General features: G+C 70.6%; 51 protein-coding genes and 2 tRNA genes (1 of these 53 cut by a window edge). 28 read left to right on the top strand and 25 right to left on the bottom strand.

The features are described 5' to 3' along the window. Window positions 1-81 carry the 5' portion of a hypothetical protein gene (locus tag QF037_RS26970; protein WP_307029455.1) on the bottom strand. It extends 72 nt beyond the left edge of the window, so 81 of the gene's 153 nt are visible here — the first part of the coding sequence; it begins with the start codon at window positions 79-81; its stop codon lies off the left edge, out of view. A 72-nt stretch (window positions 82-153) separates the two neighbouring features. Continuing rightward, a complete protein-coding gene (locus QF037_RS26975) occupies window positions 154-375 on the bottom strand; it encodes a hypothetical protein (RefSeq protein ID WP_266891077.1) in 222 nt (73 codons plus the stop codon). A gap of 305 nt (window positions 376-680) precedes the next feature. Here QF037_RS26975 and chvE point away from each other — a divergent pair, with 305 nt between their 5' ends. The 3 genes from chvE (at window position 681) to QF037_RS26990 (ending at window position 4078) form a co-directional block, all read left to right on the top strand. Further along, window positions 681-1778, top strand: a complete 1098-nt coding sequence (gene chvE, locus QF037_RS26980; protein ID WP_307029456.1) for a multiple monosaccharide ABC transporter substrate-binding protein — start codon at window positions 681-683, stop codon at window positions 1776-1778. A gap of 215 nt (window positions 1779-1993) precedes the next feature. Beyond that, complete coding sequence (locus tag QF037_RS26985) at window positions 1994-2755, top strand: IclR family transcriptional regulator (RefSeq protein WP_307029458.1); 762 nt, start codon at window positions 1994-1996, stop codon at window positions 2753-2755. A gap of 99 nt (window positions 2756-2854) precedes the next feature. Further along, a complete protein-coding gene (locus QF037_RS26990; RefSeq protein ID WP_307029460.1) occupies window positions 2855-4078 on the top strand; it encodes a PP2C family protein-serine/threonine phosphatase in 1224 nt (407 codons plus the stop codon). A 12-nt stretch (window positions 4079-4090) separates the two neighbouring features. Here the strand turns inward: QF037_RS26990 and QF037_RS26995 are convergent, their stop codons facing one another. From QF037_RS26995 to QF037_RS27010, 4 genes are all read right to left on the bottom strand, one after another. Beyond that, the gene (locus tag QF037_RS26995) at window positions 4091-4657 is read right to left on the bottom strand and encodes a Uma2 family endonuclease (RefSeq protein ID WP_307029462.1); all 567 of its coding nucleotides are present in this window, start codon (window positions 4655-4657) and stop codon (window positions 4091-4093) included. Window positions 4658-5185: 528 nt separating this feature from the next. Then, window positions 5186-5258, bottom strand: a tRNA-Arg gene (locus QF037_RS27000). A gap of 112 nt (window positions 5259-5370) precedes the next feature. After that, the gene (locus QF037_RS27005) at window positions 5371-7116 is read right to left on the bottom strand and encodes an IclR family transcriptional regulator domain-containing protein (protein WP_307029464.1); all 1746 of its coding nucleotides are present in this window, start codon (window positions 7114-7116) and stop codon (window positions 5371-5373) included. Window positions 7117-7171: 55 nt separating this feature from the next. After that, window positions 7172-8452 (bottom strand): M6 family metalloprotease domain-containing protein, encoded by a 1281-nt coding sequence (locus QF037_RS27010; protein ID WP_307029467.1) that lies wholly within the window; start codon window positions 8450-8452, stop codon window positions 7172-7174. Window positions 8453-8709: 257 nt separating this feature from the next. On the opposite strand from QF037_RS27010, the gene QF037_RS27015 reads away from it, so the two are divergent. Next, window positions 8710-9351: a TetR/AcrR family transcriptional regulator gene (locus QF037_RS27015; RefSeq protein WP_307029469.1), complete on the top strand. Its 642-nt coding sequence runs from the start codon at window positions 8710-8712 to the stop codon at window positions 9349-9351. Between the two features lie 119 nt (window positions 9352-9470). Continuing rightward, the gene (locus tag QF037_RS27020) at window positions 9471-11012 is read left to right on the top strand and encodes an MFS transporter (RefSeq protein WP_307029471.1); all 1542 of its coding nucleotides are present in this window, start codon (window positions 9471-9473) and stop codon (window positions 11010-11012) included. Window positions 11013-11127: 115 nt separating this feature from the next. Here the strand turns inward: QF037_RS27020 and QF037_RS27025 are convergent, their stop codons facing one another. Beyond that, on the bottom strand, window positions 11128-11643 hold the full coding sequence (locus tag QF037_RS27025; RefSeq protein WP_307029473.1) for a MarR family winged helix-turn-helix transcriptional regulator: 516 nt from the start codon (window positions 11641-11643) through the stop codon (window positions 11128-11130). A gap of 107 nt (window positions 11644-11750) precedes the next feature. Here QF037_RS27025 and QF037_RS27030 point away from each other — a divergent pair, with 107 nt between their 5' ends. Then, complete coding sequence (locus QF037_RS27030; protein ID WP_307029475.1) at window positions 11751-12536, top strand: dioxygenase family protein; 786 nt, start codon at window positions 11751-11753, stop codon at window positions 12534-12536. 7 nt (window positions 12537-12543) lie between these two features. Here the strand turns inward: QF037_RS27030 and QF037_RS27035 are convergent, their stop codons facing one another. Then, window positions 12544-13059 carry a GNAT family N-acetyltransferase gene (locus tag QF037_RS27035; RefSeq protein WP_373463820.1) on the bottom strand — a complete coding sequence of 172 codons (516 nt, stop codon included), beginning with the start codon at window positions 13057-13059 and terminating at the stop codon, window positions 12544-12546. Window positions 13060-13244: 185 nt separating this feature from the next. Here QF037_RS27035 and QF037_RS27040 point away from each other — a divergent pair, with 185 nt between their 5' ends. Continuing rightward, window positions 13245-14240, top strand: a complete 996-nt coding sequence (locus QF037_RS27040; RefSeq protein ID WP_307029480.1) for a sigma-70 family RNA polymerase sigma factor — start codon at window positions 13245-13247, stop codon at window positions 14238-14240. A gap of 439 nt (window positions 14241-14679) precedes the next feature. Here the strand turns inward: QF037_RS27040 and QF037_RS27045 are convergent, their stop codons facing one another. After that, window positions 14680-15645 carry a helix-turn-helix transcriptional regulator gene (locus QF037_RS27045; protein ID WP_307029482.1) on the bottom strand — a complete coding sequence of 322 codons (966 nt, stop codon included), beginning with the start codon at window positions 15643-15645 and terminating at the stop codon, window positions 14680-14682. Between the two features lie 62 nt (window positions 15646-15707). Here QF037_RS27045 and QF037_RS27050 point away from each other — a divergent pair, with 62 nt between their 5' ends. The 5 genes from QF037_RS27050 to QF037_RS27070 all read left to right on the top strand — a co-directional run bounded on the left by QF037_RS27050 (window position 15708) and on the right by QF037_RS27070 (window position 22050). Continuing rightward, window positions 15708-17249: an MFS transporter gene (locus QF037_RS27050; protein ID WP_307029484.1), complete on the top strand. Its 1542-nt coding sequence runs from the start codon at window positions 15708-15710 to the stop codon at window positions 17247-17249. Between the two features lie 250 nt (window positions 17250-17499). Then, the gene (locus QF037_RS27055) at window positions 17500-18261 is read left to right on the top strand and encodes a DeoR/GlpR family DNA-binding transcription regulator (protein ID WP_046262157.1); all 762 of its coding nucleotides are present in this window, start codon (window positions 17500-17502) and stop codon (window positions 18259-18261) included. Continuing rightward, a complete protein-coding gene (gene pfkB, locus QF037_RS27060; RefSeq protein WP_307029487.1) occupies window positions 18258-19205 on the top strand; it encodes a 1-phosphofructokinase in 948 nt (315 codons plus the stop codon). The genes QF037_RS27055 and pfkB overlap by 4 nt, the downstream gene beginning before the upstream one ends. 265 nt (window positions 19206-19470) lie before the next feature. Further along, entirely contained in the window at window positions 19471-21588 is a 2118-nt protein-coding gene (locus tag QF037_RS27065; RefSeq protein ID WP_307029488.1) for a PTS fructose transporter subunit IIABC, read from the top strand. Between the two features lie 210 nt (window positions 21589-21798). Then, a complete protein-coding gene (locus tag QF037_RS27070; protein WP_307029490.1) occupies window positions 21799-22050 on the top strand; it encodes a hypothetical protein in 252 nt (83 codons plus the stop codon). 43 nt (window positions 22051-22093) lie between these two features. Here the strand turns inward: QF037_RS27070 and QF037_RS27075 are convergent, their stop codons facing one another. The 4 genes from QF037_RS27075 to QF037_RS27090 form a co-directional block, all read right to left on the bottom strand. Then, window positions 22094-22843 carry a DUF6227 family protein gene (locus tag QF037_RS27075; protein ID WP_307029492.1) on the bottom strand — a complete coding sequence of 250 codons (750 nt, stop codon included), beginning with the start codon at window positions 22841-22843 and terminating at the stop codon, window positions 22094-22096. 204 nt (window positions 22844-23047) lie between these two features. After that, window positions 23048-24268 (bottom strand): L,D-transpeptidase, encoded by a 1221-nt coding sequence (locus QF037_RS27080; protein ID WP_307029494.1) that lies wholly within the window; start codon window positions 24266-24268, stop codon window positions 23048-23050. 214 nt (window positions 24269-24482) lie between these two features. Then, on the bottom strand, window positions 24483-25511 hold the full coding sequence (locus tag QF037_RS27085; RefSeq protein ID WP_307029496.1) for a P1 family peptidase: 1029 nt from the start codon (window positions 25509-25511) through the stop codon (window positions 24483-24485). A gap of 40 nt (window positions 25512-25551) precedes the next feature. Next, window positions 25552-26757 carry a low temperature requirement protein A gene (locus QF037_RS27090; protein ID WP_307029498.1) on the bottom strand — a complete coding sequence of 402 codons (1206 nt, stop codon included), beginning with the start codon at window positions 26755-26757 and terminating at the stop codon, window positions 25552-25554. A gap of 95 nt (window positions 26758-26852) precedes the next feature. Between QF037_RS27090 and QF037_RS27095 the strand changes: the two genes are divergently transcribed. Further along, a complete protein-coding gene (locus QF037_RS27095; protein WP_307029500.1) occupies window positions 26853-27035 on the top strand; it encodes a hypothetical protein in 183 nt (60 codons plus the stop codon). A 43-nt stretch (window positions 27036-27078) separates the two neighbouring features. Here QF037_RS27095 and mscL read toward each other — a convergent pair whose 3' ends face one another. The 6 genes from mscL to QF037_RS27125 all read right to left on the bottom strand — a co-directional run bounded on the left by mscL (window position 27079) and on the right by QF037_RS27125 (window position 32836). Further along, window positions 27079-27552: a large conductance mechanosensitive channel protein MscL gene (gene mscL, locus QF037_RS27100; RefSeq protein ID WP_307029502.1), complete on the bottom strand. Its 474-nt coding sequence runs from the start codon at window positions 27550-27552 to the stop codon at window positions 27079-27081. Window positions 27553-27690: 138 nt separating this feature from the next. After that, window positions 27691-28236, bottom strand: a complete 546-nt coding sequence (locus tag QF037_RS27105) for a hypothetical protein (RefSeq protein ID WP_307029504.1) — start codon at window positions 28234-28236, stop codon at window positions 27691-27693. Window positions 28237-28392: 156 nt separating this feature from the next. Then, complete coding sequence (locus QF037_RS27110; protein WP_307029505.1) at window positions 28393-29226, bottom strand: S-methyl-5'-thioadenosine phosphorylase; 834 nt, start codon at window positions 29224-29226, stop codon at window positions 28393-28395. Window positions 29227-29326: 100 nt separating this feature from the next. Further along, window positions 29327-29635 (bottom strand): FmdB family zinc ribbon protein, encoded by a 309-nt coding sequence (locus QF037_RS27115; protein ID WP_307029506.1) that lies wholly within the window; start codon window positions 29633-29635, stop codon window positions 29327-29329. 67 nt (window positions 29636-29702) lie between these two features. Then, window positions 29703-30965, bottom strand: coding sequence for an MFS transporter (locus QF037_RS27120; RefSeq protein WP_307029508.1), 1263 nt, complete (start codon window positions 30963-30965; stop codon window positions 29703-29705). A gap of 335 nt (window positions 30966-31300) precedes the next feature. Continuing rightward, window positions 31301-32836, bottom strand: coding sequence for a potassium/proton antiporter (locus QF037_RS27125; protein WP_307029510.1), 1536 nt, complete (start codon window positions 32834-32836; stop codon window positions 31301-31303). A 242-nt stretch (window positions 32837-33078) separates the two neighbouring features. Between QF037_RS27125 and QF037_RS27130 the strand changes: the two genes are divergently transcribed. Then, complete coding sequence (locus QF037_RS27130) at window positions 33079-35868, top strand: penicillin acylase family protein (protein WP_307029512.1); 2790 nt, start codon at window positions 33079-33081, stop codon at window positions 35866-35868. 78 nt (window positions 35869-35946) lie between these two features. Here the strand turns inward: QF037_RS27130 and QF037_RS27135 are convergent, their stop codons facing one another. Beyond that, complete coding sequence (locus QF037_RS27135) at window positions 35947-36531, bottom strand: 5-formyltetrahydrofolate cyclo-ligase (protein ID WP_307029514.1); 585 nt, start codon at window positions 36529-36531, stop codon at window positions 35947-35949. Window positions 36532-36663: 132 nt separating this feature from the next. On the opposite strand from QF037_RS27135, the gene galU reads away from it, so the two are divergent. The 7 genes from galU (at window position 36664) to QF037_RS27170 (ending at window position 42272) form a co-directional block, all read left to right on the top strand. Beyond that, the gene (galU, locus tag QF037_RS27140) at window positions 36664-37566 is read left to right on the top strand and encodes a UTP--glucose-1-phosphate uridylyltransferase GalU (RefSeq protein ID WP_307029516.1); all 903 of its coding nucleotides are present in this window, start codon (window positions 36664-36666) and stop codon (window positions 37564-37566) included. 5 nt (window positions 37567-37571) lie between these two features. Further along, complete coding sequence (gene glp, locus QF037_RS27145) at window positions 37572-38894, top strand: molybdotransferase-like divisome protein Glp (protein ID WP_307029518.1); 1323 nt, start codon at window positions 37572-37574, stop codon at window positions 38892-38894. 85 nt (window positions 38895-38979) lie between these two features. Further along, window positions 38980-39459: a cyclic pyranopterin monophosphate synthase MoaC gene (gene moaC / locus QF037_RS27150; protein WP_046261452.1), complete on the top strand. Its 480-nt coding sequence runs from the start codon at window positions 38980-38982 to the stop codon at window positions 39457-39459. Next, window positions 39456-39962 carry a MogA/MoaB family molybdenum cofactor biosynthesis protein gene (locus QF037_RS27155; protein ID WP_307029520.1) on the top strand — a complete coding sequence of 169 codons (507 nt, stop codon included), beginning with the start codon at window positions 39456-39458 and terminating at the stop codon, window positions 39960-39962. Before moaC ends, QF037_RS27155 begins: the two co-directional genes overlap by 4 nt. A 20-nt stretch (window positions 39963-39982) precedes the next feature. Beyond that, window positions 39983-40627, top strand: a complete 645-nt coding sequence (locus tag QF037_RS27160; RefSeq protein WP_307029522.1) for a GNAT family N-acetyltransferase — start codon at window positions 39983-39985, stop codon at window positions 40625-40627. Window positions 40628-40836: 209 nt separating this feature from the next. After that, complete coding sequence (gene sepX / locus QF037_RS27165; RefSeq protein WP_307029524.1) at window positions 40837-42084, top strand: divisome protein SepX/GlpR; 1248 nt, start codon at window positions 40837-40839, stop codon at window positions 42082-42084. 114 nt (window positions 42085-42198) lie between these two features. Continuing rightward, window positions 42199-42272 (top strand) — tRNA-Ala (locus QF037_RS27170). A 107-nt stretch (window positions 42273-42379) separates the two neighbouring features. On the opposite strand, the gene QF037_RS27175 is transcribed toward QF037_RS27170, so the two are convergent. Both QF037_RS27175 and QF037_RS27180 read right to left on the bottom strand, forming a co-directional pair. Then, entirely contained in the window at window positions 42380-44767 is a 2388-nt protein-coding gene (locus QF037_RS27175; RefSeq protein WP_307029526.1) for an FtsX-like permease family protein, read from the bottom strand. Continuing rightward, on the bottom strand, window positions 44761-45540 hold the full coding sequence (locus QF037_RS27180; RefSeq protein WP_307029528.1) for an ABC transporter ATP-binding protein: 780 nt from the start codon (window positions 45538-45540) through the stop codon (window positions 44761-44763). The genes QF037_RS27175 and QF037_RS27180 overlap by 7 nt, the downstream gene beginning before the upstream one ends. A gap of 185 nt (window positions 45541-45725) precedes the next feature. Between QF037_RS27180 and QF037_RS27185 the strand changes: the two genes are divergently transcribed. Then, a complete protein-coding gene (locus QF037_RS27185; protein WP_307029529.1) occupies window positions 45726-46994 on the top strand; it encodes a sensor histidine kinase in 1269 nt (422 codons plus the stop codon). Continuing rightward, the gene (locus tag QF037_RS27190; RefSeq protein WP_307029531.1) at window positions 46967-47626 is read left to right on the top strand and encodes a response regulator transcription factor; all 660 of its coding nucleotides are present in this window, start codon (window positions 46967-46969) and stop codon (window positions 47624-47626) included. Before QF037_RS27185 ends, QF037_RS27190 begins: the two co-directional genes overlap by 28 nt. 14 nt (window positions 47627-47640) lie before the next feature. Here the strand turns inward: QF037_RS27190 and QF037_RS27195 are convergent, their stop codons facing one another. Beyond that, window positions 47641-48117 (bottom strand): GNAT family N-acetyltransferase, encoded by a 477-nt coding sequence (locus tag QF037_RS27195; protein WP_307029532.1) that lies wholly within the window; start codon window positions 48115-48117, stop codon window positions 47641-47643. A 66-nt stretch (window positions 48118-48183) separates the two neighbouring features. On the opposite strand from QF037_RS27195, the gene QF037_RS27200 reads away from it, so the two are divergent. Further along, window positions 48184-48987, top strand: a complete 804-nt coding sequence (locus tag QF037_RS27200) for an exodeoxyribonuclease III (protein ID WP_307029534.1) — start codon at window positions 48184-48186, stop codon at window positions 48985-48987. Window positions 48988-49206: 219 nt separating this feature from the next. Here QF037_RS27200 and QF037_RS27205 read toward each other — a convergent pair whose 3' ends face one another. Further along, window positions 49207-49851 (bottom strand): MerR family transcriptional regulator, encoded by a 645-nt coding sequence (locus tag QF037_RS27205; protein WP_307029536.1) that lies wholly within the window; start codon window positions 49849-49851, stop codon window positions 49207-49209. A gap of 134 nt (window positions 49852-49985) precedes the next feature. Between QF037_RS27205 and QF037_RS27210 the strand changes: the two genes are divergently transcribed. The 4 genes from QF037_RS27210 to QF037_RS27225 all read left to right on the top strand — a co-directional run bounded on the left by QF037_RS27210 (window position 49986) and on the right by QF037_RS27225 (window position 53645). Beyond that, window positions 49986-51545, top strand: coding sequence for a flavin-containing monooxygenase (locus QF037_RS27210; protein WP_307029538.1), 1560 nt, complete (start codon window positions 49986-49988; stop codon window positions 51543-51545). Beyond that, window positions 51542-52459 (top strand): alpha/beta fold hydrolase, encoded by a 918-nt coding sequence (locus QF037_RS27215; protein WP_307029540.1) that lies wholly within the window; start codon window positions 51542-51544, stop codon window positions 52457-52459. Before QF037_RS27210 ends, QF037_RS27215 begins: the two co-directional genes overlap by 4 nt. Then, entirely contained in the window at window positions 52456-53340 is an 885-nt protein-coding gene (locus QF037_RS27220; protein ID WP_307029542.1) for an SDR family oxidoreductase, read from the top strand. The genes QF037_RS27215 and QF037_RS27220 overlap by 4 nt, the downstream gene beginning before the upstream one ends. Before the next feature lie 89 nt (window positions 53341-53429). Then, a complete protein-coding gene (locus tag QF037_RS27225) occupies window positions 53430-53645 on the top strand; it encodes a hypothetical protein (RefSeq protein WP_307029544.1) in 216 nt (71 codons plus the stop codon). Between the two features lie 159 nt (window positions 53646-53804). Here the strand turns inward: QF037_RS27225 and QF037_RS27230 are convergent, their stop codons facing one another. Next, entirely contained in the window at window positions 53805-57080 is a 3276-nt protein-coding gene (locus tag QF037_RS27230; protein ID WP_307029545.1) for a S41 family peptidase, read from the bottom strand. Between the last annotated feature and the right edge of the window lie 84 nt (window positions 57081-57164).

Genomic DNA, 57164 nt, shown 5'->3' on the forward strand with positions numbered 1-57164 from the left:
GAAGGGGTTGTTCGCCGGGGGCGGCGAGGCCGCGGCGGCGGAGCTGGGCGCCCCTTCCGGGGCGGAGAACAGCGAATTCACGTCGATGAGAGATGTTCCGTTCCGTGTGGAGCCATGAAGAGAGCCACGGTGCCCTGACCGGGCACCGCGGTCCTACAGCTTGCTCATCTTGGTGTACGGGCTCAGGATCCGCTGTCGGACGGAGCCGAAATCGACGAACGCCGCGATTCCGTCCTCGATGCCGATCACGCGGCCGAGGCCGTACATGTCGTGGGTGACCTGGTCGCCCACCGCGAACTCCTTGGGCGGTGGTGCCACCGGGGCCTTGAAGGGGCTGGTGGGCAAATGACGCTTCGGTGCAGATGGCTTTGTCATTGTGCCTAGTATGCGCCCGCGCGACCCCGCGCGGGGCAGTCGTCCATATCGGAGTGACGACGCTTTGATGACTCCTGTGCATGGCCGGGTCGCCACCAGGGCCCCTGATCCCCTCACAATCCCCTCTGATCGCACCTTTCTGTAACCGTTCCTGTTCACACCGTTGACACCACGTGCACCTCCCCTTACTGTCCTCGCCAATATTCCGATCATGCGACGACATTTCGAACGGCTTGAGTGAGGTCCGCCGGCTGATCACTCGCCCTTGACTGTCTCAACGACGAGAAGAACAAGGAACGATCACGATGCTCAATCGAAGAGCCGTCCTCGCCGGAGCCGCCTTACTCGCCCTCCCCTTGTCCGCCTGCGGCAAGGAGAGCGAGGGCAGCTCCGCGGGCACCTCCGGGGCCGGCTCCGTGGGCGGCACCGTCGGCATCGCCATGCCGACCCGCGCCTCCGAGCGCTGGCTGACCGACGGCAAGACCCTCGTCCAGGGCCTGAAGGCCATGGAGTACAAGACCAAGCTGGTCTACGGTGACGACGACCCGAAGGCCCAGGTCTCCCAGATCGAGAAACTGATCCAGCAGGGCGTCGACGCACTGGTCATCGCGGCCATCGACAACACGTCGCTGAACGGAGTGCTGAAGAAGGCGGCCGCCGCGGAGATTCCGGTGATCGCCTACGACCGGCTCATCCTCGGCACCAAGGACGTCGACTACTACGTCTCCTTCGACAACGAGATGGTCGGCCGGATGCAGGCCCACTTCATCATCGAGAAGCTCGGCCTGGAGGACGGCGAGGGCCCGTTCAACATCGAGCTGTTCGCCGGTTCCCCCGACGACAACAACACCAAGTACTTCTTCGACGGTTCGATGGCGCTCCTCCAGCCGTTCCTGGACAGCAAGCAGCTGATCGTCCCGTCCGGCCAGACCGAGCTCGAGAAGATCACCACGCTGCGCTGGGACGGGCCCACCGCGCAGAAGCGCATGACCGACATCCTCAACGGGTCCTACGGCGCCAAGAAGGTCGACGCGATCCTGTCGCCCTACGACGGCATCTCCAGGGGCGTCCTGGCCGCGCTGACCCTGGACGGCTACGGCACCGGCGCCAAGCCCCTCCCCATCGTCACCGGCCAGGACGCCGAACTGGCCTCGGTGAAGTCGATCATCGCGGGCGGGCAGTCGCAGACCGTCTACAAGGACGTCCGCCGACTCGCCGACGCCGCCGCGAACATGGTCGACGAGATACTCAACGACCGCGTGGTCTCGATCGACAACTCCGTGAGCTACAAGAACGGCGTCAAGCCCGTACCCGCCGTCCTCCTGCAGCCCACGAGCGTCGACAAGTCGAACTACGACGTGCTGATCACGGACGAGTACTTCACCGCCGACGAGCTGAAGTAGCGGTGCGAGCCCGATGCGAAAGGCCCCGGACCATGATCGGTCCGGGGTCTTTCGGTTGGTGCGCTCGGCAGTGGTGTTCGTTCATGCCGACTGCTGTCCGTGCAGGTCAGAAGCGCCCGGCATGATTCTTGATGCGGTTCATGGCTGCGGACATCCCCGAGTCGCGAAGGGGCGCGCGCCTTGCCTGCGTCGTGTGCTCGGCGCACGCTGGTCGTATGGGTGCTCACGACGGTGGCCCTACGCTCATCACTTCCGTGCGGCGGGCCCTCCGACTGCTGGAGTCCGTGAGCGCGCACGACAACGGCGCGCCGGCGAAGCAACTGGCACGTGAGACGGGACTGCCTCTGGCCACTGCCTATCACCTGCTGCGGACGCTGGTCCACGACGGATACGTACGGAAGCTGGACGACGGCGGGTTCGTCCTGGGAGACAAGCTGCAGACGCTGCACACCACGGGCCGCGGGCAGGCGCTGCTCAGCCGTGTCCGTCCCACGCTCGCCGCTCTGCGGGACGAGCTCGCGACCGCCGCCTACCTCACCTTCTACGAGGAGGGCGAGATCCGGGTCGCCGAGATCGTCGACGGCCCGCAGGCGCCCCGTGTCGACCTCTGGGTGGGATTCGAGGACGCGGGGCACGCCACCGCGCTGGGCAAGTCCGTCCTGCGAGAACTGGACGACGAGGCCCGCAAGGACTACCTCTCCCGGCACCACCTCGCCGACCTCACACCACGGACCATCACCAGCCCTCCGGAGCTGCTCCGGCGACTCGACGCCTCACCCGTGGCCCCGGCCGTCACGGACCTGGAGGAGTATGCCCTCGGTACGGTCTGTGTCGCCGTGCCCGTCTACAGCGGGGACACACTCGGCTCGCTCGGCGTCTCACTGCGGGCGGACCGGCTCTCCCGACTCGAGGAGATTCTGGAGCGGCTGATCCCGACCGCGAGTCGCGTGACCAGGGGCCTCTCGCTCACTATCTGAAAATCCTCTCCTTGTGGCGCCCGGACCGAACCTCTTTCCTGGATGAAAGAGACATTTCGTGAGTGCGCCCCGCGCGCAGGTGAGGACTACGGACGAAGCATGAGTCACGCCCGAGACCGTAGTGGCGACCACTGGCCGATACGGCCGTTCAGGAACCGAGCGGCCGGTGCCGGGTCGGCGGCCCGGAAGCGTGCCGCCGTGCAGTTGGCCGCCGGTACCCCCGTACTGCCCGTGCTGATCGTCTCCGTCGTCGTGCTCATCGATGCCGCGTGCGGAGCAGGGACGATCTGGCTGCCCCTGCTCGCGGCCGGGCCCACGCTGGCCGCCACCACCAGCGGGCCGCGCGGAGTCCTCTGTGTCGGCCTTCTCGCCGCGGTGCTGGGCGCGACGCTCGGCACCCGGGACGGTGTTCCGGGACAAGAGCTGACGGCTGTACTGGCCGCCCTGGCCGCCGTCACGCTGGCAAGTGGCCTCGCCAGCGCGCTGCGGGGGCGTCGTGAACGGGTGCTCGCGGCCGTCCGCTCCGTCGCGGAGGCCGCTCAGCATGCGCTCCTCAAGCCCGTACCGGCGACTGTCGGCCCGTTCCAGGTGGCCGTCCGCTACAGCGCCGCGGCGGCGGAGGCCCGTATCGGCGGGGATCTCTACGCGCTGGTGCCCACCCCGTACGGGGTCAGGCTGATCGTCGGCGATGTGCGCGGCAAGGGGCTGCCGGCCGTGGGGACCGCCGCACTCGTACTCGGTGTCTTCCGTGAGGCCGCCTATGACGAGCCCGATCTCCTCGCCGTCGTCGACAGGATCGAGCGGAGCCTGGCGCGCAACCTCGGTTGCGACGACTTCGTCACCGCCGTGGTCGCCGGGTACCCGCAGGCAGGCCACTTGGAGATGGTCAACTGCGGACACGCGCCTCCGCTGATGGTGGGTCGATCCGGCGCCGTCGTGGCGGTGGAGCCCGCCCATCCGGCCCCGCCCCTCGGGCTGCGCGCCCTCACGGACGAGACCCCCAGCCTCCAGGTGCTGCCCTTCGCCGACGGGGATCAACTGTTGCTGTACACCGACGGGGTCACCGAGGCCCGCAACCACGGCCGTGAGTTCTACCCGCTCGCCGAAGGGCTGGCCCGCCACTTGTCCGCCGACCCGGCCGGCACCCTCACCGCGCTCCATGACGAACTGCTGGCGCATGTGGGCGGCCGACTGCACGACGACGCGGCGCTGCTCCTGCTCCGCAAACCTGCCGCATCCCCGAACGAAACCACCGTCCCCGAACCGGCGCCCCCTTGGGAGACGAACCTCAGCTCGGGTTCGGTCATGCGCGGTGCCCGCTGAGCAGCGGGTGGATCAGATCTGGCCGAGATCGATCTCCACTGGGAAGGGGGCCGCTGCCTTGAGGACGCCGGTGAACACGTCTCCGTCCCGGTAGGTCTTCGTCGCGGGGTCGAGAACGTAGGTGTACACGAGAGGAACCCCGGTCGCGGCCTGCTCGATCCTCCAGTAGAAGCCGATGCCCACCTTGGCGTACTGGTCGACCTTCACGATCCGGTCGGTTGTTTCCGAGCCTGGCAACACCACTTCCGCGACCAGCAGCACATGCTCGGGGCGGGTGGGGCTGATGTCGATCGTGTCTGCGCGGTACACGACGACGTCCGGGCGGCGATTGGTGAGCGGGACGTCCTGAAGCCGGACGTCGAAGTCCGTGTCGGCGTTCCACTCCGGGCCCGCGGCAGCATCCAGGGCGTTCGCCACAATCCGGGCCAGCCGGTTGTGCCGCTTGGAGGCACTGGGACTCACGACGACCATCCCGTCCACGATCTCGATGCCGGCGCACTGTTCCTCGGACCAGGATTCGTACTCCTCCGCCGTGATCTGCTCATGCATCCACGCCGGGGCCACCATCTCGGCCGTCATGAAGCACCTCCCGGACACTGTGCTGCGGGCCCGATCCCGCTGGATTCAGCGTACTGTCCGCCGTCCTTCCAGCACGCTGATCTCGCTCATGCTCCCTCCCGTCGGCCGACGTCCGACCAGCAAGCCCACGACAAGTGGGAAGCCGGCGCTGTGGACTCGTCGCCAGAGGATCGGAACACGGCCGACGGCACCACTGGCCTGACGGCCACACCGGTGAGCGCTGAACCACCCGGCGACGTGACCGTCGCGAAACCCTCGACCGCAGAGCAGCATGGTTTTGGCGGTGCTGCTTCTGGAGGAAGCGGGTCAGGAAGTCGAACCGTCGAGGTCGAGGCGGATCACGGCGAGCGCCTCGGCGATCTCGACGGTCATCTCGTCCTCCGGGCCGAACACCATGCACATGTCTGGAGAGATTTCGGGGATCAACTCTCCGTCCGCTCACGCAAACGGCCCCGGACGAGGAGTCCGAGGCCGAGCAGAAGCCGTCCCTGGGGGAGAGAAACCCCAGTTCAGCGGCTTAACGCATCGTGCCCTCGGCAGGATTCGAACCTGCGACACCGGCTTTAGGAGAGCCGTGCTCTATCCCCTGAGCTACGAAGGCATGGTGCGGGCCGGTAGGCCGGTGGCACCGCGGCCAGTGTAGCGGGTGACGGGTCGGCGATCAGCGGGTTGGGGGCGGGCCGGAGAGCTCGACGGATCGGCCGTCCAGGACCTCACGCCGTCGGCACCCGCGTGAACCTGCCGGCCGTGTGGAAGTCCCGCTCGATGGCCGTCGCCGTCGCCCGCAGTTCGGGCAGCAGGTCCGTCACGCACTCCGCGGGCGTACGCCGGGTCGTGTGCATCGCCGTGTTCAGGGCCGCCACCACCCGGCCCGTACGGTCCCGCACGGGAACCGCGATCGAGCGCAGGCCCTCCTCCAGTTCCTCGTCGACGAGGGCGTGGCCCTGGGTCCGTACGTCGGTGAGGACACGCGCGAGCGCCCTGGGGTCGGTCAGGGTGCGGGACGTCAGGGGGCGCAGCTCGCCGAGTGTGCGCTGCGCCGCGGGGAGGTCGGCGAGGAGCACGCGGCCCATGGAGGTCGCGTAGGCCGGAAGCCGGGTGCCGACCGTGAGGTTCACGCTCATCACGCGGTTCGTCGCCACCCTCGCCGTGTACTGGATCTCCTCGCCGGAAGGTGTCAGCACCGCCAGCGACGCCGACTCGTGGATCCGGGACGTCAGCGCCACCAGATGCGGTGTCGCGATCTCCGGCAAGGACGTGCGGGACAGGGGCGGGAAGCCGAGCGACAGCACCCGGGGCGTCAGCGTGAACGTGCGGTGCGGGGTCGCCGTCACCAGGCCCAGGTGCTCGTAGGTGATCAGGGCCCTGCGTGCCGTCGCCCGCGCCAGGCCCGTCGCCTTCGCCACCTCCGTCAGGGTCAGGGAGGCCCGGCCCTCGCCGAAGGCGGTCAGGACCGTCAGACCCCGGGCCAGGGACTCGATGAACTCCCTGCCGAGTTCCTGCTTGGACGCGCCGGTCCAGATCGCCAGCCCCGACGGGGTCCCGGTCACGGCGGGCTCCGTCTCCCGCAACTCCCGCTCCATGTCCGCCACCGCCGCCCGCAGCCGCGGCAGCAGGGTGTCGCGCAGGCCCGCCGCGGTGTGCCGGCTGGTGTGGCTCACCACGCTCGCCGCGCACGCGATCCGTCCGGTACGGGGATCCCGTACGGGGACCGCGACCGCCACCAGACCCGGTTCGATCAACTGGTCGTCCAGGGCCCAGCCCACCGAGGCCGCGTCCCGGACCCGCTGATCGAACTCCTCGTCCGGAGTGGCGTGTTCACCAAGGTCTGCGCTGAGCAGCCCGTGCCGCTCATCCCCGGGTCCGGGGGTCGCCCCCCGGAAGGATGCAGCACGCGGGGGTACGGCGGGGAAGCCCTGGTCCCGCGGGTCCGCCGCCCGGCGGGCGCGCCAGGCCCGCCACTCCGGCTCGTCCCACTCCGCCGCGAACAGGGCGCCGGGTGCTGTGCGTTCGGCCGGGAGCAGGTCGCCGATGCGGAAGCTCAGGGACATCGCGCGGCGGCGGGTGGCCTGGTGGATGAAGCGGATGCCGTCGCGGTCGGCGACCGCCAGCGACACGGACTCGTCCAGCTCGTCGGCCAGCGCGTCCGCCCGCCCGGACAGCAGCGCCGGCAGGCGCAGGGCGGCCAGATAGGCGTTGCCGAGTTCCATCAGGCGGGGGGCAAGCAGCACGTCACGGCCGTCCAGGCGGACGTATCCCATGCGGGCCAGCGTCGAGGTGATGCGGTCGACCGTGGAGCGGGCGAGGCCCGTGGCGCGTTCCAGCGCGCTCGGGCTCAGGGTGCCGCCCGCCTCGGTGAGCTCCCGCAGCACGGCGACACCGCGGATCAGCGGCGTGACCGCCTCCGCGGGTACGGCGGCGGAGCCGGTCAGGGCGTCCATGGTCGTCTTCGCGGGCATCGGCTCTCCGTACGGCGGTCGCAGGAGGCCTACCGTAATCCCGACCTGCCCGTCCTCACCGCCGCGTCACCCGCACCCGGTAGCCCCCGGCCAGATCCGCTCCCGCCACCGTGATCCGGATGCCCTTGCGGCGGTCCTCGAAGTCCTCGCCGGGCGCGAAGGGGGCGTCGGAGAGCTCCGCGTGGACGTTCGGGCTGCGCGTGCAGCCGCCGGAGTCGCGCTCGGAGTCGTGGACCGTCACCGGTCCCATGCCGGTGTCCACGTCCGCGTCGACCTTGTAGATCAGCAGGCCGGGCCGGCACACGGCCTCGTCGTTGCCCTCGCGGGTGCGCAGCTCGACGGCGTATCCGGTGCGCCCGCTGACCGGGACGAAGAGCAGCTTGGCGCCGCCCTCGCGGGCCAGCGGGGTCAGCGTGTACTCGGTCGTGCCCGGCGTCGTCACACAGCTGACCTGGGAGGCGTCCAGCCAGCCCAGCTTCCACTTGTGCCAGCCGAGGAGGTCGTTGTTGGCGCCCCAGTCCTCGCTCATGATGTCCCAGTGGCCGACCGCGCCCCCGCCGTTCGCCGTGTAGAGGTCGGGCAGGCCGAAGACATGACCGTTCTCGTGGGGCAGGACGCGGTAGCCGGTCTGCGCGTAGGAGCCGGAGCCGTCGTCCTGGCGGGAGTAGACGAAGGACGCGTTGGCGACCGGGACGCCGTCGGCGACCGGGGCGTCCGGGTTGCCGGCGAAGGTCACCGACAGGACCGTGTCCAGCGCGGAGGGGCCGGCGTTCGGGGTGACGAGCACGTTCAGGAAGTCGTACGACCGGAAGTCCACCTTCGGGTCGGCGGCGGCCACGATGTCCTGGACCAGGTCCCGGTAGCCGGGGTCGAAGGGGGCGCCACGCTCTATGCCGTACGACGCGAAGGGCTTCGGCATGCGCAGCCACCCGGGGACGGGTGTCTCGGCGCGGTAGTCGAGGCGGCCGTAGGAGCTGGTGCGGAACCAGTCCTGGGTCTGCGGGAAGAACTCGTCGAAGCGGTCCAGCGCCCTGCCGCGGCCGGGCGCGTCCGAGAAGTCGATCATCAGGGTGAGGGCGCGGACGGTGCCGGTGGAGCGGGAGTAGCCGCGGGGGGTGGGGACGCCCTCCGACATCTGGACCGCGGTGCCGCCGCGGATCATGCAGGGGCCGTGGGCGGAGCTGCGGGCCAGCGCGATCGGTCCGGCTCCGGCCGGCGTGGGCAGCGCTCTGAGGTGTCCGGTGCCGGCCGAGGTGCACACCCCGAGCGTCAGCGCGGTCACGGACGCGAGGGCGGCCAGGCGGCGCGGACGTATCCGACGGCTGGTCTGCTGCATGCACGGCCCTCTCCGTCCACGGCAGCCGCAGGTCCACGGGCTGCATCCCTTCGATCACCCTGTGTCGAAGGGGTGCGGGGGCGCGCGCTGGAGGAGACCGAACGTGGGTTTCTCGGATCGCGACTTGTGACTCAGGTCACATGGAAACTCTCTCTCAACCTGAAATAACCGGGGAGCGTCTCCCCGTTTAGACCTGTGTCCGCGCGAAACGGGGAGAGCCTCCCCGGATCGCCAACCACCTGCCCGAGGAGCACACCGTGACCGCGACCACTGTGCAGAAGAAGGTGACCCGGCCCCGCGCCGACGCCCTGCGCAACCGGGAGCGCATCGTCACCGCCGCCCAGGAGATGTTCACCGAGTTCGGCCCCGATGTGCCGCTCGACGAGATCGCCCGCCGCGCCGGCGTCGGAAACGCCACGGTGTACCGCAACTTCCCCGACCGCGACGCACTCGTCCGCGAGGTCGTCTGCTCCGTCATGGACCGGACGACGGAGGCGGCCGAGCTCGCGCTCGCCGAGACCGGGGACGCCTTCGAGGCTCTGGAGCGCTTCGTGCACACCTCCGCCGACGAGCGGGTCAGCGCGCTGTGCCCGATGGTCCAGAGCACCTTCGACCAGAACCACCCGGACCTGGAGGCCGCGCGACTGCGGTGCGAGGAGCTGATCGTGGAGCTCATGGACCGCGCCAAGGCGGCCGGGCAGCTCCGCACCGACGTGGAGTCCGGCGACCTCATGATCGCCGTGGCCCAGCTCAGCCGGCCCCCGTTCGGTACCGCCTGCCTCAACGCCGACCGCTTCGTCCACCGCCATCTGCAGCTGTTCCTCGACGGACTGCGGGCCCCGGCCCGATCCGTCCTGCCGGGCACGGCCACGACCATGGAGGACCTGCGCCAGGCCTGACCGATTAGTTCAGAGCTTCACAGCAGTCAAGAAGACCGACGTTCACCGGCCGTCACCGACGACGGACCGTCCCCTGACATTCCTTTTTTCCGTCACGAAGTCCCGAAGTGGGTACCCCCATGTCTGAAACAGCCTCCAAGGCTCCCGGCTCGGCCGCCGTCACCGGCGACCCCAACCGCTGGAAAGCGCTCATCTTCATCGCGCTCGCCCAGCTGATGGTCGTCCTCGACGCGACCATCGTGAACATCGCCCTGCCCTCCGCCCAGACCGACCTGGGCATCTCCGACGGCAACCGGCAGTGGGTCGTCACGGCCTACGCCCTCGCCTTCGGCGGTCTGCTCCTGTTCGGCGGCCGGATCGCCGACCTGTGGGGCCGTAAGAACGCCTTCGTCGTCGGTCTCATCGGTTTCGCCGCGGCCTCCGCGCTCGGCGGCGCCGCCACCAACGAGGCGATGATGTTCGGCGCCCGCGCCCTCCAGGGTGTCTTCGGTGCCCTGCTCGCGCCCGCCGCGCTCTCCCTGCTCGCCGTGATGTTCACGGACGCCAAGGAGCGTGCCAAGGCGTTCGGCATCTACGGTGCGATCGCCGGTGGCGGTGGCGCCGTGGGCTTCATCCTCGGCGGTGTGCTGACCGAGTACATGAACTGGCGCTGGACGTTCTTCGTCAACATCCCGTTCGCGATCGTCGCCGCGCTCGGCGCGTACTTCGTCATCCGTGAGCCCGAGGGCGGCCGCAACCGCAACCCGCTCGACATACCCGGCGTCCTGCTCTCCACCCTGGGCCTGGTCGCGCTGGTCTACGGCTTCACCCGCGCCGAGTCCAACGGCTGGGGCGACTCCACGACCGTGGGCATGTTCGTCGCCTCCGCGGTGCTGCTGATCGCCTTCGTCATCACCGAGGCCAAGGTCAAGGCCCCGCTGCTGCCGCTGCGCGTCGTCACCGACCGCAACCGCGGCGGTGTCTACCTCTCGCTCGGTATCGCGATCATCGCGATGTTCGGCACCTTCCTCTTCCTGACCTACTACCTGCAGATCGTGAAGGGCTACACGCCGATCAAGACCGGCTTCGCCTTCATGCCGATGATCGTCGGCATGATGGTCGGCTCCACCCAGATCGGCACCCGCCTGATGACCCGGCTGCCGGCCCGCGCGCTGATGGGCCCCGGCTTCCTGGTCGCCGCGATCGGCATGCTCTTCATGACGCAGCTGGAGATCGGCTCGTCGTACGCCTCGATCATCCTGCCCGCGATGCTGCTGCTCGGTCTCGGCATGGGTACGGCGTTCATGCCCGCCATGTCCCTGGCCACCCTGGGCGTCGAGCCCCGGGACGCCGGTGTCGCCTCCGCGATGGTCAACACCTCGCAGCAGGTGGGCGGCGCGATCGGTACGGCCCTGCTGAACACGATCGCCGCGTCGGCCACGACCTCCTACATCAGCGACCACATCGGCTCCGCGAGCACCCGCTCGCAGCAGCAGCTGGTCCAGCTCCAGGGCCAGGTGCACGGCTACACCAACGCGATCTGGTTCGCCGTCGGCATGCTGGCCCTCGCCGCGGTCATCGTGGTGGTCCTCGTCAACTCCGGCAAGCCCGACACCTCGGTGGTCACCGGCTCCGGCGAAGGCGCGGAGAACGAGCTGCCGGTACCGGTCGTGGCTCACTGAGTCACCGGCGACGACCGTGAGGTCGTACCCCTTCGGGCCGTTCGTACGTGCGGGGACGGGGACGCTCCGCACGTACGGACCCCAGGATCTGCCCTGGTTCTGCTGAGTGAGCGGCTCAGCGGAGCCAGGGCAGGTCCGCACCCGCTTCGTTGGGCTGGAGTCCCTCGGCGACGATCTGCATGATCTCGCCGAGGGACTTCTGCTGTTCCGGGGTGAGCCGGTCGAACACGGCGTTGCGTACGACGGCCACATGGCCCGGCGCGGCCTGCGCGAGCCGCTCCCGGCCCTGCTCCGTCAGCACCGCGAACTGGCCGCGCTTGTCGGAGGGGCAGTCCTCGCGCCGTACCCAGCCGTTCTTCTCCAGGCGGGCGATGGCGTGCGAGAGCCGGGAACGGGTGATCTTGGCGTGCATGGCCAGTTCGGTCATGCGCAGCCGCTCCTCCGGGGACTCGGCGAGCTTGACGAGAAGGCCGTAGTAGATGTGCGGCATGCCCGCGTCACGCTGGAGCTGGCGGTCCATATGGTCTTCGAGAAGAGTGGTCGCGTGGAGGTAGGAGCGCCAGACGAACTGCTCCTCGGCGGTCAGCCAGCGTGGCTCTTCAGCGGTCGGGGATGGGGATGCCGTGTTCATGTTTCCCATCGTACGAGAGCTCTCCTTGAATGTTAAACAACTTCGACGTACACTTTTCCTAAGACGTTTTAGACTTCAAGCAACACCGTCCGGAGGGAACCGCCGCCATGTCCGCCGCCACCCAGGAACGCATGCCCGCGCTCTACCTCAGCCATGGCGCCCCACCCCTCGCCGACGACCCGGTCTGGCCCGGCCAGCTCGCCGCCTGGTCCGCGGACCTCCCGCGCCCCAAGGCGATCCTCATGGTCTCCGCGCACTGGGAAGAGGCCCCCCTCGCGCTGGGCGCGGTGGAGACGGTCCCGCTCGTCTACGACTTCTGGGGCTTCCCCGAGCACTACTACAAGGTGAAGTACGCGGCTCCCGGCGCCCCGCAACTCGCCGAGTCCGTCCGCAAGCTGCTGCGCGCCCCGGGCATCCCCGTCCAGGACATCCCGGACCGCGGCCTCGACCACGGCGCCTACGTCCCGCTCGTCGAGATGTTCCCCGAGGCCGACATCCCGGTCCTGCAGATCTCCATGCCCACCCTCGACCCCGTCAGGCTCATGGAGATCGGGCGCAAGCTCGCCCCGCTGCGCGACGAGGGCGTGCTGATCGTGGGCTCCGGGTTCTTCACCCACAACCTGGCCGCGCTGCGCCAGGACGGCATCCCCGCGTGGTCGGCGGAGTTCGACGACTGGGGGCACCACGCGCTGGACAAGGGCGACGTGGACTCCCTGCTCGACTTCCTCCACAAGTCCCCGGCCGGCCGCCTCGCCCACCCGCGCACCGAGCACTTCGCACCCCTGTTTGTGACGATGGGGGCCGCCGACGCGGCCGGTGAGCTGGGGGACCAGAAGTCGGTGATCGACGGGTTCTGGCTGGGGCTGGCGAAGCGGTCCGTGCAGTTCGGCTGAGACCCGCTCACAGCTCCTTCTCGTACCAGGCCACGTCCCAGTAGCGGCCGAATTTCCTCCCGACCTCCTTGTACGTTCCGACGTGCCGGAAGCCGAAGCGCTCGTGCAGCCGCCGCGAGGCCTCGTTGGGCTGGGCGATACCGGCGTAGGCGCGATGGACGTCCTCGGCGGCCAGTGACTCGAACAGGGCCTTGTAGAGGAGCGTGCCGATGCCGCGGCCGCCCGCGTGCGGGGCGAGGTAGACCGTCACCTCGACCGACGTCATGTAGGCGGGCTTCGCGCGGAACGGGCTGGATGTGGCGTAGCCCAGAATTTCCTGTGAGTCCGCGTCCGCGGCAACTTTTAGGAGATGCGGACCGTCTTCAGGGTGGGAGAGCAGCCAGGGACGGCGCTCCTCCGGAGTGAAGACGGAGGTGTCGAAGGTGATCGGCGTCTCACGTACGTAGTGGTTGTAGATGTCGGTGAGGGCCTTGAGGTCACCCTCGACTCCCGGCCTGACCTGCACCTCTGTACGCTCTGTCATCATCTGACCTCCCCGTGTGGCCGGACAGGGTACTGCATGATCAGAAAAATAGGGGAGCGGGTCGGGAATTCTGTCCTGATTCCAGTCGTTGTTTCCATCGGAAGCAGGGCACCCGAGGACAGTGCCAGGACGGTGCCAGGCCCAAACAGGACCACCCGCCAGCCCACCATCGCAAGGGAGCACGCATGGCAACCCGTGCCGTCGCCCGTCGTAAGTCCGCCACTGGCGGGACCGACGCGGCACGCAGTGTTCGCGCCCATGGCGGCGAGATCGCCGATCGCGACCTGGTCGGCATGTACCTCGACGAGATCGCGCGTACGCCGCTGCTCGACGCCGCCAAGGAGGTCGAGCTGTCACAGATCATCGAGGCGGGTGTGTTCGCCCGGCAGCTCCTCGACGGATTCGAGGAGTCCAAGGCGGACGCCACCCGTGAGGAGCTCGAGGCGCTGGTCGACGAGTCCGAGCGGGCCAAGGACGTCTTCATCCGCTCGAACCTCCGTCTGGTCGTCGCTGTGGCGCGCCGCTACCCCCGTGCCGGTCTGCCGCTGCTCGACCTGATCCAGGAGGGCAATGCCGGTCTGGTGCGCGCGGTCGAGAAGTTCGACTACCGCAAGGGCTTCAAGTTCTCGACCTACGCGACCTGGTGGATCCGGCAGGCCATCACCCGCTCGATAGCGGACCAGTCCCGCACCATCCGCCTTCCCGTCCACCTGGTCGAGGAGCTGGGCCGGATCCGCCGTGTGCAGCGCGAGTTCAACCGCGAGCACGGCCGCGACCCGGAGCCCGCGGAGATCGCCGCCGAGCTCGGTTCCAACGCCGACCGTGTGGTCGACGTCCTGGACTGGGCCCGTGACCCGGTCTCGCTGAACATGGCGGTGGACGACGACGGCGACACCCAGTTCGGCGACCTGCTCGAGGACACCTCCGCGGTCTCCCCGGAGCAGTCGGTGCTGACGCTGCTGCGCAGCGAGGAGCTGGACGACCTGATCGGCCGCCTCGACCAGCGCACGGCCTCCATCATCAAGATGCGCTACGGCATCGAGGACGGCCGGGAGCGCACGCTGACCGAGGTCGGCAAGGAGCACGGACTGACGCGCGAGCGCATCCGGCAGATCGAGAAGCACGCGCTGCTGGAGCTGAAGAAGCTCGCCCGGGACACCGGGTTCGACGCGGCGGCGTAAGGGCTGGGACACGGCTTGCCTCAAGAGCCGTGTGCCCGCGTGCGCCGGGTCGTGAAAGGCGCAAACACGGCGGTGTCAGGCCGCTTCAACAGGCAGGACCCTGGGAAAAAGACTTCAGGGCCCATGAGTTCGGGTCCCGGGCGACAGTCCGGGCCCATGACCAAGTCCCGACGCACTCCCCCCGGCGCCGGGACTCTCCGCGAGCCGGACTTCGGCGCTCTCCCCCCGGGTGCCGGGGTCCGGCTCTGCCCCTTTCCGGGGCGGCGGCCTCCTCGGGAGCGGGCGGTGCCGTGGGCCCGCTCACACCGGCAAGCTATGCCCATGTGACACAATCTGCCATCCGGCGGGCATCCCCGGAGTTCAGGTACGGGGAAGCCCGCCGTCCAGCATGCCGCGGCGCCGTCCGGCCCCGCCCCGGGTGCGGCTCGGCCCGGCCGGGTCACCCACCAGCCGCCCGGCTCAGCCGCCCGCCCAGGTCCCGTACGCACCGCACGAGTTCCTCGGGCTCCCGCACCGTGAACTCGCAGTCCACCATCGCCAGCCGTACCGCCAGCCACTCCACGGCATCGCCCACGGTCGCCCGCAGCCGGCACCGCCCTTCCCCCAGCTCCTCCGGCTCCCCGAACCACTTCGGCAGCCGCGCCGCGATGTGCGAGGCCGGCGCCTCGAAGGTCACGTCGATCGCGTACGTCTCCTGCCACCGGTACATCGACTGCCGCAGATACTCCGCCGCACTTCCCGTCGGCAACTCCCGCGGAGCGAACCGCGCCCCGGTCGCGAACGGCTCGCTCACCCGGTCGACCCGGAAGGTCCGCCAGTCGGCGCGATCGAGGTCGTAGGCGACGAGGTACCACCGCCGTCCCGTCGACACCAGCCGGTACGGCTCGACCACGCGCCGCGAGTCGGCCCCGTCCTTCGCCCGGTAGGCGAACCGCAGCCGCTCGTGACCGGCCACGGTGGAGGCCATCACGGTCAGCGTCTCCGGCGCGATGCTCGCCCCGTCCCCGCTGGTCAGCGGTGTGGTCGCGGCCTGCAGGGTCGACACCCGGTGGCGCAGCCGGGACGGCAGCACCTGCTCCAGCTTCGCCAGCGCCCGCACCGACGCCTCGTCGACGCCCTCCAGCGCGTGCCCGGCCCCGGCCCGCAGCCCCACCGCGATCGCCACCGCCTCCTCGTCGTCGAGGACCAGGGGCGGCATCGCCTTCCCCGCGACCAGCCGATAGCCGCCGTCGGCCCCCTTCGTCGCCTGCACGGGATAGCCCAGCTCGCGCAGCCGGTCGATGTCCCGCCGCACGGTACGGCGGGAGACGCCGAGGCGATCCGAGAGCTCACCGCCCGGCCATTCCCGCGGGGTCTGGAGGAGGGAGAGGAGCTGGAGGAGCCGTGCCGGGGTGTCCGTCGTCATGAGTTCGAGGATGCCGTAGAACTAGGACACGATCTGACCTAATGCGGTCGTAGCTTCGAGACATGACCTCCACCGAACCCCTTGTGGACAGCCGGACAAGCCGGCCGAGCCAGACGTCCCAGCCCGACCGCCGTCGCTGGTTCGCCCTCGCGATCGTGATGACCGCGGCCTTCATGGACCTCGTCGACGTCACGATCGTCAACATCGCGATCCCGTCCATCCAGGCCGAGGCGGGCGCGTCCGTCAGCCAGATCCAGTGGATCACCGCCGGCTACGCGCTCGCTTTCGCCGCCGGTCTCATCACCGGCGGACGGCTCGGCGACATCCACGGCCGCAAGCGGCTGTTCCTCGTCGGCATCGGCGGCTTCACCGTCGCCTCCGCGCTGTGCGGCTTCGCCGCGAACCCGGAGATGCTGGTCGCCGCGCGGATCCTGCAAGGCGCCATGGCGGCGCTGATGGTGCCGCAGGTGCTGTCGATCGTGCACGCGACGTTCCCGGCGCACGAGCGCGGCAAGGTGTTCGGGCTCTTCGGCGCGATCGTCGGCCTGGGCGCCGTGTCCGGACCGCTGCTCGGCGCGCTGCTGACGGAGTGGAACCTGTTCGGCCTGGAGTGGCGCCCGATCTTCCTCATCAACCTGCCGGTCGGCATCGCGGGTCTGATCCTCGGCAGCCGCTACATCACCGAGTCCAGGGCGCCGCGCGCGCTGAAGCTGGACCTGGTGGGCGTCGCCCTGGTGACGCTGGGCCTGCTCATGCTGCTCTACCCGCTGACCCGCGGCCGTGAGCTGGACTGGCCGCTGTGGGGACATCTGTCGATGGGCGGCGCGGTCGTCGTCTTCGGGGCGCTGGTGGCGTACGAGCGGCGCAAGAGCGCGCGGGACGGCTCCCCGCTGGTCGAACTGTCGCTGTTCAAGGTGAAGAGCTTCGCGGCGGGCATCGCGGTGCAGACCGTGTTCGGGATCGGGCTCGGCATCTTCTTCCTGGTGTGGACGCTCTACATGCAGACCGGTCTGGGCTGGCGTCCGCTGAAGGCGGGTCTGACCGGCGTCCCCTTCTCGATCGCGGTCTCCGTGGCGGCCGGCCTGTCCGTGCAGAAGCTGGTTCCGCGCTTCGGCCGCAAGGTGCTCCAGGCGGGCGCGCTCACCATGGCGGCGGGTGTCCTGCTCTACCTCTGGGAGGCCGACCGCTACGGCATGTCCATCGCCCCCTGGCAGATGGCCCTGCCCCTGGTCGTGATGGGCGTCGGCATGGGCCTGATCTTCGCCCCGCTGACCGACATGGTGCTCTCGGGCGTCCCGCGTGAGCACGCCGGCTCCGCGTCCGGGCTGATCAACACCGTGCAGCAGATGGGCAACGCGCTCGGACTCGGCCTGGTCTCGGTGGTCTTCTTCGGCACGATCGCCGACGATCTGCGGCCCGTCGACGTGGGCCCGGCCTTCGTGAACGCCTTCCAGCACGCGCTGTGGTGGGTGGCCGCGGTGATGGGCGTGATCTTCCTGCTGATGTTCGCGCTGCCGAAGCGGGCGGTGCAGCACGTGGAAGGGGCCGAGGCGACGGAGGCGCCTGCGGGTCCCGTGGGGGAGAAGGAGCCGGAGCTCGTCTGAACGCGGGGGAAAAGGCCCGGCACCTGGGTTCCACCCGGGGTGCCGGGCCTTCCGTCTGCCGTGAGCAGGCCCGACGGATGGTCCGGGGGCGGGCCGGAAGTCCGTTCATGCCCGACCTTCACGCCCGTTTATGTCCGGGTGGTGCCCGAACCTGTTTACTTTCCGGAAATCCGGGCGTAGCCTCCGGGCTAAACCACAAGTTCGGGCATCGGTCGGGAGCGACCGGACGGTGAGTCGGAGGCGAACGGACATGTACGCACCGGAGCGGCAGCAGGAGATCCTCCGGCTCGCGCGTGACGGCGGGCGGGTGGACGTGGTGTCGCTGGCCGAGGAGTTCCAGGTCACCGCGGAGACGATCCGCCGGGACCTCAAGGCCCTCGACCGCGCGGGCCTTCTCCGCCGGGTGCACGGCGGTGCCATCCCCGCCGGGCGCCTCGACTTCGAGCCGGACCTCGCCGAGCGCGAGACGACGGCGGCCGACGAGAAGGACCACATCGCCAAGGCCGCCCTCGCGGAACTGCCGACCGAGGGCACCCTGATCCTCGACGCCGGCACGACGGTGGCGCGCCTCGCCGCCGCCATCCCGCTGGAGGCCTCCCTCACCGTCGTCACCCACAGCCTGCCGATCGCGGCCCGCCTCGCGGACCACCCAGGCATCCAACTGCACCTCGTCGGGGGGCGCGTGCGGCACCGTACGCGCGCGGCCGTCGACGCCTGGGCGCTCCGCGCGTACGGCGAGATCCGGGCCGATGTCCTCTTCGTGGCGGCCAACGGCTTCTCCGCCGACCACGGCCTGACCACCCCCGACCTCGCCGAGGCCGCGGTGAAGCGGGCGGCCGTGGCCGCCGCCCGCCGCGTGGTGCTGCTCGCCGACTCCGCCAAGCACGGCCAGGAGCACTTCGCCCGCTTCGGTGACCTGAGCGATGTGGACCTGCTGATCACCGACAGCGGGCTGAGCCCCGAAGACGCCCTCGCGATCGAACGCGGCGGCACGGAAGTAGTGCGCGCATGATCCTCACCGTCACCCCGAACCCGTCCCTGGACCGCACGTACGAGGTTCCGTCACTGGAGCGCGGCGAGGTCATCCGCGCGACCGGCGAGCGCATGGACCCCGGCGGCAAGGGCGTGAACGTCTCGCGCGCCGTGGCGGCCGCCGGGCAGCGCACGGTCGCCGTACTGCCCCTGGGCGGTGCGCCGGGGGCGCTCGTGGCGGATCTGCTCGACGCACAGGGCATCGAGGTCGCGCCGGTCCCGGTCGCGGGCGCCACCCGCTCGAACATCGCGCTCGCGGAGGCGGACGGGGTGCTCACGAAGATCAACGCGCCGGGTCCCGAGCTGTCGGCGGAGGAGCAGGAGCTGCTCCTGGAGACGGTGCGTGCGCAGTCGCGCGAAGCGGACTGGATCGCGTGCTGCGGGAGCCTGCCGCGGGGGCTCGCGCCGTCGTGGTACGCCGAGGTGGTTGCGCGGGCGCACGCCGGGGGCGCGCGGATCGCGCTGGACACCTCGGGGCGCGCCCTGCTGGAGGCGCTGCGCGAGCGGCCCGACGTGGTGAAGCCGAACGCGGAGGAGCTCGCGGAAGCCGTCGGGCGCCCCCTGTCGACCGTGGGCGACGCGGTGAAGGCGGCAGAGGAGCTGCGCGAGATGGGCGCACGCGCCGTGCTCGCGAGCCTGGGCGCGGACGGACAGCTGCTCGTGGACGGCGCGGGCAGTTGGTTCGCGAGCGCACGGGTGGACGTCGTCCGCAGCAACGTGGGCGCCGGCGACTCCTCCCTGGCCGGCTTCCTGATCGCCGGCGGCAGCGGCCCGAAGGCCCTGGCCTCGGCGGTCGCACACGGCGCGGCGGCGGTACAGCTGCCGGGCAGCGTGATGCCGACGCCGGACGACCTGGACCCGGCCGCGGTCTCGGTGACATCCGAGGTGCCCGTGGACCGTGTGCTGAAGGAGCCGGTGTCATGAACGGACTGACGGCTTCTACGACGGTGTCGGCGCCGATGGCGTGCGGCGCACTCCCTGATGGACCGGCCATGAAGCGGCGAGGCTCCCCGTTACTCGCCGCGGCCCGTGGGAGGCGGGGCCACCTGAGCCGCCCCGCCGCCCGGTGGGGGCGGGGCTTCCCCGGTTCCGCCCCCACCACCCCCTGTTTCCCCACCCGCACCCCCGTCCCCACCCCCGCCCTCGCCCACCTCTCCCCCCGGGCGATACGCGTGCGAAGGAGCCCGCGATGAGCGACATGATCACCGCGGACCTGGTCGATCTCGACCTGTCCGCCGACACCAAGGAAGCGGCGGCACGCGCCCTCGCCCAGCGCATGGTGACCCTGGGCCGGGTGACCGACCTCGAGGGCTTCCTCGCCGACGTGGCCGCCCGCGAGGCACAGATGCCGACCGGTCTCGACGGCGGCATCGGCATCCCGCACTGCCGCAGCGAGCACGTCACCGAGCCGACGCTCGCCTTCGGGCGCAGTGCGGCCGGGATCGACTTCGGTGCGCCGGACGGTCCCGCCGACCTGATCTTCCTGATCGCGGCGCCCGCCGGTGCCGACGACGCCCATCTGACGATCCTGTCCTCGCTGGCGCGGCAGTTGATGAACGCCGAGTTCACCGACGCGCTGCGCTCGGTGGGGGACGCGGCGAGCGCGGCGGCGCTGATCCGCGGGGACGGGCCGGCGGCGGACGCCGGGGGCGCGGACGCTTCCGTGGGCTCGGGCGGCGCTTCCGAGGGCGCGAAGAGCGCCGTGGGTGCCTCCGTGGGCGCCTCCGCAGACTCCGTGGCGGCGTCGGGGGCGGCCTCCTCCGATGCCGCCACGGGCAACGCTTCCGGCGAGGGCGAGCGTCCCTTCCGGATCGTCGCCGTCACCTCCTGTCCGACCGGCATCGCCCACACATACATGGCGGCCGAGTCGCTGGAGAAGGCGGGCCGCGAGGCGGGCGTCGAACTCGTCGTCGAGACGCAGGGCTCGGCCGGCTTCACCCGGCTCGACCCGGCCGTCATCGCGGCGGCGGACGGCGTGATCTTCGCCCATGACGTGCCCGTACGCGACAAGGACCGCTTCGCCGGCAAGCCGACCGTCGACGTCGGTGTGAAGGCGGGCATCAACCGTCCCGCGGAACTGATCGGCGACGTGCGCGGCAAGGCGGCGCGCGGTGAGGTGACGGGAGGCGCCGCGGCGGGCGCGGGTACTCCGGTCGAGCGGGCCGGTGAGTCCGGCGACGGCTACGGCACCAAGCTACGTAAGTGGCTGATGACCGGCGTGAGCTACATGGTCCCGTTCGTCGCGGCGGGCGGTCTGCTGATCGCTCTCGGCTTCGCCATCGGCGGCTGGGAGATCACCAAGGCGCCCTCGGTCATGGAGCACTTCTCCTGGAGCCAGGTCGACAGCTGGGGCGCCCTGCTGCTCCAGATCGGTCAGGTCGCCTTCGGCTTCCTCATCCCCGTCCTTGCCGGATACATCGCTTACGGCATGGCGGACCGCCCGGGTCTCGTCCCCGGCTTCGTCGGCGGAATGATCGCTTCCAACATCGCCGCGGGCTTCCTCGGCGGTCTGGCCGCCGGTCTGCTGGCGGGTGGCGTGGTCCTCGCGATCCAGCGGATCAAGATCCCACCGGTGATGCGCGGCATCATGCCGGTCGTGGTGATCCCTCTGATCTCCTCGATCGTCGTCGGCTTCCTGATGTTCGTCGTGATCGGTAAGCCCATCGCTGAGGCCCAGAAGGGCATGACGGACTGGCTCTCCGGCCTCTCCGGCACCAACGCCATCCTGCTCGGCGTCCTGCTCGGCCTGATGATGTGCTTCGACCTCGGCGGCCCGGTCAACAAGGTCGCGTACGCCTTCGCCACCGCCGGCATCGCCGTCCAGGACCCCAGCGACTCCGCGATGCAGATCATGGCTGCCGTGATGGCCGCGGGCATGGTCCCGCCGCTGGGCATGGCGCTGGCGACCACCGTCCGTAAGAAGCTCTTCACACAGACCGAACGCGAGAACGGCAAGGCCGCCTGGGTCCTCGGCGCCTCCTTCATCTCCGAAGGCGCGATCCCGTTCGCCGCGGCGGACCCGCTGCGTGTCATCCCGGCCTCGATGGCGGGCGGCGCTGTCACCGGCGCCCTGTCGATGGCCTTCGGCGCCACCCTGCGCGCCCCGCACGGCGGCATCTTCGTGGTCCCGCTGATCGGCAGCCCGCTTCTCTACCTGCTGGCCATCGCCATCGGTACGGCGATCACGGCAGGCCTGGTCATCGTCCTCAAGGGCCTGCGCAAGACGGCCCCGGACGGCGCGGCCACCGGCTCCGACGAGTCCGCGGCGGCTCCGGCGGCGGAGGCGAAGCAGCCCGTGGCGGCGTAAGCGGCGGGAGGCGGGGGCGGGCGCAGCCGGCCCGCCCCGGCACGGCCGGCCGGTCACAACCCTGCGGGACGGGGCTGCGACCGGCCGCAGCCGTTTCATCGGCCCTGTGTGCCTTGTGTCCCTTTGGGTAGCTGTGAGTTGTTCATGGCACCTGCGAGATACGTCACGGTCCGGGGCCAAAGTCCCGGACCGTGGTGTCTACTGGGGCGCATGCCTGAGCACGTCTCGATCTACCAGCTGACGGGCATGGCCGTCCTCGCCCTGGCGACCGTCGTCTGGGCGATCGGCCTGACCCGCGTCCTGCGCCGCGGCCGCGAGGCCGCCCTGTGGCGGACCTCCGCCTCCCTCCCGGCCCTCCCGTACCAGCGGCAGACCGGCCCCGAACTGGAGTCCGTACAGCTCACTCCGGCGGAGCACGACGCGTTCGCGGGACTGGTACGACAGCTCAGCGACGGCCGCTGACCGAGCGGCCGAGGCGGCAGAAGCCTCACATGCGTGGAGTGGGTTACGAAACCCGGGCCGCGCGCTGCTCCATCGCCTCGCGCGCCGCGGCCTCGGAGACGTACACCTCGCACATGTGCCGCCCGTCGGGCGTGGCCGTGTGCTCGACCTCCCACAGGGAGATCTCCTTGCCGTCGCGCAGCAGGAACGCGTGCTCGTAGAGCGAGAAGCACAGCCCGATCCGCCCCGCACGGCACGGCTTGCCGAAAGCCTGCGTGATCTGGTGCGCGAACGCCGACGTCAGCAGCGTCGCCGTCTCCGCGTCCGGCCGGTCCGGGTTCTCCGCGCGGCGCAGGAGCCGGCGCGCGTGATCCGCCGAGTCGTCGGGCACGTACGCGTGCCGGGGCGCGGGGACCGGCGACAGCTGCTGCACCGTCACCGGCAGCTCGAAGTCCGGTGCGTCCGGCGGCAGCGGCAGCCGTGCCGTGGCGGCGCGCAGCTCCTCCTCGTCGACGTACACCTCATGCTGCGGGACGCTGCCCGGCGCGGTGTTGTGGACCAGCTCCCAGAGGGTGAGTGCCGAGCCGTCGGCGAGCAGCCAGGTGTGGCGGTACGTCTCGCGGTGCAGCCCCGCGCTGTGGTGCGCGGAGTGCAGCGAGCTGTCGTGCGCGAGCGCGCAGTCGAGTCGCCGTATCGTCTCGTCGGGCAGCTCGAAGGAGTTCAGCGCACGGCCGAGAAGTCGCGCGAGGTGCTCCTCCGGAGACTCGGGCGACTCGCGTGGCTCGTACGCTGCTGTCTCGTACGGAACGCTCAAGGTTTCTCCCGGCGTTGCTGCATGTCACCTTGTGGGTGCATACCGTAGCCCCTCGGTCGGACATCATGTCTGGGAACCGAGAAAACGTGCGCACAGAAAACGCTCAGGTCACGTGAGAAGTTCCCACGCGACCCGAAGATCCGTCAAAACCCGCCGGTCAGAAGGTACTTGCCGCGTCATGGCGCCCCGGCGCTCAGCGGGCGCCTATACGGCGCTTCCCGCGGTCCACTCGGTCCACGACATGTTCCAGCCGTTGAGGCCGTTGTCCGGCGACACCGTCTTGTCGGGGGAGTTCTTGACGATCACGACGTCCCCGACGATGGACTCGTCGTAGAACCACTTGGCGTTCGTGTCGCCCTGCCCGCCCTGGACGTCCTGCAGTCCGACGCAGCCGTGGCTGGTGCCCTGCCGGCCGAAGGGCGGATTGGCCTTGTTGTACCAGTAGTTGCCGTGCAGGAACGTCCCCGACTGCGTGAGCCGCATCGCGTGCGGTACATCCGGGATGTCGTAGGCGTTGTCGAGGCCGACCGTCCGGCTGTCCATGCGCAGCTTCGCGGACTTCTCGGAGATCACCATCTGGCCGTTGTACGTGGTGTTCTGGGCGTCGCCCGTCGAGATCGGGATCTTCTTGAGGGTCGTCCCGTCACGCACGACCGTCATGGTCTGGGTGTCGGCGTCGACCGTGGAGACCTGCGACCGCCCGATCGTGAAGGTGACGGTCTTCTTCTGCACCCCGACGACGTCGTTCGCTCCCTGGACGCCGTCCAGGTCGATCTTCATCGTGACCTTGGAGCCGGCCTTCCAGTACTCCTCTGGCCGGAAGTCGATCCGCTGCGAGCCGAACCAGTGCCCGACGACCTTCTGCCCGCTGCTGGACGAGACCGTGATGTGCGACTGCACGGCCTTCTTGTCGCTGATGGCCTTGTCGAAGGTGAACGACACCGGCATCCCGACGCCCACCGTCGTCCCGTTGTCCGGGGCGTATGTCCCGATGAAGCTGTTGGCCTTGCTGACCGTCGTGAAGGTCGAGTCGGCTGCGGTGGCCCGCCCGTCGGGGTCCTTCGCCTTCGCCGATATCTCGTACTTCGTCTCGCGTTCCAACTGCTCCTTCGGTGTCCAACTGCCGCCGTTCGCCGAGATGAACCCCGGCACCGACTGCCCCGTCCCCGCCACGGTCATCTTCACGTCGGTCAGCTTGCCGTCGCTGACCTTCACCCCCGTGGTGTTGATCGACGCACCCGTCGAACCGTCCTTGGCCGATATGGCGATCTTCGCCTCGGACGTCCTGGCGGAATCCCCGCCCGGCTTGCCGTCGTCCTTCCCGGCGTCGGCGCCGCCCCCGCAGGCGGTGAGGGTGAGGGCGCCGACCGCCAGGACGGCACAGGCCCCGAGTGTGCGCCGCGCTGATATGTCCGGCGTTGTCACGAGCTACTCCAGGTTCGTGTGATGTGCGTGATCCGCTCCCATGCGTGGAGAAAGAGCGAATCCATGACCGGTCGGGTTCCCTCCGACAGCCGCGAACGCCATCACGTGACACAACCGGGACAATGTGGCGTACGAAATGCGCCACACGCGGGTCGGCGGGTGCCGGAGCCGACCCACCACCGGCTCCGGACCCGACAGGGACGCCCGAGCCCCGTCACCGCCCTCCGTACAACTCCCCGTACGACGGCCACGCCCCGCCCGGTCCGTCCACCGACCGGGCCGCGCGCACGGCCCGCACGATCGCACGCGTCACCACGTCGGCGCCCGCCTCGAGCAGCGGGTTGAGGGAGAGCGGGTGCTCGGAGTCGAGTGCGCGCTGCCCCGTCGCCAGGGTGAACACCGTGTCGCCGTCGTGGAGGAGGTGCACGGGCCGCACGGCGCGCGCGATGCCGTCGTGCGCCGTTCCGGCGAGTTTCTGCGCCTGCGCCTTCGACAGTGCCGCGTCGGTGGCGACGACGGCGAGCGTGGTGTTCAGCGGAGGCGGCGCGTTCTTCGCCGCGGTCTCGGCGAGGCGCCGACGCGCGGCCTCGTGGACGCGCGCATCCGGAGACTCGACGCGTCCCTGGAGCAACTCCCCGTACAAAATGCCCGTTTCGGGCTCCACCACGGAGCCCACGGCGTTGGCCACCACCAGCGCGGCGACCGTGATCCCCGAGTCGAGCACGGTGCTCGCGGTACCGACTCCGCCCTTCATCGCCCCGACCACGGCGCCCGTACCCGCGCCCACGCCCCCTTCCCGCACCACCGCGCCGACCGCGCTCGCCGCGGCCGCCTCGACCGCGGCCCGGCCCGTGGCCGCATCGGGCCGGGCCCGGAAGTCGCCGCCCCGCGCCAGGTCGAAGACGCAGGCGGCGGGTACGACGGGAACGACGTGCGCCGGATCCACCCCGACAGCCACTCCGCGCCTCTGCTCCTCCAGCCACGCCATCACGCCGGACGCGGCGTCGAGGCCGTACGCGCTGCCGCCGGTCAGCACGATCGCGTCGACCTTCTGCACGACGTTGCGCGGGTCGAGGGCGTCGGTCTCCTTGGTGCCGGGGCCGCCACCGCGGACATCCACGGCGGCGACGGCACCGCCCTCGGGGGCGAGCACGACGGTGGTACCGGTGAGCCAACCGTCGCCGACGCGCGTCGCGTGTCCCACGCGCACGCCGGTGACGTCGGTCAGAGCGTCAACTGTCATGGGACCAGTCTCGTCCAGGCACCGGCGCCGTCCCAGGAGGTCACACGACCGGAGCCGTCTCCTTGCCCTCCCGGGTCGCCGTGCGCGCCGTCAGCGTCACGCCGGTCGCCACGGCGAGCGCCGAGACGATGCCCGCCGCGAGTACGGCCCCGTCGCCCAGGAACGTGCAGAGGATCACGAGGAGTGCCGTGGTCGGCAGTACCAGTTGCTGGGCGATGCCCACCTTGAAGTGGCGCGAGTGCAGGGCCCACACGGTGAGCAGGTAGAGCGCGGTCGGCAGGGTCACGGCGGCCGACGCGGCCAGTGTGGAGATGTGCGCCTTGCCCACTGCCTGCTCGACGGCGACCTCCAGGCCGGCACCGATCGCGGCCGCCGAGGCGAAGATCAGGTAGTGGCCGTAGCCCCACAGGAACGCCTGCTTGTTGGAGCGCAGATGGCCGTGGATCGGCACGGCGAAGTAGATCCACCACGCGGAGAAGATGATCAGCAGCCCGCCCGCGGCGATCGGCAGCAGTTCACCGAGCGCGTCGTTCTCGTCCACGCCCGACTTCACGGCGATGGTGGCCGCGGCGATCGTCTCGCCGAGCACGATGATCGTGAACAGGCCGTAGCGCTCGGAGATGTGGTGCGGATGCCAGGAGGTGGCGAAGTCCTTCTCCGCGTACCGCGGCACGCACATCTCGAGGATCGCCATCACCAGGAACACCCAGGGTCGAAGCCCCTCGGGCAGAAACAGTCCCAGCCAGCCGACCTGGCACAGCAGTACGCCGCCGGCGTACCGCAGAGCCGTCGTTCTCTCCGGGCCCTCGCTCGACCGCGCCACGCGCAGCCACTGCGTCGACATGGCGAGCCGCATGATCACGTAGCCCAGCCAGCCGAGGAGGAAGTCATGGTCCTCGAACGCCTTGGAGACCCCGGCCGCGAGCACCAGCACACCGGCGATCTGGACCAGGGTGACGACCCGGTAGAGGACGTCGTCGTTGTCGTACGCCGAGGCGAACCAGGAGAAGTTCATCCAGGCCCACCAGATGGCGAAGAAGACCATCGCGTAGTTGAGGATCCCTTCGCCCGCGTGCGACTCGGCCACGGCGTGCACGAGTTGCACGCCCGCCTGGGCGATGGCCACGACGAAACACAGGTCGAAGAAGAGTTCCAGGGGCGAGGCGACCCGGTGGACCTCGTCGCGGCCGCGGGCGGTGAGCCTGCCCAAGGGCGCCGGGGAGGGAGTGGAGCTGGACGACGTCATGGGTCCAAGCACAGCAGATGCGGACGGCGCGGACCATGACCGCCCTCGGGAATGACCAGGACGGCCGTCGCCTCCCGGGGTCGTACCCTGGACGCATGAGCACCGCTTCCGACCCCGCCCCCGAGCCGCGCGCTCCGAAGCCGTCGCTGGTCTTCGACGACCCGCTGGACCAGCAGTCCTCGGACGACACGGACCGCGGCTGGGGCGAGCGACCCGGCGCCGACAGCGAGGCCGACCTGAAGCGCTTCCTCGACGAGAAGCCGCCCCACCACCTCTGACCGAGCCGCACGGCCGCCCGGCAGAGGAGGCGGGCCGTGTCCGTCACCGCTCGTCGTGCCCGGACCCCCGCTGCGCGACCAGCGCGTCGCGGATCTCCTTGAGGACCTCCAGCTCGGTCACCTCCATGACCTCCTGCGTGCCTTCCTTGGCCTTCCGGCGGGCCTCCATCCGAGCCAGGTACTTCGACATCGGCAGGACCATCAGGAAGTAGACGACCGCCGCGGTGATCACGAAGGTGAGCGTGGCGCCGAGCACGGTTCCCCATCTGATCGGGATGCCGCTCAGCACGGTGCCGTCCGCCGCCACCTTGCAGGGGTCCTTCAGACAGGAGCTGTAGCTGTCGAGGTTCTTGGTGCCGATCGCCCCGACCAGCGGGTTGATCACGCCTTTCACCACCGAGTTGACGATGTTGGTGAAGGCGGCGCCGATGACCACCGCTACTGCCAGATCGACGACGTTCCCGCGCATCAGAAAGGCTTTGAAGCCCTCCCAGAGACTCGGCTTCTTCTCGCTCACCTAGGGGACTCTCCTCGCACGCACAGGTTGTGGAACAAACAGCTCCGCAACCTACGTCAACGCGAGGCGCCCCTGTCCAATTGGGCAGCTCTAACGATGGACTTGACAGGAATCCGCGCAACAGGCGGATCGCACGGCTCAACACAGTGTCACCGCCAGCCGTGCCGTGGCGCTCGCGCCCGCGAGACGCACCGCGACCGGACGCGGCACCGAGAGCACGACCAGCGCCCCGCTCTCCGCGGCACCCTCCACAGGCTCCGGCACCTTCTTCACCCGCGCCCCGCGCGCGAGCACCTGGGCGTCGCCTCCCGTCGCCGTCGTCCCGGCGGCGATCACGTCGACCCGGTCACCGGGCCGCAACAGCAGCACCGTGGCTCCGTCGGCGATCCGCACCGGGGCCGTCACCATCTCCACGGCGCGACGCTCCCGCACCGGCGCGGCCACGGGATGCCCGCGCGCCCCGTCGGAGTCGCCCGGACCGACGGCCACCAGCGCGGCCGCGGTGACCGCCAGGCCCGCCGCCACGGCCCGTCGGCGATGCCTTACGAGCCGGGCCAGTTGATACCGCCCGCCGCGTACCCGCACGGGAGCGAAGTGCGGCACCTCGCATGTCGCGGGAGCGTCGGTGCCGGGCGGGTGCGGAGCAAGGGGGGAGAAGGGCGGGGGAGAGGGAGCGAAGGACACGGGAACCACCACCTGTCAGGAGGGATCGGCTTGCAAGGCCACGATGAGGCCTCGCGCCGCCGCCCGCCGGGACAGGTGGATCACCGGTCGGTTGTGGACAACTCCCTCACCCGAAGGAGCAGTTCCGCCCGTGCCGGGGTGCCGTTCTCCACAGCGTCACGGCAGTTCGAACCCGGGGTCCATGCCGCCCAGCGCCGTTGTGCACAGGCAGCCCCGCTCCTCGTTCGCCGGCAGCGCGGCCACCGCGTCGAACAGCACTCCCCGCAGCCGGTCCACGTTCGCCGCGAACACCCGCAGCACCTCGTCGTGCGAGACGCCCTCACCGGTCTCGGCGCCCGCGTCGAGGTCCGTGACCAGGGTCAACGACGTGTAGCAGAGCTCGAGTTCGCGGGCGAGCGACGCCTCGGGGTGGCCGGTCATGCCCACCACCGACCAGCCCTGCGCCCGGTGCCACAGCGATTCGGCACGCGTCGAGAAGCGCGGTCCCTCGATCACGACCAGGGTCCCGCCGTCCACCGCCTCCCAGTCCCGGCCGTGCGCGGCCTTCAGCGCGGCCGCCCGCCCGACGGGGCAGTAGGGGTCGGCCAGCGACACGTGCACCACGTTGGGCACACCGCCGTCCGGCAGCGCCAGCCCGTCGAAGTACGTCCCCGCGCGGGACTTCGTACGGTCGACCAGCTGATCCGGTACGAGCAGCGTGCCCGGCCCGTACTCGGGGCGCAGACCGCCCACCGCACACGGACCGAGGACCTGGCGTGCCCCGACCGACCGCAGCGCCCACAGGTTGGCGCGGTAGTTGATCCGGTGCGGCGGCAGATGGTGGCCGCGTCCGTGCCGGGGCAGGAAGGCGACCCGACGGCCCGCTATCTCACCGAGGAACAGGGAGTCACTGGGCGGTCCGTACGGGGTGTCCACCTGGATCTCGGTCACGTCGTCGAGGAACGAGTAGAAGCCCGAGCCGCCGATTACGCCGATCTCTGCGTTCGCCATGACCCGCACACTAGCTGGCCCCGGCAGCGGGCAGAGAAGAGCTCCGGAAAACACCGAGGACCCTGTCGTCGTACGACGACAAGGTCCCGCGGGTGCGTCTTTAAGCGGCTGAGGTGCTGCTGCTGGAGGAGGTGCCGGTGCTCGACGGCTTCGAGTCCGAGGACGTCGACGTCGAGGTGGACGGAGAGGACGTCGACGGCTTCGACGACGCCGGCGAGGTGCTCGACGAGGAGCCGCGGCTGTCGTTGCGGTAGAAGCCGGAGCCCTTGAAGACGATGCCGACTGCGGAGAACACCTTCTTGAGGCGGCCCTGGCAGTTCGGGCACTCGGTCAGAGCGTCGTCGGTGAACTTCTGCACCGCCTCGAGGCCCTCGCCGCACTCGGTGCACTGGTACTGGTAGGTCGGCACTGTCTTCCTCCTGGCACTCTCACTCAATGAGTGCTAACGATGGTCCATAGTGACGTATTCCCGAGGATCAGTCCACCGCCACCGGCACGCGGTGACCGACGCCACGTGCGACGGTCCGGGTCCGGGGGCGCGTCGTCAGGCGTGACCGGAGGGCCAGCAGGGTCGCCAGGGCGAGCAGAGTGCCGACCATCGGGACGAGGAATCCTGCACCGTTCCAGAAGCGGTCCTCCAGCTGTCCGGCAGCCGTGACGGCGGCCGCCTGGCCGAGCGCCACCGCACCGGTCAGCCAGGTGAAGGCCTCGGTGCGGGCACCGGCCGGCACCAGGCTCTCGACCAGCGTGTAGCCGGTGATCAGCGCGGGCGCGATGCACATGCCGACCAGAAGGCCGAGCCCCGCGAGCGCGAGCCCCGAGTGCGCGGCCCACAGTCCGGAGGCCACCAGGGCGAGCCCGCCGTACCCGACCACGAGGCGCCGCTGCGGAGCCACCTTCCACGCGATGGCACCGCAGACGATCCCGGAGAGCATGTTGCCCGCGGCGAAGACGCCGTACAGGACACCGTTCAGACCGGGCTCGCCGATCGACTCGGTGAACGCGGCCAGCGAGACCTGCATGCCGCCGAAGACGGAGCCGATGCCCAGGAACGTCACGATCAGCACGCGCACGCCGGGCACGCGCAGCGCGGAACCGTGCTCCACACTCGCGTGCCTGTCGAGGGTGACCAGCGGCTGCGTGCTCTTCTGCGCGGCGAACAGCAGACCGCCGAGCAGGGTCAGTGCCGACTCCGTCAGCAGGCCCGCGGCCGGGTCGACGGCGGTGCACAGCGCGGTGGCCAGCAGTGGACCGAAGACGAAGGTCAGCTCGTCCGTGACGGACTCGAACGCCGCCGCGGTGGTCATCAGGGGCGAGCCCTGGAGCTTCACGCCCCAGCGGGCGCGCACCATCGGACCGACCTGGGGCACCGAGGCGCCGGTGGGGACGGCCGCGGCGAACAGCGCCCACAGGGGTGCGTGCGAGAGGGCGAGCGCCGTCAGCGTCAGACCTGACGCCGTGTGCACGAGCACGCCGGGGATCAGTACGGCGCGCTGCCCGTGGCGGTCGGCGAGGCGCCCGCTGTAGGGCGCGAACAGTGCCATGGAGACGCCGGTGACGGCCGCGGCGCCGCCTGCCGCGCCGTACGAGCCGGTGGTGTGCTGCACGAGCAGCACGATGGAGATCGTCAGCATCGCGAACGGCTGACGTGCCGCGAAGCCGGGGAGCAGGAACGTCCAGGCGCCGCGGGTGCGCAGCAGCTGCCCGTATCCCGGGCGTGCGGTGACCGTGGATGCCACGGCCCGTGCCTTTCTGCCGCCTGGTAGCGCGCCTGTGCGGGGGCGCCGAGAGCTGTCCTCTTGCGCGCACTGCGGTAGATACCGGGCCCACTGCGGAGGGGCGTTTCGGCCGCCATACGGTCGCGCCAGCACTGCGTCAGGCAGAGTTGGTTCGATCAGAATGCGCCTTCATCGTACAGGGGTCAACGGCCGGTGCGCCTGTGAAAACGAGCACCATGAACCTTGTTAACCTGCGATTACCGGGGGTGTGAACCGTGCGAAACGTGCCCTTAACGACATCCCTCAGCGAGATCCTTTGACGACATGGGCCGCGCCGCCCCCGGTCAGCGCCCCGGTCAGCGCCGCGGTGTCTCCCCGTTCGTGCCCAGCCATCCGGCCAGCTTTCCGCCGTGTCCCACCGCGCGCAGCCGTCGCTCCGCCGCGTCCCGCACGGGATCCGTGGCGACCACCAGCAGCTCGTCCCCGCGCCGGAGCACCGTGGTGGGCAGCGGAACGAACGATTTTCCCTCGCGGACGACGAGGGTGACGGCGGCCCCGGCCGGCAGCCGCAGCTCGTTGACCTCGACGCCGTGCATCTTCGATCCGTCGGGGATCGCGACGGACAGCAGGTGTCCGCGCAGCCGCTCCAGAGGCGCCGACTCGATGCCGAGGTCGGCGGCCTCCGTGTCCCCGCCCAGCCGCAGCTGGCGGGCGAGCCAGGGCAGAGTCGGCCCTTGGACCAGGGTGTAGGCGACGACCAGGACGAAGACGATGTTGAAGATGCGGCGGCTGCCGTCGACACCGTTCACCATGGGGATCGTCGCCAGGATGATGGGCACGGCGCCGCGCAGCCCGGCCCAGGACATGAGGGTCTGCTCCTGCCACGGCACCCGGAACGGCGTCAGGCACAGCACGACGCTCAGCGGGCGCGCGACCATGGTCAGCACCAGGCCGATGACGAGGGCGGGCCACACGTCGTCGCCCAGCTCGTGCGGGGTGACCAGCAGGCCGAGCAGGACGAACATGCCGATCTGGGCGATCCAGCCGAGCCCTTCGGCGAAACCGCGGGTGGCGGGCCAGTGCGGCAGCTTGGCGTTGCCCAGCACCATGGAGGCGAGGTAGACGGCGAGGAAGCCGCTGCCGTGCGCCAGCGCACCGGCCGCGTACGCCGTCACGGCGATCGCCATGACGGCGATCGGGTAGAGGCCGGAGGCGGGCAGCGCGACGTGCCTGAGCCCCCAGGAGCCCAGCAAGCCGACCGCGATGCCGATGGCGGCGCCGATGGCCAGTTCCAGGGTTATCTCGCCGAGGAGCGCGTACCAGTGCTCGACCGGGCCCGCGGTGGAGAAGGAGACGACCAGGATGACCACGGGGGCGTCGTTGAAGCCGGACTCGGCCTCCAGGGTGCCCGTCACGCGCGCGGGGAGGGGGATTCTGCGCAGCACGGAGAAGACCGCCGCCGCGTCCGTCGAGGACACGACCGCCCCGATGATGAGCGCCTGGCGCCACTCCAGCCCGATGAGATAGTGCGCGGCCGTCGCCGTGACCCCGACGCTCACCGCGACCCCGACCAGCGCCAGCACGGTGGCGGACGGCAGCGCGGGCTTGATCTCCTTCCACTTCGTGCCCAGTCCGCCCTCGGCCAGGATCACGACCAGGGCCGCGTATCCGATGACCTGGGTCAGCTCGGCGTTGTCGAAGTGGATGTCGCCGAGGCCGTCCTGGCCCATCGCGACGCCGATGCCCAGATATACGAGCAGGCTGGGGAGCCCGCTGCGCGAGGAGATCCGGACCGCTGCGACGGCGACGAGCAGGACGAGCGAGCAGACGAGCAGGAGCTGGTTGAGGTCGTGGACGGTCAGTGGCTGTTCCCTTCCCTGGCTCACGGGCATCACGCGCGCGTGGGCTCACGTACATAGGACACGAAGGGGTGGGTCTCCGCATCCAAGTACTTCGTTACCTTACCTAACTCTTGACGATTTCTTGACACTCCTGAAGGCAAGATCGAACGTCCGTCCGCGCTGGTACCCGACTCCGCGTCAAGTGGCGTCGGGCCCTGCGCCTATGGTTGCTCCAGCGCTCATTCAAAGTCACAGCCCCGCCTGCCGCTCGCGTTAGGACAGCAAGGACAGCGATGCCCCCCAACACCACCGCCTCATCGGGTCAGAAGCCCGGCAAGTCCGGCAGGAAAAAGGGGCGCAAAGCCCGTCTGATCGTCCTCGTCCTGGTACTGGCCATCATCGGCGGCGTCGCCTACGGGGCGTACTGGTCCATCAGCACCGTCCGTGCCTCCTTCCCGCAGACCAAGGGTTCGATCACGCTCGAGGGCCTGTCCGGACCGGTCGACGTGAAGCGCGACGGCTACGGCATCCCGCAGATCTACGCCGCCTCCGACGAGGACCTGTTCATGGCGCAGGGCTACGTCCAGGCACAGGACCGGTTCTACGAGATGGACGTGCGCCGCCACATGACCTCCGGGCGGCTGTCGGAGATGTTCGGCAAGAGCCAGGTCGACACGGACGAGTTCCTGCGCACGCTCGGCTGGGACCGGGTCGCGAAGAAGGAGTACGACACCAAGCTGTCGGCCTCCACCAAGAAGTACCTCCAGGCCTACGCCAAGGGAGTCAACGCCTACCTGCAGGGCAAGGACGGCGAGGAGATCTCCCTCGAGTACGCGGCGCTGGGCTTCGTCAACGACTACAAGCCCGAGCAGTGGACCCCGGTCGACTCGGTGGCCTGGCTGAAGGCGATGGCCTGGGACCTGCGCGGCAACATGGACGACGAGATCGACCGTGCGCTGCTCACCAGCCGCCTCGGCCCCAAGCAGATCGAGGACCTGTACCCGGGCTATCCGTACAGCCGCAACAAGGCGATCGTCCAGGAAGGCCAGTACGACGAGCTGACCAAGACGTTCGAGCAGGGCAGCGGCACCTCGGGCACGGGCGCTGGCACGGGGACAGGGACCGGCACCGGAACGTCGACGAGCGGCACCACGGGCACCGCGTCCACCTCGGGCACCACGGCCCTCCAGAGCCAGCTCTCGGGCCTCTACGGCGTCCTGGAGGACCTTCCCGCGGCCGTCGGCGTGAACGGCAACGGCATCGGCTCGAACTCCTGGGTCGTCGGGGGCTCGCACACCATCACCGGCAAGCCGCTGCTGGCCAACGATCCGCACCTGTCGGCCTCGCTGCCTTCCGTCTGGTACCAGATGGGCCTGCACTGCCGCACCGTCTCCAGCAAGTGCCAGTACGACGTCTCCGGCTACACCTTCGCGGGCATGCCCGGCGTCGTCATCGGCCACAACCAGGACATCTCCTGGGGCATGACCAACTCCGGCGTCGACGTCACCGACCTCTACCTGGAGAAGCTCAGCGGTAACGGCTACCTGTACGACGACAAGGTGAAGCCCTTCACCACGCGCGAGGAGACCATCGAGGTCGCCGGCGGCGAGCCCAAGACGATCGTCGTCCGTGAGACCAACAACGGGCCCCTGCTGTCCGACCGCGACGACGAACTGGTCAAGGTCGGCAAGAAGGCCACCGTCGACACCGCCGCACCCGACCGCGGCGACGGCTACGGCATCTCCCTGCGCTGGACCGCGCTGGACCCGGGCACCTCCATGGACGCCGTGTTCGCGATGGACAAGGCGACGAACTGGAGCGACTTCCGTGCGGCCGCGGCCCTGTTCGACGTGCCGTCGCAGAACCTGGTCTACGCCGACACCGACGACCACATCGGCTACACGCTCCCCGGAAAGATCCCCACGCGCGCGCAGGGCGTGGACGGCTCGATCCCGCAGCCGGGCTGGGACTCCAAGTACCAGTGGACCGGCTACATCCCGCAGGACCAGCTCCCCTACGAGTACGACCCCGCGCGCGGGTACATCGTCACCGCCAACCAGGCCGTGATCGACAAGGACAAGTACCCCTACACGCTCACCACCGACTGGGGCTACGGCGCCCGCAGCCAGCGCATCACCGACCTGATCAAGTCGAAGATCGACGACGGCGGCAAGATCTCCACCGACGACATGCGCCAGATGCAACTGGACAACAGCAGCGAGATCGCCAAGTTGCTCGTGCCCAAGCTGCTGAAGATCGACATCGAGGACAAGGACGTCCGCGAGGCGCAGAAGCTGCTGGAGGGCTGGGACTACACCCAGGACGCCGACTCGGCGGCCGCCGCCTACTTCAACTCGGTCTGGCGCAACATCCTCAAGCTCGCCTTCGGCAACAAGCTGCCCAAGGAGCTGCGGGTCAAGGGCCAGTGCCTGTGGGTCGAACCCGTGAACACCACCGGCCCCGCCGACGAGACGGAGAACGTCCGCGAGTGCGGTCAGCGCGACGCCGACCAGGCGCAGCCGGACGGTGGCGACCGCTGGTTCGAGGTCGTGCGCAACCTCATGGAGGACGAGAAGAGCGACTGGTGGAAGACGCCCGCCGGGGTGGGGGACCGCCCCGAGGCGGAGAACCGCGACCAGCTGTTCAAGCGCGCCATGATCGACGCCCGCTGGGAGCTCACCGCCAAGCTCGGCAAGGACATCGACACCTGGAGCTGGGGCCGGCTGCACCGCCTGTTCCTGAAGAACCAGACCCTCGGCACCGAAGGCCCCGGCATCGTGCGGTACGCCCTCAACCGCGGTCCCTGGAAGCTCAGCGGCGGCGAGGCCACCGTCAACGCGACCGGCTGGAACGCCGCCGGCGGCTACGGCGTCATCTGGGTGCCGTCGATGCGGATGGTGGTCAACCTCGGCGACCTCGACAAGTCCAGGTGGATCAACCTCACCGGAGCCTCCGGGCACGCCTACAGCGCCCACTACACCGACCAGACGGGCAAGTGGGCCAAGGGTGAACTGCTGGACTGGTCCTTCTCGAAGGACGCTGTCGACAAGAACACGAGCGACACACTGGTACTGAAGCCATGAGCCACTGACGGCGCATCGTCGAACGGGCCCTCCACGCCCGCGTGGAGGGCCCGTTCGCGTGCGCTCACCTGGCGCGGCTCACGCGTCGTCCCGGAAGCGGCGCACACCCGACGGCGTCACCACCGCGTGCACCGCCTGGTCGTGCACCTCCGCGGGGACGCGCTCGATGATCTCGGAGTCGTAGAGCAGCACCACCAGGGCGGGGTGTGCGCCCGCGCGTTCCAGGCGCGCCAGCACCCGGTCGTACGATCCTCCGCCGCGCCCCAGCCGCATGCCGCGCGCGTCGACCGCCAGGCCGGGCAGCAGCACGACGTCGGCGCCGGTCACGGCGTCCGGGCCCAGACGCTCCCCGGAGGGCTCGAAGAGGGCCATCTTTCCGCCGTGTCGGACGCGCGCGAGGGAGTCCGTCCCGGTGTACGCGCCCCAGTCCAGATCGTTGTCGGGCAGGAGCGCCGGGAGCAGGACGCGCACGCCCCGCGCGCGTAGCGCGTCCAGGAGCGCGAGCGTGCCGGGTTCACTCCCCACCGAGACGTACGCCGCCACCGTGCGCGCCCGCGCCAGTTCGGGCAGTCCGAGCGCCCGTCCGGCCAGCGCGGTCGCGGATTCTCGCACGTCATCGGCCGTCAACCTGTTCCTCACCGCGAGGAACTCTCGCCGCAACATTCGCTTGTCAGGCTCTCCAGGACGTCCGATGTGACTCAAAGGTCGCTCCCGTACCCTTCCAATACGCTCATATCAGAGCTAATTAACCGGAGCCTCAGATTCCCTGCAAAGGCACCGGATAAGGTTGCGTGCATGACTCAGTCTCACCCTCGGATCAGCAAGGCTGTCATCCCCGCAGCAGGCCTCGGCACCCGGTTCCTGCCGGCCACCAAGGCCACTCCCAAGGAGATGCTGCCGGTCGTCGACAAGCCGGCGATCCAGTACGTGGTCGAGGAGGCCGCCTCCGCGGGTCTCGACGACGTCCTCATGATCACGGGCCGCAACAAGCGCCCGCTCGAGGACCACTTCGACCGCAACTACGAGCTGGAATCGGCGCTTCAGAAGAAGGGCGACGCCGGCCGGCTCGCGAAGGTGCAGGAGTCCAGCGACCTCGCCACCATGCACTACGTCCGCCAGGGCGACCCCAAGGGCCTCGGTCACGCCGTCCTGTGCGCGGCGCCGCATGTGGGCCACGAGCCCTTCGCCGTCCTCCTCGGCGACGACCTGATCGACCCGCGCGACCCGCTGCTCAAGCGGATGGTCGAGGTTCAGGAGCGGCATGGCGGCAGCGTCATCGCGCTCATGGAGGTCGAGCCCGAGCAGATCCACCTCTACGGTTGCGCGGCTGTCGACGCCACCGAGGACGGCGACGTGGTCAAGGTGCACGACCTCGTCGAGAAGCCGGCCGCGGCCGACGCCCCGTCCAACTACGCGATCATCGGCCGCTACGTCCTCGACCCGCACATCTTCGACATACTCCGCAAGACCGAGCCCGGCCGCGGCGGCGAGATCCAGCTCACCGACGCCCTCCAGCAGCTCGCGGCGGACGAGAAGGTCGGCGGCCCGGTGCACGGCGTCGTCTTCAAGGGCCGCCGCTATGACACCGGCGACCGTGGTGACTATCTGCGTGCCATTGTCAGACTCGCGTGCGAACGTGAAGACCTGGGCCCGGACTTCCGGACCTGGCTTCGCAGTTACGTAGCCGAGGAGATGTAGCAACGTTGAGCAGCGCCGCGCCCCACACCACCGGCCAGGACCACCTCTGGTCGGTGGACGAACACCTGGAGGACATCCTCGCGACCGTCCGCCCCCTGGAACCCATCGAGCTGCAACTCCTCGACGCCCAGGGCTGCGTCCTGGTCGAGGACGTGACGGTGCCGGTCTCCCTGCCGCCGTTCGACAACAGTTCCATGGACGGGTACGCGGTGCGGGTCGCGGATGTCGCGGGCGCGAGCGAGGAGTTCCCCGCCGTCCTGGACGTCGTCGGGGACGTCGCGGCGGGCCAGGCCGAGCTGCTCCACGTGGGTCCCGGCCAGGCTGCCCGCATCATGACCGGCGCCCCGCTGCCGCCCGGCGCCGAGACCGTTGTCCCCGTCGAGTGGACCGACGGAGGCCTGGGCGAGGGGCCCGCGACCGGGATGCGCGCCCGCGCCCTGGCCCCCGAGGGCGCCGAGGGGCACGTGCACGTGCACCGGCCCGCCGAGGCACGCGCGCACGTACGCGCGAAGGGCAGCGACGTGAAGGCCGGCGACCGTGCCCTCGAGGCCGGTACCGTCCTCGGCCCGCCGCAGATCGCACTGCTCGCCGCGATCGGCCGCGGCACCGTACGCGTGCGCCCGCGCCCGCGCGTGGTCGTCATGTCCACCGGCAGCGAACTCGTCCAGCCCGACGAGCAACTGGGCAACGGCCAGATCTACGACTCCAACAGCTTCGCCCTCACCGCCGCCGCCCGCGACGCCGGCGCCATCGCCTACCGCGTCGGCGCCGTCGCCGACGACGCCGAGACCCTCCGCGACACCATCGAGGACCAGCTCGTCCGCGCCGACCTCATGGTCACCACGGGCGGCGTGAGCGTGGGGGCGTACGACGTCGTCAAGGAGGCGCTGTCCTCCGTCGGTGACGAGGACGAGGCCGGCAGCGGCATCGACTTCCGCAAGCTCGCCATGCAGCCCGGCAAGCCGCAGGGCTTCGGCTCCATCGGCCCCGACCACACCCCGCTCCTCGCGCTGCCGGGCAACCCCGTCTCGTCGTACGTCTCCTTCGAACTGTTCGTCCGTCCCGCGATCCGCGCTCTCATGGGCCTGGAGGACGTGCACCGGCCGCGCGTGACCGCGAAGCTGACCGCCGGCAAGGCGCTGACCTCGCCGAAGGGGCGCAGGCAGTTCCTGCGCGGGACCTACTCCGACGGCACGGTCACCCCGGTCGGCGGTGCCGGGTCGCACCTGGTGGCGGCCCTCGCGCACGCGGACGCGCTGATCGTCGTCCCGGAGGACGTGGAGTCCGTCGAGCCCGGCACCGAGGTCGAGGTGGTCCTGCTCGGCTGAGTGCTCCTGGTTGGCGGTACCGTGTCGCGCACAACAGGCTCGCGCGCCGTACCGCGAGGGGCCGGGACCGGGAGCGCCGCACAGCATGAGTACGCAGGACCGACTGACTCACATCGACGAGGCGGGCGCCGCCCGTATGGTCGACGTATCCGACAAGGACGTGACCGCGCGCACCGCCCGCGCCAGCGGTCGGGTCCTCGTCTCGCCCCGGGTGATCGAGCTGCTGCGCGGCGAGGGCGTCCCCAAGGGCGACGCCCTCGCCACCGCGCGGATCGCGGGCATCATGGGCGCCAAGCGCACCCCGGATCTGATCCCGCTGTGCCACCCGTTGTCGGTGTCGGGTGTGAAACTGGATCTGTCGGTCGTGGACGACGCCGTGGAGATCCTCGCCACGGTCAGGACGACGGACCGCACGGGCGTCGAGATGGAAGCCCTCACCGCGGTCTCCGTCGCCGCGCTCACCGTGATCGACATGGTCAAGGCGGTCGACAAGGGAGCGGTCATCACGGACGTGCGGGTGGAGGAGAAGACAGGCGGCAAGTCGGGCGACTGGAGCCGGGCATGACGTATCGCGCTCTTGTGGTCACCGCCTCCAACCGGGCCGCCGCCGGGGTCTACGAGGACAAGGGCGGCCCGTTGATCGCCGCGGGCCTGAAGGGCTTCGGCTTCGACGTCGAGGGACCGCAGGTCGTGCCCGACGGGGACCCTGTCCGGGCGGCCCTGCGCGCCGCCGTCGACGCCGGATACGACGTCGTCGTCACCACCGGCGGCACCGGTATCTCGCCCACCGACCGCACCCCCGAGGCGACCCGCGAGGTGATCGACCACGAGGTGCCGGGCATCGCCGAGGCCATCAGGGCGTTCGGACGGGCGAAGGTGCCGACCGCCGCGCTCTCGCGGGGCCTGGCCGGAGTGGCGGGACGGACACTGATCGTCAACCTGCCGGGTTCCACCGGCGGAGTGAAGGACGGACTCGCCGTCCTGGAGCCCCTGTTGGTCCACGCCGTCGACCAGATCCGCGGCGGCGACCACCCCAGACCCGGGGCCGGCACTGGGGGTGCGAGCTGAACAGCCCATCCTGGCCCGTCGTGCTGACGGACGGCGATGTCGTCCTCCGGCCCATAAAGGTGCGCGACCAACGGGCCTGGCGCGAGGTCAACCGGCGCAACCGTGACTGGCTGCGCCCCTGGGAGGCGACCATCCCGCCGCCCACGCCCAGCGGGGCGATCGCGCACCGGCCGACCTACCGGCAGATGGTGCGCCATCTGCGGGCCGAGGCGAACGCGGGCCGGATGCTGCCGTTCGTCATCGAGTACCAGGGGCGGCTCGTCGGGCAGTTGACCGTCGCCGGGATCACCTGGGGCTCGATGTGTTCGGGGCATGTCGGCTACTGGGTGGACGAGTCGGTGGCCGGCCGCGGGGTGATGCCGACGGCCGTGGCGCTCGTCGTGGACCACTGTTTCCGGACCGTCGGACTGCACCGCATCGAGGTCTGCATTCGCCCGGAGAACGGGCCCAGCCGCCGGGTCGTGGAGAAACTCGGATTCCGTGAGGAGGGGCTGCGGCCCCGTTATCTCCACATCGACGGGGCCTGGCGCGACCATCTCGTCTTCGCGCTCACCGCGGAAGAGGTGCCGGAAGGGTTGCTCGGGCGATGGCGGCGGGCACGCTCACAGAAGGCTCCGCACACCACGCCCCGGAACCCGCAGAACACGCCGGGGAATCCCACCTAGCCAGGGAAGCGGCCGGGCCAGCGACTCGGGTAATTGAATAAATGTTCGAGAATGATCGGATGGCGATCATCTCAGGGCATTAAATTCGCGGCTCCGGCGACCTGCTGATCGCATCGGTCACAAAAAAAGCTCGAAATATCAGCCAGATCGTGCGACACACCGGCCCAATTGGCGGATGGCCTCACGCGAATCCCTCTACCGTGTGAGGCGTGAGCAGCAGCGGCCTCATCTACGCAGTCATTGTCGGGGCCTGGGCCGCCTACTTGGTGCCGATGTGGCTCCGTAGGCAGGACGAGCTGAACGAGGCCCGTCCGACGGAACGCTTCAGCACCGCCATCCGGCTGCTGTCCGGACGGGCGGGGATGGAGCGCCGGTACGCCAAGGACCTGCGGGCGCGCTCCACCGAGGAGGAGCCCAGCGCCGTCGATCCGGATGCCGTCACCGACTCGGTGGACGTCCGGGCCTTTGCCATGCCTCCGACGCGCCCGCAAGTGCGCGCGGACGTGCGCGCGGAGGCGTCGGCGCGCAGGGAGTCGGCGCGTGAACCGGCGCGCGAGAGAGCGGCCGACCCGGCCGCGCACGCCCCGGCACCCGTATCCGGATCCGCTCCGGCGCGCAAGCAGGTGCCCGCGGCCCGGCGCTCGCCCGCAGCGGAAGCCGCCGCGGCGCGCGCCCGGCGTACGAAGGCACTCGCGCGCCGTAGACGTACCACCGTGGTGCTCTTCATCGCTTTCACGCTCGGCGCGGTCGTCGCCGCCGTCGGGGGGCTCGCGTTCCTGTGGGCACCCGGCGTGCCCGCCGTGCTGCTCAGCGGGTACATCGCCTACCTGCGCTCCCAGGAGCACCGTCGCTTCGCCTACCAGATGGACCGGCAGCGGGCCGAGGCGGCGGCGCAGCGGCTGAAGGAGCGTGCGCGCCAGCCGCGCCGGCGCCCGACGGCCGAGGCGATCGACGGGGACGAACCGGACGAGGGACCAGAGCCGGGGCAGGACCCCGGGCTGTCGGCGCTCGCCGCCGACCGGCGCGCCCTCGTCGAGCAGACCGACCATGCGGAGTGGGTCGACCAGCAGCGCGAGCGGCAGCGCAGGCCGGGGCACGGGGACAGCTGGGAGCCGGTGCCGGTGCCGTTGCCGACGTATGTGACGGCGCCGGTCGCTCCGCGGGCCACCTCGGACGTGGACCTGGGCGCGCCGGACGCGTGGAGTTCGGCGCGGTCCAGCTCGGTCGCCGGGGAGCGGGAGGGGCATGGCGCCGGTGCCGAGTCCGGTGCCGGGCAGGACGGTGCGGCCCAGGACGCCGAGGCGGGGGAGTCGTCCCACGGCGAGGACAAGGCGGACGAGGACGAACGCTGCGACGCCCGCCGGGCCGCGTCCGCGCGCCGGGCGCGCGAGCGGGGACGTACGCCCCTGTTCGATCAGTACGAGGACGGGGAGCGGCCGCGCGCGGCCAACGAGTAGGCGCCGCGCCCCACCGCCGCGGCCAGCCGTCCCACCTGTGGCTGTTGCGCGGCCGGGGCAGGGAACGGATTTCCAAGCACCCCGATCGGGGTGCTAAGGTTTCACTCGTTGCAAGGGCCTGTGGCGCAGTCTGGTAGCGCACCTCGTTCGCATCGAGGGGGTCTGGGGTTCAAATCCCCACAGGTCCACGCAGCATAGGGGCCCGTTCCTGATATCAGGAACGGGCCCCTTGCCATGCGTACCGCAGTGACGTACAGCAACCGCGCCGGCTGATCCCGCGTCAGAATCGGCCCGGCTATGGAGAAGTTCTCCGGCGCAGGGCATGGGCCGCAGGAAGCACCGCCGATACGACGGCGAGGAGCGCGCACGCGCCCGTGGCCGCGCCGAGTTCGGGCCAGGGGAGGCGGAGCGGGGAGCGTGCCGACTGCAGGCCCAGGGCGCCCCACATGCCGCCGAGGTTGAGAGCCGTCACCAGCAGGCCGAGGAGTGCGCCCACGGCCACCACCAACAGAGCCTCCGCGGCGACGAGGCGCAGCACCTGGCCGGTCGTGGCGCCCGCCAGCCGCAGGGACGTGAACTCGCGCTTCCGGTCGGACGTCACCATGAGCAGGGTGTTGACGAGGGAGATGCCCGTGTACAGCAGCGCGATGCCCAGGACGAGGAGGAAGCCGAGGCGGGTCTTCTCGTCGGCGTCCGTGAAAGTGGCCGTGGGGTAAGCGGTCCGCAGCCACTCCTCGCGGGTCTGGACGGAGACGTCCGTGGCCCCCAGGGCTGTCCGTAGCCCTGCCGCCGTTCCTCCCGTCACCTCGACCCGGTCGACAGCGGCCCCGCGCGCGTTGGCCAAAGTGATGTACGCCCCGTTGTTGCCCGTGCCGACCGGCATCACCGCGGCGATGCGGAGCGACCTGCGGGTGCCGTCGCCGAGCCAGACGGTGACCCGGCGGCCGACTTCGTGCCGCGCCCACTCCTCGTTGACGATGATCGAGTCGCCGTCGAGGTCGGTGACGCGGCCCGCCGTCAGGGGGAGGCGCACGGTCGCCGCGAGCGCCCTCGGATCGGCCGCGCGTGCCTCGGACTTGATGAGGGCGACCCCCTCCTCGAGGACGTACACGGCGCTCGACGCGGTCGCCGAGACCTCGGTGCCCGGGATCGCGCGCAGACGGCGGAGCGTGTCCGGGTCGAAGCCGTTCGGCGACGTCAGCACGAAGTCGGAGACGGTCCGCTCGCGCGCCTCCGTCGCCCTCGCCTCGTTCAGGGTCGCCGTGGCGCCGAGCAGCGAGCCGGTGAGGGCCACCATGATCAGGACGGGGGCGGCGACGGCGGCCGTACGGCGGACGGCGGCGCCCGCGTTCGAGCGGACCAGCATGCCGCACGGGGCGAGGACCCTGGTCAGGGGGCGGACCAGGGCCGGGGCCAGCAGGGCCGTCGCCGTGATCAGGAGCATCGGGCGGCTGACGTACGTCTTGCGGTGCAGCAGCTCGCCCGGGTCGGTCACCAGCGCGAGTGCGAGGGTGACCGCGGCGGTGATCAGCAGGGCCGCACCGCACAGCAGGTGGCCGAGCGTCAGGGCGCGTTCGCGTTCGTCCACCGCCGCCTCACGCAGCGCCTGCGTCGGCGCGGTCCGGCCCGCCCGCCAGGAGGCGGCCATCGCCCCGCACAGCGCCACCGACAGACCGGTCCAGAAGGCGAGATGGTACGGCCACGTGTGGTCGCCGATCGCGAACCAGGCCGGTGCGACACCGCCGTCCACCACGCGCTCCGCCAGCCACGGGGCGGCGTACGCCCCCAGCACGCAGCCCGCCGCGGACGCCGGTCCGCCCACGAGCAGCGCCTCCGTCAGCACCGCGCGCCGGATCTGGCCCGGCGTCGCGCCGGCCGTGCGCAGCAGGCCGAACTCCCGGCGGCGCTGGGCCACCGCGAAGGCGAAGGTCGACGCGACGACGAACACCGACACGAACCCGGTCACCCCGCCCGCCGTGCCGAACAAGGCGTTCAGTGTCGTCAGCGCCTCGGCGTCCCGCTCGGGATCGGCGTCCGCGAGCCGGCGCTCGTCACCGGTCAGCACCCGCGCGCGGCCGTCCACCGCGCGCCGTACCGACGACGCGTCCGCCTCCACCACGAGCTGTGTGCTCGTCGGAGACAACGCGGCCGCCCGCGCGTCCGTGTAGAACAGCGCGTTCTCGAAGCCGAGCGCGCCCACCGTGCCGACCACGCGCACCATCCCACGCGCCGTGCGCAGGCGCTGCCCTACCGTCGTCCGGCCGTCCGTGGCCACGACCTCGTCCGCGGCGCGGGGCGCCCGGCCCGCGGTCAGTTCGTACGGCGCGAAGGCCGCCGTCGACCAGGGATGTCCCACCAGGTCGCCGTGGACGACGAACGTGCGGTCCTCCGTGACCCTGCCCAACCTCCGCAGCGCTGTCACCGTGTCCGCCGGCACGGGACGCGGCCGGGCCAGCCTGTGGGTGCGGTCGCCGATGGGGGTCGGTACGTGCAGCGTGTCCTGGCCCTTCACCACGACCGGGGCCGCGGCGAAGCGTTCCGGCGTGCGCACGGGGGCGTCCAGGGAGGAGGCGAGGGCCAGGCCCATCACGGCGAGCACGGCGACCCCGAGGGACAGAGCGACGAAGCTGCCGATGAAGGCGGTCCAACGGGAGCGCAGGGTACGCAGGGCGAGCATCAGCACGGGACGACCTCCGAGGCACCGGCCTGCGAGCCATCCGCTGGCGCCCCCGTCTCCAGCGACGTCATACCCGCCGCGATCTCCCCCGCCGACGCCCCCGTCACCTCGCCGTGCACGTGCCCGTCGACCAGGAAGACCACGCGGTCGGCGTACGACGCGGCCACCGGATCGTGCGTGACCATCACGATCGTGCGGTCCTCGGTGTCGACCAGTGAGCGCAGCAGGGCCAGCACCTCCCGCCCGGTGGCGGAGTCCAGCGCACCCGTCGGCTCGTCCGCGAACAGCACGTCGGGGCGGGTGATCAGCGCGCGGGCCAGGGCGACGCGCTGCTGCTGGCCGCCGGACAGCTGCGCGGGCCGGTGCCGGGCCCGTTCACCGAGCCCCACCCGCCGCAACGCCTCACGCGCGCGTGCCTTCGAAACCCGCCGGCCGGCCAGCCGCAGCGGAAGGAGGACGTTCTGTTCGGCGGTCAGGGAGGACAGGAGGTTGTACGACTGGAAGACGAAACCGATGCGTTCGCGGCGCAGCAGGGTCAGTCGTCGTTCGCTCAGCCCGGTCAGTTCCGTGCCGCCGACCCGCACCGAGCCCGATGTCGGCCGGTCCAGCCCGGCCGCGCACTGCAACAGCGTCGACTTGCCGGAGCCGGAGGGCCCCATGACGGCGGTGAACGTGCCCTGTCCGAAGCCGAGCGAGACCCCGTCGAGCCCGGTCACCCCGCCGTCGCCCTCGCCGTACCGCCTGATGACGGAGGTCAGTCGAATCGCGTGGTCTGTCATCTGCCCTCATTGAGTCCGCAGAAGGCCGACGGCCCTCATCAAGTCGAAGAGAGCTCTACGAAACCGCGCCGCCACCGCGCGGATCACTGCGGCAGGACCGAGACTTGGGGTAGGGCCAGGCATACCCCCGGATGTCTGTCCCGCCGGATTACGTCCGCCCCCACCCGCCTTCTACCGTGATCGCCATGACGGTGTGGCAGGCGCTGAGCAGGCGCGGATATCTGGGGTCGGCGTGGCCGTGGCGGTCGGTCGCGTTCCTGGCGAGCGGTGCGGTGTTCGGGGCGGTCGTGCTGGTGGTGATCGTCGCGGGGGCCGTCGTGGGCGGCGCCACGGCCGTCGTGCTCGTCGGACTGCCGCTGCTCGTGCTCACCGCGCTGTGCGGGATCCCCGTGGCCGCCGCCGAGCGGTGGCGGCTGCGGCTGGCGGGGGTGGGGCCGGTGCCGCTCGCGCGGCACCGGGTGCCCGACGCGCCCGGGCTCACCAGGTGGCTCACCGTGCGCCTCAAGGAGGCCGCCACCTGGCGGGAGTTGGCGTACGCCGTGCTGCTCGGCCTCGTGCTGTGGCCGCTGGACGCCCTTGTGGTGGCCTTCGCCGCCGGGGTGCCGCTGTTCCTGCTGGCCACACCGCTGCTGGTCGCCGTCGACGGCGAGGCGAAGGTCGTCAAGCTGTGGACGGTCGACACCTGGTCGGCCGCCTTCGGGTTCGCGGCGGTCGGAGTGCCGCTGCTGATCGTGGGGGCGTACGCCCTCGGGCTGGCCGCCGGGGCGCGCGGCGAGGTCGCGAAGGCCCTGCTCGGCGCCTCCGGGGACAGCGACCGGGTCACCGAACTCGTCCGCTCCCGCGTCCGGTTGGTGGACGCCTTCGAGGCGGAACGCCGCCGTATCGAACGCGACCTGCACGACGGCGCCCAGCAGCGCCTCGTCGCCCTCACCATGACGCTCGGCCTCGCCCGCCTGGACGCCCCGCCCGGCCCCCTCGCCGACCAGCTCGCCGCAGCGCACGGGGAGGCCGAGAAGGTCCTCGCGGAACTGCGCGAACTCATCCACGGCATCCACCCCAAGGTCCTCGCCGACTACGGACTGGAAGCCGCCGTCGCGGACGCGGCGGACCGGAGCCCGGTCCCGGTGGACGTGGAGCTGGACATCACCGCGCGCCTGCCCCAACCCGTCGAGAACGCCGCGTACTTCGTCGTCTGCGAGGCTCTCGCGAATGTGGCCAAGCACAGCGGGGCGAGCCGGGCGGCCGTCAGCGGCGGACATGCGGACGGACGGCTCACGCTGGACATCCGCGACGACGGACGCGGCGGCGCCTCCAGCGCGAACGGCACCGGGCTCACCGGTCTCGCCGACCGGGTGTCAGTGCTCGATGGCAGACTTTCCCTGTCCAGCCCGCCGGGTGGACCGACCCTGCTGCGAGTGGAGATCCCTTGCCGGCCGACCGAGCCCTGCGCGTAGTCCTCGCCGAGGACAGCGTGCTGCTGCGCGACGGACTCGTCGGGCTGCTCACGCGGTTCGGGTACGAGGTGGTCGCGGCCGTCGGCGACGCGGACGCGCTCCTGGCGGCGGCCGCCGAGCACACGCCCGACGTGGTCGTGACGGACGTCCGGATGCCGCCCGGCTTCCAGGACGAGGGGCTGCACGCGGCCGTGAAGCTGCGCGAGGAGCGGCCCGGACTGCCGGTCCTGGTGCTCAGCCAATACGTGCAGCGGGCGTACGCCGCCGAGCTCCTCGACTCCGGCGACGGGACCGGCGTCGGCTATCTGCTCAAGGACCGGGTGGGCCAGGTCGAGGAGTTCGTGGACGCGCTGCGGGAGGTCGCGGCCGGTGGCACGGTCGTGGACTCCGAGGTCGTACGACAGCTGCTGCGCCGCCGCCGGGATCCGCTCGCCCGGCTCAGCCCGCGCGAGCGGGAGGTGCTGGGGCTGATAGCGGAGGGGAAGTCGAACGGCGCGATCGCCAAGGCGCTGGTGGTGTCGGACGCGGCCGTGGGCAAGCACATCGGCTCGATCCTCACCAAGCTGGACCTGCCGCCGGCGGACGACACCCACCGGCGGGTGCTGGCGGTGCTCGCGTACCTCAGAAGCTGACCCCGCGGGACTTCTCAGAGGGTCTTCGCGAAGCAGCGGCTCGCCTCGTGGTGCCGGTAGTAGCCGAACTTCTCGCACGGCTCGTAACCGCTGGAGGTGTACAGCGCGATGGCCTCCGGCTGCTTGTCGCCGGTCTCCAGGACCATGCGGACCCGGCCCGCCGCCCGGGCGTCCTCCTCCAGTGCCGCCAATATGCGCCGGGCGAGCCCTCTGCCCCGCGCCTGCTCTATGACGTACATCCGCTTCACCTCGGCGTCGCCGTCGCGGTTGCCCTCCTCGTTGGCGTCCCGGACACGCCAGCCGCCCGTGGCGACGGGGACGTCGCTCTCGTCGTAGGCGATGAGATACGCGCCGTTCGGCGGCTCGAAGTGGGCCGGGTCCATGTGCGTGGCGTCGCCGTCGTCGCCGTAGCGGGCGGCGTACTCGGCCTGGACCTGGTCGTTGAGCTTCACGGCGTCGGGGTGGTCGAAGGAGACGCGACGGATATTCATGCTGCCTACCGTATGTCAATGCATTCCAGAACGGGATCCAGTCCAGTCTGCCGGTATCGTGCCGGGGTGCTCACTGTGACCTCTGTGAATGTGAACGGACTGCGCGCCGCCGCGAAGAAGGGCTTCGTGGAGTGGCTCGCGGACACCTCCGCCGATGTGCTGTGCCTCCAGGAGGTGCGCGCCGAGCCGCAGCAGCTGCCCGAGGAGGTCCGCACGCCCGACGGCTGGCACGTGGTGCACGCGCCCGCCGCCGCCAAGGGCCGCGCCGGCGTCTCCCTCTACACCCGCCGCGAGCCGGACCGCGTCCGGATCGGCTTCGGCTCGTCGGAGTTCGACACCAGCGGCCGCTACGTCGAGGCCGACCTCCCCGGCGTCACTGTCGCCTCCCTCTACCTCCCCTCCGGCGAGGTCGGCACCGAGCGCCAGGACGAGAAGATCCGCTTCATGGACGAGTTCCTGGCGTATCTCAAGGACCTGCGCGAGCGCGCCGCCGCCGACGGCCGCGAGGTCGTCGTCTGCGGCGACTGGAACATCGCCCACCAGCCCGCCGACCTGAAGAACTGGCGCGCCAACCAGAAGAACTCCGGGTTCCTGCCGGAGGAGCGGGAGTGGCTGACGCGGGTCTTCGACGCCGCCGACGGGGGCTATGTCGACGTCGTGCGGGCACTGCATCCCGATGTCGAGGGGCCGTACTCGTGGTGGTCGTACCGTGGGCGGGCGTTCGATAACGATTCAGGATGGCGCATCGACTACCACGTCTCCACGCCCGGACTGGCGGCCAAGGCCGTCAAGGGATTCGTCGAGCGCGCCGCCACGCATGCGGAGCGCTGGTCGGATCACGCCCCCGTGACTGCGGTCTACGACCTCTAGTGCCGCGGCAGGCAACGTTTGCCCGTCAAGGAGCGGCGTCGTGGGGGTCCCTCCCGCCCGAGCCGTGCGAAGCGCGGTTCGAGGGTGGGGGAGCGTGCTCTCGGCGTGCCGGCCGGAAGCCCTCGTACTGGACGTACTTGGGCTTTCGGCCGGCCTCAAGGCAGTGGGGGAGCGTGCCGGGCGTCGCGACGGGGCAAACGTTGCCTGCCGCGGCACTAGCTAGTCCCGCTTGCGCAACCGCCGGTCCAGCGCCAGTGACAGCTCCGCCTCCACCACGCTTCTCGCGAGGGGGCGCAGGCGTTGCATGTCGTTCTCGGTGGCGTGGCGGAGGACCAGTTCGGCGAACATCTCGGCCAGGTCGTCGACGTGTTCGCGGACGCGTTTGCCCGCTGCCAGGACCTCGGCGAGGGGGATGCCCTCGGCGACCAGGGCGGAGGAGACGTCGAGGAGGCGGCGGCTGATGTGGACGATCTCGTCGCCGTCGGTGCCGAGGTAGCCCAGCTCCAGGGCGGCGGCGAGGTTGTCCGTGGTGACCTGGCCCTCGAAGCGGGCGGCGAGTTCCTCGGGGGTGAGGCGGACCGGTTCCTCCTCCGTGGGGGTGGCCACGCCCAGGAGGTCGGCGACGTCGCGGCCGTGGTCGAGGGCCTCCGCCAGTTCCGCGATGCCGGTGAGGGTGTGGCCGCGTTCCAGGAGCGCGGCGATGGTGCGCAGCCGGGCCAGGTGGTGGTCGTCGTACCAGGCGATACGGCCCTCACGGCGGGGCGGCGGGATCAGTTTGCGTTCGCGGTAGAAGCGCAGGGTGCGCGGTGTGATGCCGGCCAGGCGGGCCAACTCCTCCATGCGGTACTCGCGCTTCTCGGTCACGCCCGCAGCCTATGTTGTACCTCCGGTAACTTTCCTGGCCCCGCCCCCTACCCATCGGTAAGGAGCTGTCCTACGCTCCCATTGCGCCAGTGTTTACTGGCGGAATCCGAAGAGCGATGCGTGGAGGCTTCGGGATGACCGAGCACGAGCATGTGCGGGTGGCGGTGATCGGGTCCGGGTTCGGGGGGCTCGGGGCCGCCGTGCGGCTGCGGCGCGAAGGTGTGACCGACTTCGTCGTCCTGGAACGGGCCGGCAGCGTCGGGGGCACCTGGCGGGACAACAGCTACCCGGGGTGCGCCTGTGACGTACCGTCCCATCTCTACTCCTTCTCTTTCGCGCCCCATCCCGACTGGCCGCGCACCTTCTCCGGGCAGGAGCACATCCGGGCCTATCTGGAGCACGTAGCCGACGTCTTCCGGCTCCGGCCCCATCTCCGCTTCGACTCCGAGGTCAAGATGATGACCTGGGACGCGGACCGGCTGTGCTGGGACATCGAGACCAGCAGCGGGCGGCTCTCCGCCGACCTCGTCGTCTCCGCCACCGGGCCGCTGTCCGACCCGAAGACCCCCGACATCCCGGGCCTGGACTCCTTCCCCGGCAAGGTCTTCCACTCCGCCCGCTGGGACCACGACTACGACCTGCGCGGCAAGCGGGTCGCGATGGTCGGGACGGGGGCCTCCGCGATCCAGATCGTGCCCGCCATCCAGCCCGAAGTCGCCCAGCTGACCCTTTTCCAGCGCACCCCGCCCTGGGTCATGCCGCGTGTCGACCGGTCCATCACCGGCTTCGAGCGCCGGCTGCACCAGCAGCTGCCCTTCACCACCTACGCCCGCCGCGGACTCCTGTGGGGCATCCGGGAGTTGCAGGTCCAGGCCTTCACCAAGCGGCCGGGCGAGCTCGGGCTGGTCGAGAAGCTGGCCAAGAGCAACATGGCCCGCGCCATCAAGGACCCGGCGCTGCGGGCCAAGCTGACCCCCGACTACCGCATCGGCTGCAAGCGGATCCTGCTGAGCAGTACGTACTATCCGGCGCTCGCCCAGCCCAATGTCGATCTGGTCGCCAGTGGGCTGAGCGAGGTCCGCGGCTCCACCCTCGTCGCCGCCGACGGCAGCGAGGCCGAGGTCGACGCGATCATCTTCGGGACCGGCTTCCATGTCACCGACATGCCGATCGCCGACCGGGTGATGGGGGCGGACGGACGCACCCTCGCCGAGGCCTGGAAGGGCGGGATGGAGGCCCTGCGGGGCGCCTCCGCCGCCGGCTTCCCCAACTGGATGACGATCATCGGGCCCAACACCGGGCTCGGGAACTCCTCGATGATCCTGATGATCGAGTCCCAGCTGAACTACCTGGCCGACTTCGTACGGCAGCTCGACGTCCTCGGCGGCCGCGCCGCCCTCGACGCCCGGCCGAGCGCCGTGCACGCCTGGAACCGGCGGGTGCAGGAGCGCATGAAGCGCACGGTGTGGAACACCGGCGGCTGCACCAGCTGGTACCTCGACGCGGGCGGCCGCAACACCACCATCTGGCCGGGGACCACGACCGAGTTCCGGCGCGCGACGCGGCGCGTGGACCTCGCCGAGTACGAGGTGCTCCGCGGCAAGGACGTCAAGGCGATCAACGAAGACAAGCAAGACAAGCAAGGCGAGCAAGGCGAGCAGGGCAAGGGCGACAAGGAAGAGGTGAACGCGTGAGCCGTCTCCTGCACGTCTCCTCCGGGCCCTACGCCCCACCCGTCCCCGCCCGTGAGCTGACCGCCGTCTCCGCCGACGGCGCACCTCTGCACGTGGAGGTGCACGGGCCCGAGAACGCGCCCCCCGTCGTCCTCGCGCACGGCTGGACCTGCTCGACCGCCTTCTGGGCGGCGCAGATACGCGACCTCGCCGTCGACCACCGGGTCATCGCGTACGACCAGCGCGGCCACGGACGCAGCCCGGCGAGCCCGGCATGCAGCACCGATGCCCTCGCCGACGACTTCGAAGCCGTACTGAAGGCGACTCTCGCCCCCGGCGAGAAGGCCGTGATCGCCGGTCACTCCATGGGCGGGATGACGGTGATGGCGGCGGCCGACAGGGCGGCCTTCCGGGAGCACGCGGCCGCCGTCCTGCTGTGCAGCACCGGTTCCTCGCGCCTGGTCGCCGAGTCGACCGTCGTACCGATGCGGCCCGGACGGCTGCGGACCTGGCTGACCAAGCACATCCTCGGCTCGCGGGCGCCGCTCGGACCGGTCACTCCGCTCGCGCGGCGGATCCTCAAGTACGGGACGATGGGCCCCGGTTCGGCCCCGCACATGGTCGAGGCATGCGCGCGGATCGTGCACGCGTGCCCGCGCAAGGTGCGGTACTCCTGGTCGCACGTCCTCGATCTGCTCGACCTCGACCACGGGGTGCGGTCCCTTGAGGTGCCCACGGCTGTCGTCGTCGGTACGGCCGACCGGTTGACGCCGCCCGTGCACGCGCGTTCGCTGGTGGCGGCGCTGCCCCGCTGTGTCGGGGTCACCGAGCTGCCCGGAGTCGGGCACATGACGCCCGTGGAGGCGCCCGAGCTGGTCACCGGGAAGATCAGGGACCTCGTGACGACGTACGCAACGATCAAGGAGGGTGCATGACCAGGGTCAGCCTCGAAGGACAGGTCGCCGTCGTCACCGGAGCGGCACGCGGTGTCGGCGAGCTGCTCGCCCGCAAGCTGTCCGCGCGCGGGGCGAAGGTGGCGCTGGTCGGCCTGGAGCCGGACGCCCTCAAGCAGGTCTGCGAGCGGCTGCACACCGACAGCGGCCACTGGTACGCCGATGTCACCGACCACGAGGCGATGGCGCAGGTCGCGCGGGAGGTGAAGGAGCGGTTCGGGAAGGTCGACATCGTGGTGGCCAACGCCGGTGTGGCCAGCGGCGGTCCCTTCGTCGACTCCGATCCGGAGGCCTGGCGGCGGGTGATCGAGGTGAACCTGATCGGGTCCGCGGTGACCGCCCGCGCCTTCCTGCCGGTGCTGATGGAGAGCCGGGGGTATCTGCTGCAGATCGCCTCGCTGGCCGCCATCACTCCGGCGCCGATGATGACCGCGTACTGCGCGTCCAAGTCCGGCGTGGAGGCGTTCGCGCACAGTCTGCGGGCCGAGGTCGGGTACAAGGGCGTGCGGGTGGGCGTCGGGTATCTGTCGTGGACCGACACCGACATGGTGCGCGGGGCCGATCAGGACGACGTCATGCGGGAGTTGCGGCAGCGGCTGCTGTGGCCGGCCAACAAGACGTATCCGCTGGGTCCGGCGGTCGACCGGATCGTGGCCGGCATCGAGCGGCGGTCGAGCCATGTGTACGGGCAGGGGTGGCTGCGCGGGATGCAGGGGGTGCGCGGGTATCTGCCGGGGCTCATCGGGACGGTCGGACAGCGGGAGATGCGGCGGTTCGGGGACCGGTTGGCGGGGGTCCATTCGGGGCTCGTCGGTGCAGGTGGGGCGGCTGATGAGGAGGCGCGCGCTACGCGCCGTAACTGATCGAAATGCGCACTGTGTCCCGGCGTGTGAATCTGGTCGAGGCCCCGGTACGGGGCTCATCCCCTCACCCACTTCGGGAGTGAACCCACATGGGTATGAAGGACCAGTTCCAGGACAAGTCGGAGCAGTGGCAGGAGCAGGCCAAGCAGAAGGCCCAGCAGGCCAAGGAGCAGGGCCAGCAGCGTGGCCAGGAGCGCGGCGAGCGCGGCAAGCCGCGGGACGAGCGCGGCAAGCCGCGGGACGAGGAGACGGAGCGACTCCAGCGCGAGGAGCAGGACCGTCTCGACCTCGACTACGACGCGTAACGCTGCGCTTGGCTTGAGCCGTTGAACGTGGGGTGCCCTGTGTGTTGGGGTGCCCCACGTTTGCGTTGCCGGTTTCGGGGTGCGTTGTCGGGTGCGGGCCGGTGGGGGCTGGTCGCGCAGTTCCCCGCGCCCCTGACGGCATCAGCGCATCCCCTGATTTCAGGTTCGCGGCGGGAGTTTGGGGCGTGAACGGTCCGGTACGTTCGTGTAGTCCGGGGGTGTTGCCGGGGGTGTTGTCGTCAGTAGGTCCACTGCCAGCTTCACCGCGTCGTCGAGTTGGGCGTGTCTGCCCTCCGCCCAGTCCAGCGGGGTTCGTAGGACCTCCAAGTCCGGGGCCACGCCCCGGTTTTCGACCGTCCAGCCGTACGCGTCGAACCAGGCCGCGTTCATCGGCACCGTGATCACCGTGCCGTCGCCCAGGGCGTGGCGGCCGGTCATGCCGACCACGCCGCCCCAGGTGCGTTGGCCCACCACGGGGCCGAGCTTCAGCAGTTTGAACGCCGCCGTGATCATGTCGCCGTCGGAGGAGGTCGCCTCGTCGGCCAGGGCCACGACCGGGCCTCTGGGGGCGTTCGAGGCGTACGACACCGGCTGGGCGTTTCTCGTCAGGTCCCAGCCGAGGATCGTGCGGGTGAGTTTCTCCACGACCAGTTCGCTGATGTGGCCGCCCGCGTTGCCGCGCACGTCGACGATGAGGGCGGGGCGGGAGACCTCCAGGCGCAGGTCACGGTTGAACTGGGCCCAGCCCGAGCCGCCCATGTCGGGGATGTGGAGGTAGCCGCAGCGGCCGCCGCTCAACTCCCGGACCACTTCACGGCGTTTGGCCACCCAGTCCTGGTAGCGCAGCGGCCTCTCGTCGGTGAGGGGGACCACCGCCACCCGCCTCGCCCGGCCCTCGCCCTCCGCCGGAGTGAACGTCAGCTCCACCGTCGTACCGCCCGCGCCCGCCAGCAGCGGATAGGGGCCCGTCACCTCGTCCACCGGGCGGCCGTCCACGTGGGTCAGGACCGCGCCCTCGCGGATGCCGGTGCCGGCCAGCGGGGAGCGGGCCTTGGAGTCGGAGGAGTCGCCGGGGAGGATGCGCTTCACCGTCCAGCCGGCTTCCCGGCGTACGAAGTTGGCGCCCAGGAGGCCTTGGCGGCGCTGGTAGTGGGGCGGGCCCTCGTTGCGGCGGGCGGCCGTCACGTAGGCGTGGGAGGTGCCCAGCTCGCCGAGGACCTCGCGGAGCAGATCCGCGAACTCGTCCGGGGTCGCGACCCGTTCGACCAGGGGGCGGTACTGCGCCAGCACCTCGTCCCAGTCGATGCCGCACATCTCCGGCTCCCAGAAGTACGCGCGGATCAGCCGGCCGGCCTCCTCGTACGACTGGCGCCACTCGGCCCCCGGGTCGACCTCGTGCAGGATGCGGCGGGCGTCGATCCAGACGGTGGAGTCGCTGTCGCCGGACTCGGTGGCGGGCACCGCGCGCAGCTCGCCCTCGTCGACGACGACCAGGCGGGAGCCGTCGCCGCTCACCGCGAACCAGTCGAGGTGCTCGATCAGTTCGGACTTCTTCGCCTTGGTGATGTTGAAGTACTCGAGGGTGGGGCGGCCGGTCGTGTCGTCGGGGTTCGCGAACGTCTCGCCGAGCGCCCCCGAGATCGGCCAGCGCAGCCAGACCAGTCCGCCGCCCGCCACCGGGTACAGCGCCGAGTACTTCGAGGCGGTGACCGGGAAGGGGGTCACGCGGCTCTCCAGGCCCTCCACCTCGACCGTGACCGTGCTGCCGTCGTCCGGTTCGTCCTCCGCCGGGTCCAGGCCGCCCGCCGCCGGGCGGCCCTCGGGGGTCAGGGCGAACGGGGAGGGGGTCGCCGAGGACAGGGGGACCAGGTACGGGCGGCAGCCGAGCGGGAAGGACAGGTCCCCGGTGTGGACGTCGTAGACCGGGTCGAAGCCTCGCCAGGAGAGGAAGGCCAGATAGCGGCCGTCCCTCGTGAACACCGGGTTCTCGTCCTCGAAGCGGCCGTTGGTGACGTCGACGATCAGGGGGGCCGCCCCCGCCTTCGGGGAGATGCGGGCCATCTTGATCTGGCGCAGCGATCTGCCGATGCCCGGGTGGGACCACGTCAGCCACGCCCCGTCCGGGGAGAAGGCGAGGTCGCGGACCGGGCCGTTGACCGAGTGGATCAGTTCGGTGACCTCGCCGCCCGAGTTCTGTGTGCCCGACTCCTCCGCGTCGTCGGAGACGGTGATGAGGAGGAGGCGGCCGTCGTGGGAGGCGATGGCCAGGCGCTCGCCCTGGGGGTCGGCGACCATCTCCAGGACCCGGCCCAGTTCGCCCGAGGCCAGCCGCCGGGGGGCGCGGTCGCCCGTCGCCCGGGGGAGGTAGGCGATCTCCACCGCGTCCTCGCCCTCCGCGTCCGTCACATAGGCGACCTGGCCGCCCGAGCCGAGCATCTCCGGGAGCCGGACCCGTACGCCCGGAGTGTCGGTGATGGTGCGGGCGGGACCGTCGCGATGGGTCAGCCAGTACAGGCTGCCGCGGACGACGACGGCGCTCGCACGGCCGGTCTCGTCGACCGAGACGCCGTCCACGTGCTGGGCGGCCGGCACCTGGTACGGACGCCGTCCCGTGCGGGGCCCGCTCAGTCGTACGTCGAGTTTCCGCGGCTCGCCGGCGAGGTCGTCGACGATCCACAGGTCGCCCGCGCACTGGTACACCACCCGGGTGCCGTCGCTCGCCGCGTGCCGGGCGTAGAAGGCGTCGTGGTCGGTGTGGCGGCGCAGGTCGGAGCCGTCGTGGGCGCAGGAGTAGAGGTTGCCGACGCCCTCGTGGTCGGAGAGGAAGGCGATGCGGTCGCCGACGAACATGGGGGAGTGGAGGTGGCCCTCCAGGCCTTCGAGGAGGCGGTGGCCGTGCAGCCAGAGCCGTCCGGTGGCCCCGCCCCGGTAGCGCTTCCAGGCGGCCGGTTCGTGTGGCGGGGTGCCGGTGAGCAGGAGTGTTCTGCGCTCCCCTTCGAGGTCGGCGACCTGGAGGTCGGAGACCGGGCCCCAGGGGAGCTTGCGGCCGGGGTCGCCGTCGGTGGGGACCTTGTAGGCCCAGGTGAAGTAGGAGAAGGGCTCGCCGTGGGAGGCGACGGCCAGGATCTGGGCGCCTCCTTTCCCTTCGGGCGGTGTCCAGCCGCAGACCTGGGTGTCCGCCGAGCCCCAGTACGTCAGCTGTCTGCCCGGGCCGCCCTCCACGTCCACCAGATGGATCTCCGGGATCAGGCTCCGCCAGCTCGTGTAGGCGAGGTGGCGGCCGTCGGGTGAGAAACGGGGGTGGCCCACCTTGGTGCGGTCGACGGTGAGACGCGAGGCGCGTCCCTTCCCGTCGAGGGGGGCCAGCCACAGGTCGTCCTCGGCCACGAAGCACAGGAGGTCGCCGCTCAGATGCGGCAGGCGCAGATAGCTCACCTCCCCATGCTTTTCCCGGGGATGGACCGGAGCAACTTATGAAAAATGGTCGAGACCCGATCCGGCGTGAGCCACGACTCGTAC

The organism is Streptomyces canus (genome assembly GCF_030815415.1).
GTDB lineage: Bacteria > Actinomycetota > Actinomycetes > Streptomycetales > Streptomycetaceae > Streptomyces > Streptomyces canus_F.

Coding starts and splice junctions, on each gene's coding strand:
- QF037_RS26975 (WP_266891077.1), bottom strand. CDS start 375: ATGACAAAGCCATCTGCACCGAAGCGTCATTTGCCCACCAGCCCCTTC.
- QF037_RS27005 (WP_307029464.1), bottom strand. CDS start 7,116: ATGCCCGCGAAGACGACCATGGACGCCCTGACCGGCTCCGCCGCCGTA.
- QF037_RS27130 (WP_307029512.1), top strand. CDS start 33,079: ATGCCCCCCAACACCACCGCCTCATCGGGTCAGAAGCCCGGCAAGTCC.
- QF037_RS27070 (WP_307029490.1), top strand. CDS start 21,799: ATGCCTGAGCACGTCTCGATCTACCAGCTGACGGGCATGGCCGTCCTC.
- QF037_RS27020 (WP_307029471.1), top strand. CDS start 9,471: ATGTCTGAAACAGCCTCCAAGGCTCCCGGCTCGGCCGCCGTCACCGGC.
- QF037_RS27095 (WP_307029500.1), top strand. CDS start 26,853: ATGAGCACCGCTTCCGACCCCGCCCCCGAGCCGCGCGCTCCGAAGCCG.
- QF037_RS27210 (WP_307029538.1), top strand. CDS start 49,986: ATGACCGAGCACGAGCATGTGCGGGTGGCGGTGATCGGGTCCGGGTTC.
- QF037_RS27090 (WP_307029498.1), bottom strand. CDS start 26,757: ATGACGTCGTCCAGCTCCACTCCCTCCCCGGCGCCCTTGGGCAGGCTC.
- QF037_RS26995 (WP_307029462.1), bottom strand. CDS start 4,657: ATGACGGCCGAGATGGTGGCCCCGGCGTGGATGCATGAGCAGATCACG.
- QF037_RS27125 (WP_307029510.1), bottom strand. CDS start 32,836: ATGCCCGTGAGCCAGGGAAGGGAACAGCCACTGACCGTCCACGACCTC.
- QF037_RS26985 (WP_307029458.1), top strand. CDS start 1,994: ATGGGTGCTCACGACGGTGGCCCTACGCTCATCACTTCCGTGCGGCGG.
- QF037_RS27055 (WP_046262157.1), top strand. CDS start 17,500: ATGTACGCACCGGAGCGGCAGCAGGAGATCCTCCGGCTCGCGCGTGAC.
- QF037_RS27040 (WP_307029480.1), top strand. CDS start 13,245: ATGGCAACCCGTGCCGTCGCCCGTCGTAAGTCCGCCACTGGCGGGACC.
- galU (WP_307029516.1), top strand. CDS start 36,664: ATGACTCAGTCTCACCCTCGGATCAGCAAGGCTGTCATCCCCGCAGCA.
- QF037_RS27220 (WP_307029542.1), top strand. CDS start 52,456: ATGACCAGGGTCAGCCTCGAAGGACAGGTCGCCGTCGTCACCGGAGCG.
- QF037_RS27045 (WP_307029482.1), bottom strand. CDS start 15,645: ATGACGACGGACACCCCGGCACGGCTCCTCCAGCTCCTCTCCCTCCTC.
- QF037_RS27180 (WP_307029528.1), bottom strand. CDS start 45,540: ATGACAGACCACGCGATTCGACTGACCTCCGTCATCAGGCGGTACGGC.
- QF037_RS27085 (WP_307029496.1), bottom strand. CDS start 25,511: ATGACAGTTGACGCTCTGACCGACGTCACCGGCGTGCGCGTGGGACAC.
- QF037_RS27195 (WP_307029532.1), bottom strand. CDS start 48,117: ATGAATATCCGTCGCGTCTCCTTCGACCACCCCGACGCCGTGAAGCTC.
- QF037_RS27025 (WP_307029473.1), bottom strand. CDS start 11,643: ATGAACACGGCATCCCCATCCCCGACCGCTGAAGAGCCACGCTGGCTG.
- moaC (WP_046261452.1), top strand. CDS start 38,980: ATGAGTACGCAGGACCGACTGACTCACATCGACGAGGCGGGCGCCGCC.
- QF037_RS27065 (WP_307029488.1), top strand. CDS start 19,471: ATGAGCGACATGATCACCGCGGACCTGGTCGATCTCGACCTGTCCGCC.
- QF037_RS27010 (WP_307029467.1), bottom strand. CDS start 8,452: ATGCAGCAGACCAGCCGTCGGATACGTCCGCGCCGCCTGGCCGCCCTC.
- chvE (WP_307029456.1), top strand. CDS start 681: ATGCTCAATCGAAGAGCCGTCCTCGCCGGAGCCGCCTTACTCGCCCTC.
- QF037_RS27155 (WP_307029520.1), top strand. CDS start 39,456: ATGACGTATCGCGCTCTTGTGGTCACCGCCTCCAACCGGGCCGCCGCC.
- QF037_RS27135 (WP_307029514.1), bottom strand. CDS start 36,531: ATGTTGCGGCGAGAGTTCCTCGCGGTGAGGAACAGGTTGACGGCCGAT.
- QF037_RS27110 (WP_307029505.1), bottom strand. CDS start 29,226: ATGGCGAACGCAGAGATCGGCGTAATCGGCGGCTCGGGCTTCTACTCG.
- QF037_RS27035 (WP_373463820.1), bottom strand. CDS start 13,059: ATGACAGAGCGTACAGAGGTGCAGGTCAGGCCGGGAGTCGAGGGTGAC.
- QF037_RS27225 (WP_307029544.1), top strand. CDS start 53,430: ATGGGTATGAAGGACCAGTTCCAGGACAAGTCGGAGCAGTGGCAGGAG.
- QF037_RS27050 (WP_307029484.1), top strand. CDS start 15,708: ATGACCTCCACCGAACCCCTTGTGGACAGCCGGACAAGCCGGCCGAGC.
- QF037_RS26990 (WP_307029460.1), top strand. CDS start 2,855: ATGAGTCACGCCCGAGACCGTAGTGGCGACCACTGGCCGATACGGCCG.
- pfkB (WP_307029487.1), top strand. CDS start 18,258: ATGATCCTCACCGTCACCCCGAACCCGTCCCTGGACCGCACGTACGAG.
- QF037_RS27030 (WP_307029475.1), top strand. CDS start 11,751: ATGTCCGCCGCCACCCAGGAACGCATGCCCGCGCTCTACCTCAGCCAT.
- QF037_RS27185 (WP_307029529.1), top strand. CDS start 45,726: ATGACGGTGTGGCAGGCGCTGAGCAGGCGCGGATATCTGGGGTCGGCG.